The sequence below is a fragment of the Variovorax sp. BGA-UO-ETr-C22 genome, from assembly GCF_059567965.1.
On sequence record NZ_JCAQPA010000010.1, the window covers coordinates 960,083 to 1,014,825 of the forward strand.

Sequence of the window (54,743 nt, forward strand, 5' to 3'; positions counted from 1 at the left end):
GAAGGCACCGAAGAACATCACTTCCGAGAAGATGAACCAGCTCATGCTCCAGCGGTACGAGAGGTCGATCTTGTGGCCGTACTGGCCGCTCTCGCTCTCGCCGACGGCGGCACGGAACCACACGAAGAGCGTGCCGAGCCAGATCACCATGCCCAGCAGCAGCGACCAGGCGCCCCACTGGTGGCTGTTGATCCATTGCCCCGCGCCGAGGATCACGAAGAACAAGCCGATCGCGGACACGACCGGGTAGGCCGAGGGTCCGGGCACGAAGTAGTAGGGCGTGGTGCCGTGGGTGGTTGAACTCATATCAGCTCCTGGCTTTCTTTCTTCTCTCGATTCAATGATTCTGGAGATCGTGGTTTTTTGTCTTCGGCTCAGCAGGCAACGCTCAGGCGGCCGCGACCACATGCCGCACCAGCAGCACCAGCCCGACCACGAAGACGATCACTGCGGCAAACGCCACCACGATGACGTGCAGCGGATTGAGCTTGCCCAGGTCTTCCTTGTAGGCGCTGTTGCGGCGCACCCCGAAGAACGACCAGCCCACCGCCTTCATCGTGTCCCACAGCGTGGGCTTGCGGCGCGGGGCTTCGGGCGGCAACGGCGAGGTCACGAGCGCGGCTCATCGGCGACAACATGCGAAACGGCGGCCACCGGGGCCGGAGGCGTCTTGCCGCCCACCTCGAAGAAGGTGTACGACAGTGTGATGGTCTTGACGTCCTTCGAGATCTTCGGATCGATCACGAAGGCGACCGGCCACTGCTTCTTCTCGCCCGCGTCGAGCGTGTACTGGTTGAAGCAGAAGCACTCGAGCTTGTTGAAGTGCGCCGCGGCCTGCTGCGGCGCGTAGCTCGGGATGGCCTGCGCGGCCATGCGACGGTTCTGCGTATTCTGGAACTCGTACATCACCGTGTTCAGCTGGCCCGGGTGCACTTCGATGAAACGCTCGGCCGGCTTGAAGTCCCACAGGCCACCGCGCACGTTGGAGTCGAACTCGACCTTGATCGTGCGGGTCATGTCGACCTGCGTGTTGTCGGGCACGCGCACGTTCTTGGCGCCGCTGGCGCCGCCCGGCACCTGGAGCTCGGAGAGCGCGAGGATGTTGATGCCGGTCATCTCGCAGATGGCGCGGTACATCGGCACCAGCGCGTAGCCGAAGGCGAACATGCCGCAGGTCACGACGGCCAGCTTGCCGACCATGCGGACGTTGGCGCGGCGGATGCGTTGACCGAGGCTCATGCTGTTGCTTCCGTTCGAGGGTGCGATGCGGCGCGGTCAGCGACCGCTGAACCAGACCATGCGGACGATGAAGCCGATGAAGAAGATCACCGCGATGGAGGCCAGCGTGAGCCCCATGCGTCGGTTGTTCCTTCTTTGTTCAGGCGTCGTCATCGTCGTGCAGTCGTGGTGCTTGTCCGGCGTGCGCGGGTGATCAGCCGATCACCTTGGTGGCGGTCACGTCGAGCTTGGGCGGATTCTCGAAGGTGTGGAACGGGGCCGGCGACGGCACTTCCCACTCGAGGCCTTCGGCCGCTTCCCAGGGCTTCTGAGCCGCTGCTTCACCCTTGCCGCGCATCGAAGGCAGCACGATGAACAGGAAGAAGTAGACCTGGGCGAAGCCGAAGAAGAAAGCCCCCACCGAAGCGATGGCGTTGAAGTCGGCGAACTGCATGGGGTAGTCGGCGTAGCGACGCGGCATGCCGGCCAGACCCAGGAAGTGCATCGGGAAGAAGGTGACGTTGAACGAGATCAGCGACCACCAGAAGTGGACCTTGCCGCGCGTTTCGTTGTACATCACGCCGGTCCACTTGGGCGCCCAGTAGTAGAAGCCCGAGAACATGGCGAACAGCGAGCCGGCCACCAGCACGTAGTGGAAGTGGGCCACCACGTAATACGTGTCCTGCAGCTGCGTGTCGATCGGCGCGACCGCGAGGATCAGGCCGGTGAAGCCGCCCATCGTGAACACGAAGATGAAGCCGACCGCGAACAGCATGGGCGTCTCGAAGGTCATCGAGCCCTGCCACATCGTCGCGATCCAGTTGAAGATCTTCACGGCCGTGGGCACGGCGATCAGCATGGTCGCGTACATGAAGAACAGCTGGCCCGTGAGCGGCATGCCGGTCGTGAACATGTGGTGGGCCCACACGATGAACGACAGGATGGCGATCGACGAGGTGGCGTACACCATCGAGGCGTAGCCGAAGAGCTTCTTGCGCGCGAAGGCGGGCACGACCTGGCTGATGATGCCGAAGGCCGGCAAGATCATGATGTAGACCTCGGGGTGGCCGAAGAACCAGAAGATGTGCTGGTACATCACCGGGTCGCCGCCGCCGGCGGGGTTGAAGAAGCTGGTGCCGAAGTGGCGGTCGGTCAGCGTCATCGTGATGGCGCCGGCAAGCACGGGCATCACGGCGATCAGCAGGTAGGCGGTGATGAGCCAGGTCCAGCAGAACATCGGCATCTTCATCAGCGTCATGCCGGGGGCGCGCATGTTGAGGATGGTGACGATGATGTTGATCGAACCCATGATCGACGAGGCGCCCATGATGTGCATCGCGAAGATGCCGGCATCCATCGAGGGGCCCATCTGCAGCGTGAGCGGGGCGTACAGCGTCCAGCCGGCCGCGGGCGCGCCGCCGGGCATGAAGAACGAACCGGCCAGCATGATGGCCGCCGGAATCAGCAGCCAGAAGCTGAAGTTGTTCATGCGCGCGAACGCCATGTCGGATGCGCCGATCTGCAGCGGGATCATCCAGTTCGCGAAGCCCACGAAGGCCGGCATGATGGCGCCGAACACCATGATCAGGCCGTGCATGGTGGTGAACTGGTTGAACAGCTCGGGGTTCACCATCTGCAGGCCGGGCTGGAACAGCTCGGCGCGGATCAGCAGGGCGAGCACGCCGCCGATCATCAGCATCGTGAAGCTGAACAGCAGGTAGAGCGTGCCGATGTCCTTGTGGTTGGTCGCGAACACCCAGCGGCGCCAGCCGGTGGGCGCGTGGTGATCGTGATGGTCGTCGTGTGCGTGGCCGCCGGGGGCGTGACCGTGGGGGTCGAGGACTGCGCTCATGTCGTTGTTCCTTGCAATTTCTTCTTCGCGGGGCGCCGTCGGATCACTTGCCGCGCAGGGCCAGCACTTCGGCCGGTTGCACCAGCTGGCCCGTCTTGTTCGACCAGCTGTTCTTGGTGTACGTGGCCACGGCCGCGAGGTCGGTGTCGCTCAGCTGCTTCCAGGCAGGCATGGCACCGTTGTTCTGGCCATTGAGCAGCACCAGCAGCTGCACCTTGTGGTCGGAATCGGTCACCTTGACTGCGCCGTCGAGCGGCTTGATCGGGCCTGCGCCCTTGCCGTTGGCCTGGTGGCAGGCCGCGCAGTTGGCGGCGTAGACCTTCTCGCCGCGTGCCAGCATGTCGGGCAGCGTCCAGACCTTGGTCGGGTCGTCGAGCTTGGCTGCGGCTTCCTTGCGCTTGGTGGCGACCCAGGCGGTGTAATCGGCAGCCGACAGCACCTTCACGTGGATCGGCATGTAGGCGTGTTCCTTGCCGCACAGTTCCTGGCACTGGCCGTAGTAGTCGCCCACGGTCTCGGCGCGGAACCAGGTGTCGCGCACGAAGCCGGGAATGGCGTCCTGCTTGAGGCCCAGCTGCGGCACGGCGAAGGCGTGGATCACGTCGTTCGCGGTGGTGATGATGCGGACCTTCTTCTGCACCGGCACGACCATCGGGTTGTCGACCTTGAGCAGGTAGTCGTCGGGCATGGCGCCCTTGGCACCGGCGTCGGACATGGCGCGCTGCGAGCTGTCGAGCGTGGAGATGAAGGCCAGGCCCTCGCCTTCGCCGTTCAGGTAGTCGTAGCCCCACTTCCACTGGTAGCCCGTGGTCTTGATCGTGAGGTCGGCGTTCGTGGTGTCCTTCTGGGCCACGAGCACCTTGGTGGCGGGCAGCGCCATCACGATCACGATGAGGAAGGGCACGATGGTCCAGATGACCTCGACCACCACCGATTCATGGAAGTTCGCGGCCTTGTGGCCCACCGACTTGCGGTGCTTCCAGATGGAATAGAACATCACCGCGAACACGGCGACGAAGATGACCGTGCAGATGATCATCATGATCGTGTGGAGCAGATGCTGCTCCTGCGCGATCTTGGTCACGCCGACCGGAAGATTCAGCTGGCGCACCGCGGGGCCGCCGGGCAGATCGTTGACTGCGTGCGCCGCGTTGCTGAACGCCGCGCCGGCCGCCAGCAACAGATTCGCCGGCCTGTACTTATTGCGCCAAATGCTCTTCATCGTGTTCACGTTTCTTCAATTTTTCGAAAACCCAACCGTGCAGCACCGCGCGAGCCCCCTCAGGCGCCACGCAACGCCATGCGAATCTCGCGCGCCAGTGCGGCTCGCAACTCCGGGCGTACATAGCGCCCCACCCTGACCGATCGACCTTGCCCCGAGACCTCGATCAGCGAACGATCGCCGGTCTGCGGTTCGATCCGCACCTGGTGCGGAAGAAATTCCGTGCGTTCATAGTGCCCACCGTTCTCGAGCTCCACGACGAGGCGCCCGCCCTGCAGCGCGATCCGTTCGCCATCGGTGGCATGCCGCGCGTACATCATGAACGCAAAGCCCACCGCGGCCAGTTCGAGCCAGGCGAATGGCAATACCAGCGGCGCACCGTGCAGCCAGAACACCATGCCCGTGCCCAGAGATACCACGCACAGCGAGGCGTAGAGCCAGCCCAGCTGGCTCGGCGTCACCGAGCAATTGCGTTTCAGGAACCAGTGGATGTTCTGGCCTGAGACGGTGGCAAAACGAAACACGGAATTCGACACGGGCGAGTTCAGCAAATCGGTGCGTCGATGGTGGCCAAACCCCTCGTACAAACAGGATCCGACACCCCTCGATCACGGGACAATACCCGCGAGTTTCACGCAACGGCGGATTGTAGCGGGTAGAGCGCGGGCCCCGCGCACCGAATGAGGGCTGCCGGGTCGCTCAGGCGCCAGGGCGGCCGCGCTGGAGCATCGATCGCATCTCTCGCAGCGAGACCGCGCTCTCGGGCGACAGCGCCACGCGCGGCGTCGGCTTGAAGGCGTGGCCGTAGATGACCTCGAAGGTCAGCGCGATGCGGCCCTCGCCTTCCGCAGCCGGGGCCAGCTCGGGCAGGGCCTGCTTGAGCGCGCGGTGCCAGGCCTTGCCGCGCAGTGCGGGGAAGCGCGCCGGATGCAGGTTGCGCCCCAGCGTACGCAGCTCGGCCAGGGCGGCCTCGGGGGTGGCCCAGGTGAGCACGATGCGCTCCATGTCCATCACGGGCTCGGCGAAGCCGGCATGCACGAGCATGTCGCCCCAGTCGTGCATGTCGGTGTACTCATGGCCGGCGGCGGGCCAACCGAGCCGGGCGTGCAGGGCGCGCAACTCGCGCACCGTGTCCGGGCCGAGGCAGGAGAACATCAGGAAGCCGTTGGTCGCGACCAGGCGGTGCCACTGCGCGATGAGCGCCTCGGGATCGGCCGCCATGTGCAGCGACATGTTGGCCCACAGCAGGTCCACGCCGTCTTCGGGCGTGGCGTCGAAACGGGCCTTGCCGCCCTGCCAGCGGCGCGCGCTCCACCAGGGGGCGGTCAGTGCCTCGCCGGTCCGGTCGGCCAATGCGGATTCGGATTCGATGACGAAGGCTTCGGCGTCGCGGTAGCGGCGGGCCAGCAGCGCGTGCGCCTCGAGGCCGCCGCGCAGCGGCGACCAGTCGGCCCAGGTGCGGGGCTGGGCCTTGATCCATTGCAGCCGGTCTTCCATCCGGCGGCCGATTTCCTCGTGCAGCCAGGGCGAGCCCTCGGCGGGCGCGAGCCGGCGCCAGCGGTCGGCCGCCGTGGGATCGATGGTCGGCGGTCTTCTTGCGGGGTCGGTGGCCATGGGGCCGTGAGTATATTGAGGCATGCACAACCGCCGGGCCCTGAGGCCTTTCACCTCGCTGCTCGCGCGGCTGCCCAGCCAGTGCGAGGTCTGCCGCGCCTGGCCGGCGCAGCGCGTGTGCGACGCCTGCGTGGCCCGCTTCGCGCCGCCGACCCCGCGCTGCGGCGGCTGCGCCCTGCCGATGCCCGAGGGCGTGGCGCGCTGCGGCGAATGCATCAAACACCCGCCGCCGCTCGACGCCTGCCTGGCGGCCTGCACCTACGCATGGCCGTGGCCCGACTGCATCGCCCAGTTCAAGTTTCGCGGCGAGGCAGGCTGGGCCGGCCCGCTGGCCACCCTGCTGCGCAGCGCGCCGTGGGTGGAGCCGGCGCTGGAACAGTGCGACCTCGTGCTGCCGATGCCGCTGGCGCCCGGCCGACTGGGCGAGCGCGGCTTCAACCAGGCGCACGAGCTCGCGCGCCGGCTGGCACCGGCCAAGACCGACGCCACCCTGCTGCTGCGCACGCGCGACACGCCCGCGCAGAGCGGCCTGCCGCGCGCCGACCGGCTGCGCAACCTGCGCGGCGCCTTCGCCGTGGAACCGCTGCGCGCCGACGGCCTGCGGGGGCGGCGCGTGGTGCTGGTGGACGACGTGATGACCAGTGGCGCCTCGCTGTTCGCCGCGGCCGCCACCTTGCGCCTGGCGGGCGCGGCGCACATCACCGGCGTGGTGCTGGCGCGAACCGATCCGCCGCGCTGAACCCACCGGCGGCGCCCGCGACAATCGGGGCATGTTCCATATCGTCCTGGTCCACCCTGAAATTCCGCCGAACACCGGCAACGTGATCCGGCTCGCGGCCAACACCGGCTGCACGCTGCACCTGGTGGAGCCGCTCGGCTTTTCGATGGACGACCGCCTGCTGCGCCGCGCCGGGCTCGATTACCACGAGTACGCCGAAGTCAAGCGCCACGCCGACTGGGCCGCGCTGCTGGCCACGCAGCAACCGCCGGCCGAGCGCATGTTCGCGCTGACCACGCGCGGCACCCGCCCGGTGCACGACGTGCGCTTCCAGCCCGGCGACTGGCTGGTGTTCGGCTCGGAAACCGCCGGCCTGCCGCCCGCGATCCGCGATGGCTTTGCCGAGGCGCAGCGCCTGCGATTGCCGATGCGTGCCGGCCAGCGCAGCCTGAATTTGTCGAACGCGGTGGCGGTCACGGTGTTCGAGGCCTGGCGGCAGAACGGTTTCGCCTGACGGCCCTTCGCGCGGCAGGGGCACATCCGATCGGTGCTGCGCGGCGTATGGGAAGGCATGCCGGTGATTCACACCGGCATCCGCCCCCTCAACGCTGACTGCCAAGGAGTCCCGCCATGCACACCACCCTGCGCTTGATCACGATCGCCGCCCTCGCCTTCGCCGGCGGCGCCCATGCCTTCCAGGGCGAGCAGAATCCGCTGCCGCCCGCGCCCTTCCAGTCGTCCCTGACGCGCGCCCAGGTCCAGCAGCAAGCCCTGCAGCCTCTGCAGATCAGCAACGGCGGCACCGGCGTGGCCCGCCCGACCGCGGGCAACGTCGACCGTGCGGCGGTGCGCGCGAGCGCCGTCGGCATCACCCGACAGGGCGCCGCCACCTACGGCGAAGTCACCGACCGCCGGATGTAAGTAGAGAGAAGAAGAAAAAGTCCGCTCAGGGAAAACGGCGCACCACCGACTCGGCGACGCACGCCGGCTTGGCGGCGCCTTCGAGTTCGATGGTGGTTTCCCAGGTCATCTGCAGGCCGTTGTTGGGAATCGGCTCGGCGCTCAGCAGCTTCATGCGGGCGCGCAGGCGCTGGCCCACGGGCACCGGCGACATGAAGCGCACGCGGTTCAGGCCGTAGTTCACGCCCATGCGCGACTCGACCACGTCGATGGCCGTCTCGAAGAACTTCGGCAGCAGCGACAAGGTGAGAAACCCGTGCGCGATCGGCGCGCCGAAGGGGCCGGACTTGGCCCGCTCCACATCGACGTGGATCCACTGGTGGTCGCCCGTCGCCTCGGCGAACTGGTTGACCTGCTGCTGCGTCACGCTGATCCAGTCGCTCACGGCGACTTCCTGGCCGACGCAGGCGGCGAGATCCTGAAGGGTCTGGAATGTCTTTTTGGTCATGCGGGGCATTCTGGTGCCAAGGGCACAAGGCTGGCTGTCGGACTTGCGACAACCGGGATTCAGGGAAATCCGGGGGGTCAGTTCAGGCGTCGAGCCATTCGCAGATCGGCGCCCACTGGTCCAGGTCGCGCTGCACGCGCCCCGGCGCAATGTCGAACAGCGTGAGCCCGCGCGCGGCCAGCTGCACGTAGTTCTGCGTGTCGCGCAGCTCGCCCAGCACGGGCACGCCCAGGCCGGCGATGAACTCGTGCAGCCGGTCGGCCGCCAGCGTGCGGGCGTTCACGCGCATGCCGACCAGGCCGATGCGGGTCTTCTCGGCGCGGCGGCTTTCCAGCAGGCGGTCGAGGAAATCACGCGTGGCGTAGATGTCGAAGATGCTCGGCTGCAGCGGCACGATCACGCGGTCGGCCAGCGCCAGCACCTCCTTGAAGCGCCAGCCGTGCAGGCCGGCGGGCGTGTCGAGCACCGCGTGGGTGGTGCCGCGCGGCGGGCGCACCACGGTGCTGTCGCCGGTGGCTTCCCAGGTGGCGATGGGGCGGGCCTGCGGCGGGCGCAGGCCGAGCCACAGCCGCGAGGACTGCTGGCGGTCCACGTCGCCGAGCATCACGGCATGGCCGCGGCTCGCGAAGTAGCCCGCGATGTTCGTTGCAATCGTCGACTTGCCCACGCCCCCCTTGGGATTGGCGACCAGAACCACCGGCATGAGGATCTCCTCCAGAACTGGAACAGGGCTGGATGGTAGTCGCCCCGGGTTGCGCGTCGGCGACGGCGGGCCGTCTGCGTTATGTTCGCCACATGACGACAACAACATCCGCGGAGAACCCCGCCAGCAGCATCTATGTGCTGGCGGCCCACCCCCACTGGCGCGATTCGCGCGTGAACCGCCGGCTGTTCGCCGCCGCGCAGCGCGTGCCGGGCGCCGACGTGAACGACCTGTACGGCAGTTACCCCGATTTCGCCATCGACGTCGAGGCCGAACGCGAGCGGCTGGCGCGCGCGGACCTGGTGGTGCTGCTGCACCCGATCCAGTGGTACTCGATGCCGCCGCTGCAGAAGCTCTGGGTCGACGACGTGCTCGGCTACGGCTGGGCCTACGGCCCCGGCGGCACCGCGCTGCAGGGCAAGGACTGCTGGCTGGTCGCCACCACCGGCGGCCCCGAGCCGAGCTACCACCCGCAAAGCTACAACCGCTACTTCTTCGACGCCTTCCTGCCGCCCTACGAACAGACCGCCGCGCTGTGCGGCATGCGCTTCCTGCCGCCGCTGCTGCTGCACGGCGCGCGACGCGCCAGCGAGGCCGAGGTGGCCGCGCACGTCGAGGTGTTCGTGCAGCGCCTGGAAAGCTACCCGGTGTGGCCCGAGATGGACGAGCTCGATGCCTGCATCGCCTGCCCGGTGCCCGAGACCGACCGCCCCGCGGAATCCGACGACGTGGGCCAGGTGATGGCCGGCGCGTTCCACAGCGCGATGACGCACGGCCTGGCCGTCGCCAACGGCAGCAACAGCACCCACAAGGCGGCCTGAGCATGGAACACGCACCCGCCTGGCTGACCAGCAGCCTGATCTACCTGAGCGCCGCCGTGCTGGTGGTGCCGCTGTCCAAGGCCCTGGGCCTGGGCTCGATCATCGGCTACCTCGTGGCCGGCATCGCGATCGGCCCCTGGGGCCTGGGCCTCGTGTCCAGCGTCGAAGACGTGCTGCATTTCGCCGAGTTCGGCGTGGTGCTGATGCTCTTCCTCGTGGGCCTCGAACTCGAACCCAAGCGCCTGTGGAGCCTGCGCCGCCCGATCTTCGGCTGGGGATCGGCGCAGGTGCTCAGCTGCGCGGCGGTGCTGTTCGCCGTCGGCTGGGCCGTGGGCGCGCCGTGGCGCGTGGCACTGGTGGCCGCCCTCGGGCTGGCGCTGTCGTCCACCGCCATCGCACTGCAGGTGTTCGGCGAACGCAACCTGCTGAAGACGCCCAGCGGGCAGGCCGGCTTCTCGATCCTGCTGTTCCAGGACGTGGCGGCGATCCCGATCCTTGCGCTGCTGCCGCTGCTGGCCGGTGCCACGGCGGCCGAGCAGTCCATCAGCGGGCTGGACCGCGCGCTCGAGGCGCTGAAGATCGTCGGCGTGATCGCCGGCATCATCCTCGGCGGCCGGCTGCTGCTGCGCCCGATCCTGCGCTGGATCGCGCGCAGCGACACGCCCGAGATCTTCACCGCCGCCGCGCTGCTGCTGGTGGTGGCCATCGCGGCGCTGATGCAGTTCGTCGGCCTGTCGATGGCACTGGGCGCCTTCCTTGCCGGCGTGCTGCTGGCCGAGAGCGAGTACCGGCGCGAGCTGGAGACCGACATCGAGCCCTTCAAGGGCCTGCTGCTCGGGCTGTTCTTCATCGCGGTGGGCATGTCGATCAACTTCGGCGTGCTGCTGGCCAACCCGGGGGTCATGGCCTTGCTGGTGGTGAGCTTCCTGGTCATCAAGCTGGTGGTGATCTACGCGCTGGCCAAGGCCATGGGCCTGGCCTACCAGGAGCGGCCGGTGTTCACGCTGCTGCTGGCGCAGGGCGGCGAGTTCGCCTTCGTGGTGTTCCAGGCCGCCGGGCCCGACGTGCTGCCGCCGCAGACCACCTCGCTGCTGATCGGCGCGGTGGCGCTGTCGATGCTGCTGTCGCCGCTCCTGCTGGTGCTGCTCGACAAGTTCGTGCTGCCGCGCTACAGCCACGCGGGCGGACCGCAGCTCGAAGAGATTTCGGAGCAGCAGGACGCCAAGGTGCTGATCTGCGGCTTCGGGCGCTACGGCCAGATCGTCGGTCGCCTGCTGATGTCGCAGGGCCTGCGCGTGACGGTGCTCGACCACGACGCCGACACCGTCGAAGGCCTGCGCCAGTTCGGCTTCCGGGTGTTCTACGGCGACGCCACGCGGCTGGACCTGCTGCGCACCGCGGGCGCCGGCACGGCGCGCGCCATCGTGGTGGCGGTGGACGACATCGAACAGTCGCTGGACATCGTCGACCTGGTGCGCGAGAACTTCCCGCAGGCGCGCATCATTGCGCGCGCACGCAACGTGACGCACCTGTTCCAGCTGCGCGACCGCGGCGTGCAGGACATCGAGCGCGAGGTGTTCGAGTCGTCGCTGCGCAGCGCGCGCTCGGCGCTGGAGGCGCTGGGCTGGCCGGCGGCCGAGGCGCGCGAGGCCTCGATGCGCTTCCGCCAGCGAAACCTCAAGCTCAGCGACGAGATCTACCCGCACTACAAGGACCGCGCCAAGCTGATCGCCGCCAACAAGGCGGGCCGCCAGCAGTTCGAGGAGCAGATGGCGCGCGAGCGCGAGGAGCGCAAGCTGCGCTCGGGCCAGGACTGGGACCGGCTCGGTGAAGACGAGCCAACGGGCGACGCGAAGGCGCCCTGAGGCGCGAGGTCAGACCGGCACGGTCAGGTACACGCCCTCGCGGCCGATCACCGGCGCGCGGGTCGGCATGAAGATCGTGCAGCCGTAGCAGGGCGAGCGGATCTCGCGCCCGGCCTGCACCGCGATCAGCTCACCCTGGTCGAAGGTCTCGAAACCGAGCACGGGTCGCACGAAGGCGAAGTCGTCCGACGTGACCATGTGGACCTCGAGCAGCCGGAAGCGGCGCGCGGCCACCGGCACGCGCGGCACCGGGTCGACGAGCCCGAGGTGCGCCAAAAAGCGCAGCGACACGTCGGTGGCCAGGTCGGCCGCCGACTGCGCGAAATGCTGGCCGCACTCGACCACCACCGCACCGCCGTCGATGCCCGGCTCGCCGTGCCGGCCGTAGGCCGTGACGCCCGTGCCGGGCGCGGCGCCCACGGGCATCACGAGGTGCACCGCCGGGCCGCCGACGGCCTGCGCCAAGCCTGCATTGCGTTCGAACTCCGGGTAGACCCAGAAGGGCTGCACGGGCGCGCGCGTGGAATGGATGTCCAGCACGTAATCGGCCGCGTCGAGCACCGGCCGCAGCTCGCGCGCGCGGCGCAGCTCGGGGCTGTCCCCGGTGCCGTCGAGCAGCTCGGGCGACCAGATGCGGTTCAGGTTGTGCACCAGCTGGCGGTTCTCGTAGGGCCGGCCGATGTCGAAGGCCTCGTAGGCCTCGACGTTCGCGAAGCTCACGGTGAGCGTGCCGATCTTCGGGCGCACGCCGGTGTCGAGCAGGTGCGTGGCCGCGACCATGCCGCAGATCTCGTTGCCGTGCGTGAGCGCGTTGACGAGCACGTGCGGGCCCGGCTTGCCGGACGCGAAGCGGTGCACGTAGTCGATGCCGGTGTTGCCCTGGCGGTAGGCCGAGAGGTCGCGCGGCAGCACCTCCAGCGGTGCGGTGTCGGGAGCGAAGGCCTGCAGTGTCTGCGTCATGGAACCAGCCGCCCGCTCACTCGCCGCGGATGCCGGCGCGCTTGACCATCTCGCCGTACAGCGCGAGCCGCTCCGACATCATGGCCGTGAACTGCGCGGGCGACTGCGCCTCGGGCGCGAGCGAGCCGCGTGCCAGCAGCGCCTCGACCATCGTCGGCTGGTCAGCCACCGTGCGCACCGCCTTGTGCAGCGCGGCGATGACCTCGGGCGGCGTCTTCGCGGGCGCGGCCAGGCCGATCCACGAGGTGGTGTTCAGCACCGGATAGCCCAGTTCGGTGAAGGTCGGCACGTCGGGCAGCGCCGCGACACGCGTGGGCGAGGCCACAGCCAGCGCGCGCAGCTTGCCGGCCTGGATGTGCGGCAGGAACGGCGCGAGGTTGTCCAGGCCGAACTGCACTTCGTTCGAGATCAGCGCGGTCACCAGCGGACCGCCGCCGCGGTAGGGCACGTGCGTGGCGTTGAGCTGCAGCTGCGACTTCATCAGCTCGACGTTGAGCTGGCCCATGCTGCCCGGCCCGGCGCTGCAGAAGTTGAGCTCGCCCGGGCGCGACTTCACCAGCGCCACGAACTCCTTGAAGGTCTTGGCGGGCACGGCCGGGTTCACCAGCAGCACGTTGATGGAGCGCGCGAGCTGGCTGATGGACAGGAAATCCTTGATCGGGTCGTAGCCCGGGTTGGCCTGCGTCAGCGGGTTGGCCAGGTGCGAGCTCTGCGAGGACACCACGAGCGTGTAGCCGTCGGGCTTGGCGCGCGCCACCTGGGCGCTGGCGATGGAGCCGCCGGCGCCGGCGCGGTTGTCGATGACCACCGGCGTGCCCAACGCCTTCGACAGCGGCTCGGCGTACAGCCGCGCGATCAGGTCGACCGAGCCGCCGGCCGGGAACGGCACCACCAGCGTGACCGGGCGGGCCGGAAAGGCCTGGGCGCGCGCGGACAGGGGCAGCAACGCCGCCGTCAGGCCGGCGCCGAGGATCTCGCGCCGGCGCAGGGCGGGCACGGCGGGGGTGGTGGAACGCATGGCAAGGTCTTTCTGCAGAAGAAGCGGGCAATCGGGCGGACAGGTCCGGCCGAAATCGTGCATTCATTTTTGCAAGGAGGCCTAATTTTTGCAATACTCGTTGCAAAAATGAGGTTTCTCCGATGCCGCACGCAGACACCCCCGCCGCCCCCAGCCTGAACCAGCGCATCTCGGGCTATGGCAAGAAGCTCACGAAAAGCGAGCGACGCCTCATCGAGGAATTGCAGGCGCACCACCCGCAAGGACTGCTCGAATCTGCAACGAGCCTTGCAAGAAAGGTGGGCACCAGCGCCTCGACCGTGGTGCGGCTGCTCGCCAAGCTGGGCTACGAGAGCTACGCCCAGGCGCAGATGGAGGCGCGCGCCGAAGTCACCGCCCTGCTGGCCTCGCCCGCCACGCGCGCCGACGCGGTCATCGGCGACGACACCTCCGTGCGCAGCTGCCTGGACAACGCGCTGCTGCACGACCAGCACAACCTGGCCGCCACCTTCGCGGCGCTCGACGTGGGCGCGTTCGAGGCGGCGGTGAAGCTGCTCACGCAGCGCAAGGTGCGCGTGCACGTGCTCGGCCAGCGCAACGGCCTGCCGCTGGCCAGCCACCTCGCGCTGAACCTGAACCTGTGCCTGCCCGACGTGCGGCTGCTGGGCGGTGCGGGCGCGCTGCCGCTGGAAGACCAGCTGCTGCGCATCGACGACAACGACCTGCTGCTCACGCTCACCTTCCGCCGCCACTCGCTCGCGATCGCGCGCACGGCGGCCTACTTCCGCGAGCAGGGCGCGAAGGTCGTCATGGTCACCGACAGCCCCACCGCGCCCGCGGCGGCCTCGGCCGATCACCTGCTGCTGGTGCGCACCTCCAGCGCCTCGCCCTTCGATTCGTACACGGCGGCGCTGTCGGTCTGCAATGCCTTGATCACCGCGGTGGCGCAGCGCCGCAAGAAGGAACTGGCCGCCGTGTTCGAACGCGGCGCAGCGCTGTGGGAGCCGCACTGGAACGAGGCGGCGCCGCGCGCCGCCTGAGCCTCAGGCCGCCGGGGTTCCGAGCCCCAGCAGGCGCACCGCGTTGTCCTTGAGGATGCCGGGCATGACCTCGGGCTTGAAGCCGGCGGCCTCGAAGTCCTTCATCCAGCGGTCGGGCGTGATCAGCGGGTAGTCGCTGCCGAACAGGATGCGGTCCTTCAGCAGCGTGTTGGCGTACTGCACCAGCTGCTTCGGAAAGTACTTCGGGCTCCAGCCCGAGAGATCGATCCACACGTTGGGCTTGTGCGTCGCCACGCTCAGCGCCTCGTCCTGCCAGGGGAAGCTCGGGTGGGCCATGACGATCTGCATGTCGGGGAAGTCGATGGCCACGTCGTCCAGGTGCATCGGATTGCTGTATTCCAGCCGAAGGCCGCCGCCGCAGCGCATGCCCGAGCCGATGCCGCTGTGGCCGGTGTGAAAGATGGCCGGCAGCTTGTACTCGGCGATCACCTCGTAGATCGGCCAGGCCATGCGGTCGTAGGGGTGGTAGCCCTGCACGGTCGGGTGGAACTTGAAGCCCTTCACGCCGTGCTCCTCGATGAGCCGGCGCGCCTCGCGCGCGCCCATCTTTCCCTTGTGCGGATCGACGCTGCCGAAGGCAATCATGATGTCGCTGTTCTGCGCCGCGGCCTCGGCGATCTCCTCGTTCGGGATGCGGCGGCGGCCCATGTTCGACTCGGCGTCGACCATGAACATCACCAGCCCGATCTTCCTTTCACGGTAGTACGCCACGCTCTCGGCGATGGTGGGGCGGCGGTTCGAGCCGAAGAACTTGTCGGCCGCGCGGTCGTATTCCTCGCCGTAGTTGTCGAAAGGATTCCAGCAACTCACTTCGGCGTGGGTGTGGATGTCGATCGCGATCAGGTTCCGTGGGTCCATGTCGTTGTCTCCGGTTCGGGTAAGTCCCTAGGTTTCGGGAGGCTCCAATGCCTTGAATTGATTATTTCTCATAACCATAATCCAACGCAACCCCGCACACCATCATGACCAATCCAGACCTCCACCTCGACATCCGCGACGACGTCGCCATCGTTCGTCTCACGCGCGGCGCCAAGCGCAACGCGCTGTCCGACGGCCTGATCCTCGCGCTGCGCGACACCTTCGAGACGCTGCCCGCCACCGTGCGCGCGGCCGTGCTCGACGGCGAGGGCCCGCATTTCTGCGCCGGCCTGGACCTGAGCGAGCTCAAGGAGCGCGACGCCGGCCAGGGCATGCAGCACTCGCGCCTGTGGCACAGCGCGCTCGACCTGATCCAGCACGGCCCGGTGCCGGTGGTGGCGGCGCTGCACGGCGCGGTGGTCGGCGGCGGGCTCGAGCTGGCCAGCGCCTGCCACATCCGCGTGGCCGACCGCTCCACCTTCTACGCACTGCCCGAAGGCTCGCGCGGCATCTTCGTGGGCGGCGGCGGCTCGGTGCGCATCCCCAAGCTGATCGGCGTGGCCCGCATGACCGACATGATGATGACCGGTCGCGTCTACAACGCCGAAGACGGCGAGCGCGCCAACTTCGCGCAGTACCTGGTCGACGAAGGCTCCGCCTTCGACAAGGCCTTCGAGCTTGCCAAGCGCATCGCCACCAACGCCCCGCTCACCAACTACGCGCTGATGCACGCGCTGCCGCGCATCTCGGAGCAGTCGGCCGACCACGGCTTCTTCACCGAGGCGTTGATGTCGGGCATCGTCCAGGCCGCGCCCGAGGCCAAGGAACGCGTGCGCGACTTCCTCGAAGGCCGTGGCGCCAAGGTGAGCAAGGGATGACCGCCGTCCGCTACCGCCCGCTGGCCTTCGGCGTGACGCGCGCGGTGCTGCGCGACGGCGCGCCGGGCACGCGCTACCTCACGGCCGAAGCGCCGCTGCAGGCCTACCGCGAGCGCATGACCGACCGGCTCGCGCACTGGGCGCAGGTGGCGCCCGATCGCACCTTCATCGCGCGCCGCGAGCGCCTGCCCGACGGCCGCACCGGCGACTGGCTGCGCGTGAGCTATGCGCAGGCGCTGGAAGAAGCGCGCGGCATCGGACAAGCCCTGCTCGACCGCGGCCTGAACGCCGAGCGCCCGGTCGTGATCCTCAGCGAGAACGGCATCGAGCACGCGCTGCTCGCGCTGGGCTGCCTCTACGCCGGCGTGCCCTACTGCCCCGTGTCGCCGCCCTATGCGATCGTGAGCCAGGACTACGACAAGCTGCGCCACGTCATCGACACGCTCACGCCCGGCCTGGTGTTTGCCGCCGACGCCGCGCGCTTCGCCAAGGCCATCGCGGCCACCGTGCCCGCCGGCACCGAGGTCGTGCTCGCCGAAGGCACGCTCGAAGGCCGCGCCACCACGCGCTTCGACGTGCTCGCCGCCACGCCGGCCACGCCCGCCATCGACGCGGCGATGCAGGCCACCGGCCCCGACACCATCACCAAGTTTCTTTTCACCTCGGGCTCGACCAAGATGCCCAAGGCGGTGATCAACACGCACCGCATGTGGTGCGCCAACCAGCAGCAGCTGCGCCAGTCGATTCCCGCGCTGGGCGACGAGCCGCCCGTGCTGGTCGACTGGCTGCCCTGGAACCACACCTTCGGCGGCAACCACAACGTGGGCATCGTGCTGGACAACGGCGGCACGCTGTTCATCGACGACGGCAAGCCCACGCCCGCCGGCATGGCCGAGACGCTGCGCAACCTGCGCGAGATCGCGCCCACCATCTACTTCAACGTGCCCACCGGCTTCGAGGCCATCGCCAACGCGATGGAAAGCGACGCCGTGCTGCGCCGCAACCTGCTGTCGCGCGTGAAGATGTTCTTCTACTCGGGCGCGGCACTCGCACAGCCCGTGTGGGACAGCCTGCACCGCACGCAGGAATCGGAAGTCGGCGAGCGCATCGTGATGGGCACCGGCCTGGGCATGACCGAGTCGGGCCCCTTCGCGCTGTACGTGACCGGCCCCGACGTGAAGTCGGGCGACGTGGGCCTGCCGGCCGCCGGCATCGAGCTCAAGCTGATCGAGGTCGACGGCAAGACCGAGGTGCGCTACCGCGGCCCCAACATCACGCCCGGCTACTGGCGCGCGCCCGAGGCCACGGCCGAGGCCTTCGACGACGAAGGCTTCTTCTCCACCGGCGACGCGGTGAAGTGGATCGACGACGGCGACATCCACCGCGGCCTGCGCTTCGACGGCCGCATCGCCGAAGACTTCAAGCTCGCCACCGGCACCTTCGTGAGCGTGGGCCCGCTGCGCGCGAAGATCATCGCGGCCGGCTCGCCCTACGTGCAGGACGCGGTGCTCACGGGCATCAACCTGAAGGAGGTCGGCGCGCTGATCTTCCCGACGCAGAAGGTGCGCCAGCTCGCCGACCTGCCTGCCGATGCCCCGCTGCAGCAGGTGCTCGAAAGCGCTCCCGTGCAGGCGCACTTCCAGCAGGTGGTGGACACGCTCGCGGCCGGCGCCACCGGCAGCGCCAACCGCATCGCGCGGCTGCACCTGATGGCCGAGCCGCCCTCGATCGACAAGGGCGAAGTGACCGACAAGGGCTCCATCAACCAGCGCGCCGTGCTCAAGCACCGCGCCGCACTGGCCGACGCGCTGCACGCCGACACGCTGCCTTTCACGCTCAAGCCCCGCTAACCCCATCCAGGAGACACACCCATGAAGATCGAAGGACAAGCCGCACTCGTCACCGGCGGCGCCTCGGGCCTCGGCGAGGCCACCGCGCGCGAACTCGCGCGCCTGGGCGCCAAGGTCGCGGTGCTCGACCGCAATGCAGCCCTCGCCGAAAAAGTGGCCGCAGAAATCGGCGGCGTCGCCTGCGTCTGCGACATCACCGACACCGACAGCGTGAACGCCGCGCTCGACAAGGCGCAGGCCGCGCACGGCCCCGCGCGCATTTTGATGAACGTGGCCGGTATCGGCAGCGCCAAGCGCATCGTCGGCAAGGACGGCAACCCGGCGCCGCTCGAAGACTTCGTGCGCGTGGTCAACATCAACCTCATCGGCGGCTACAACATGGCGCGCCTCTTTGCGGCGCGCTGCGCGAAGCTCGACGCGCTCGACAACGGCGAAAAGGGCGTGATGCTCTTCACCGCCTCGGTCGCGGCCTTCGACGGCCAGGTGGGCCAGCAGGCCTACAGCGCCTCGAAGGGCGGCCTCGTCGGCATGACCCTGCCGATGGCGCGCGACCTCGCGCAGCACGCCATCCGCGTGTGCACCGTGGCGCCGGGCCTCTTCGCCACGCCGCTGCTGCTGGAGCTGCCCGAGCCGGTGCAGCACTCGCTGGCCGCGTCGATCCCGTTCCCGCCGCGCCTGGGCAAGCCGTCGGAATTCGCCGAGCTGGCCTGCCACATCGTGACCAACGGCCACTTGAACGGCGAAGTGATTCGCCTCGACGGCGCCTTGCGCATGGCGCCGCGCTGATTCCCGCCCCCGCAGACAACCAGGAGACAAGACCATGACCACCCGACGCCAATTCACGGCGGCGCTCGGCGGCACCGCCGCGCTCGCCGCATTGCATCCCCTTGCCGCACTCGCCCAGGCGGTGCAGCAGCAGGTGAAGATCTACTACGGCTTCCCGGCCGGCAGCGCGGGCGACAGCGTGGCCCGCCGCGTGGCCGACAAGCTGGGCAACACGCCCTTCACCGCCACCAACCCGGTGGTCGAGAACAAGCCCGGCGCGGGCGGGCGCATCGCACTCGACACGCTCAAGACCTCGCCGGCCGACGGTTCGGTGCTGTGTCTCGCGCAGGCCTCGGCGCTGTCGATCTACCCGCACATCTACACCAAGCTCAGCTACGCCATCCCCGACTTCGCGCCCATCTCCATCGGTGCCGTGATGACGCACGGCCTGGCCGTCGGCCCGATGGTGCCGGCCAGCGTGAAGACGCTGAAGGACTACATCGCCTGGGCCAAGGCCAACCCCGGCCAGGCCAGCTACGGCTCGCCGGGTGCGGGCTCCACGCCGCACTTCCTGGGCGCGCTGCTGGGCCTGAGCACCGGCACCGACCTGCGCCACGTGCCCTACCGCGGCTCGCTGCCCGGCATCAACGACGTGGTGGGCGGCCAGATCGCCTCGTGCCTGACGCCCGCCGGCGACTGCCTGCCCTTCGTCAAGGCCGGCAAGCTGCGCGTGCTCGCCACCTCGGGTGCGCAGCGCCCGGCCTACCTGCCCGACGTGCCGACCTTCACCGAGCAGGGCTTCCCCGAGATCGTGGCCGACGAGTGGTTCGGTTTCTTCGCACCGGCGAAGACGCCGGCCGCGACCATCGCCGTCGCGAGCACCGCGATCCAGGCCGCGCTGAAGGACAAGGCCGTGGCCGACGGCCTGCTGTCGGTGGGCCTGATCGCGCACGGCTCCTCGCCCGAGGAGATGAAGAAGTCGCTGCAGTCCGAGTACGAACGCTGGGGCCCGCTGGTCAAGAAGATCGGCTTCACCGCCGAGTCCTGAACCCCATGCATTACCAGCCTCGCCCCGAAGACGTCCGCTTCCTGTTGAACGCGGTGCTCGATGCGCCCACGCGCCTGCGCGCACTCGCGCCCTTCGCGGAGGTCGACGAGCCGCTGCAGTCGCAGGTGCTCGAAGAAGCCGCACGCTTCGTCGGCGAGGTGATCGCGCCGCTGAACCGCGAGGGCGACGAGGTCGGCTGCCACTTCGAGGGCGGCGAGGTCGTCACGCCACCGGGCTTTCGCGCGGCCTACCAGGCCTTCGTGGACGGCGGCTGGCCGGCGCTCTCCGCCGCCACCGAAGACGGCGGCCAGGGCCTGCCGGCGGTGCTCGAGGCCATCCTCTACGAATGGCTCAGCGCCGCGAACCACGGCTTCACCATGGCGCCGGGGCTGCTGCACGGCGCATACGCCTGCCTCAAGCACCACGGCAGCGACGAATTGAAGGCGCGTTATTTGCAGAAGATCGCGACCGGCGAATGGCTCGCGACCATGTGCCTCACCGAAGCGCATGCCGGCAGCGACCTCGGCCAGGTGCGCACGCGCGCCACGGCGCAGGCCGACGGCAGCGTGCGCGTGAACGGCGGCAAGATCTTCATTTCGGGCGGCGAGCACGACCTCACGCCGAACATCGTGCACCTCGTGCTGTGCCGTTTGCCCGATGCACCGGCGGGGCCCAAGGGCCTGTCGCTGGCGCTCGTGCCGAAGCGGCTGCCCGACGGTGCGCGCAACGCCGTGCACTGCGAGCGCATCGAAGAAAAGATGGGCCTGCACGGCAGCCCGACCTGCACGATGCGCTTCGACAACGCCACCGGCTGGCTGGTCGGTGAGCCCGGTCGCGGGCTGGCCGCGATGTTCGTGATGATGAATGCGGCGCGCCTGCACGTGGCGCTGCAGGGCATCGGCCTGCTCGACGCCGCCTGGCAGAAGGCCGACGCCTACGCCGCCGAGCGCCGCCAGATGCGCGCACCCGGCGCCGCGCCCGCCAGCCGCGGCACGGAGGCAGCCGACCTGATCGCCGAGCACCCGGCCGTGCGCCGCATCCTCGACACCCAACGCGCCTGGATCGAGGGCTCGCGCGCGCTGGCCTACCGCAGCGCGCTGATGCTCGACGTCGCCACGCACGACAGCGACCCCAAGGCCCGCGAGCGCGCGCAGCGCTGGTGCTCGCTGGTCACGCCGGTGCTCAAGGCTGCCTGCACGCACCAGGCCTTCCACGGCGCGAGCGACTGCCTGCAGGTGTTCGGCGGCCACGGCTACGTGCTCGAATGGGGCGTCGAGCAGGTGGTGCGCGACGCGCGCGTGACCATGATCTACGAGGGCACCAACGAGATCCAGGCCATCGACCTGCTGGTGCGCAAGGTGCTGCCCGACGGCGGTGCGGCGCTGTCGGCCGTGCTGCTCGAGTTGCGCGACACGCTCGACGCCTCGCGCGAGGCCGATGCCGACGTGCAGCGCCGGCTGGCGCAACTGCGCTACCTCGGCACCACGGTGGCGATGGCGGCGCACGCCAACCCCGTGCTGCCTTACGAGGTGGCGGACGACTTCCTGCGCGTGACCGCGCTCACGCTGATGGCGTGGGCCTGGGCCCGCATCGAGGTGGCCGCGCCCGCCGATGCGGATCGCCTTCGCGCCGCGGCGGCCTTCCGGCGCTGGGTGCTGCCCGAGTTCGAGATGCGCCTGGGCATCGTCAAGCGGGCTTGTGAGGGTGTCGCACTGGCGCATTCCGCACAAGAGGCGTCACGCTAGTTGTTCGAGAAAGCAACGCGCGGTTACGCTCGCCGCATGCCTCCTCCCGCGAAAACACCGTCCGCCAAAACCGAATCCGCCGCCCTGCCGTCCCCCCGCACGGACCGGCTCGACGCCCGCGTGCTCGAAGGGCTGGTCGGCTACAACGCCCGGCGCGCCTGGCTGATCGTGAGCACCGTGTTCGCCGACCGCATGGCGCCCTACGGCCTCAAGCAGATCGACTTCTCGGTGCTCTCGCTGCTGGCGCACAACCCGGGCGCCACCTCGCGGCAGCTGTGCAACACGCTGGACATCCTGCCGCCCAACCTCGTGAGCCTGGTGGCCACGCTGGACGGCCGCGGCCTCATCGAACGCCGCCCGCATCCGCACGACGGCCGCGCGGTCGGCCTGCACCTCACGCCGGCCGGCGAGACGCTGATCCGCGAGGCCGAGCAGGCCGTGGTGCAACTGGAAACCGAAGCCAGCAGCCGCCTGAGCACGCGCGAGCGCGAGACGCTCATCAAGCTGCTGCAGAAGATCTATCTCTGAGACCGGAGCGCGGCGACGCTGCGGCTACAGGCCGCGTTCCACCATGTCGATGAGGCGCTGCCCAAGCGCATGCGTGGCCGTTGCGTCGACCCCGCGCAGCGGGCCGTCGATGATGAGCAACGCCAGCCCGTGCACCGCCGACCACGCGAGGTATTCGGCGCCCGGGCGCCGCGCCGGGTCGAGCAGGCCCGCGTCCACGAGCCGGTCGACGGCCGCGCCCAGCAACTCGAACGGGTTCATGCCGCTGGCGCCCGCGCCGTCGGGACCGACGTCGCCCTGCGCGTCTTCCGACACCACGAAGGCCGTGCGAAACAGCCCCGGCTGCGCCTGCGCAAAGCGCAGATAAGCGGTGCCGATGGCGCGCACCTGCGCGCGCGCGAAGTCGGCGGGCGGCTGGTCGCAGGGCAGCACGGCGAGTTCGCCCTCCATCGCCTTGGCCGCCTCCGACAGCGCCGCGGCACGCACCGCCAGCAGCAGGTCGTGCCGGCTGGCGAAGTGGCGATACGCCGCGTTCGGCACCACGCCCACGCGGCGCGTGGCCTCGCGCAGCACCACGGCACTGGGGCCCCCGTCCCGTGCCAGTTCGATGCCCGCATCCAGCAACGCACGGCGCAGGTCGCCGTGGCGGTAGGTGCTGCGCGCGGGCGGCAGGCTTTCGGGAACGTTGTTGAGCTTCATCGTGACTCCATGTGGACACTGTCCATTATCTCTGCTATTCTTTGTGGACGGTGTACACAAAGTAATTCCATTGTTTTCGCGCAGACCCGTTGTGCCCGTGAACCAACCGAAAGGAAACGCCATGAAAGTCCAGTCTTACCTGTCCTTCGAAGGTCGTTGCGACGAAGCGATTGCCTTCTACAAGAAGGCGCTCGGCGCCGAAGTCGTGCAGCTGATGCGCTACAGCGAGGCGCCGGCCACCGGCGGCCCCGAGGGCAATCCCGACGCCGGCTGCGCCGGCGGCATGCCCGGCCCTGACAAAGTGATGCATTCGGTCTTGCGCATCGGCCAGACCGAGCTCATGCTGTCCGACGGACGCTGCTCCGGCCAGGCCGAGTTCAAGGGAATCATGCTGTCGCTGTCGGCCGACAGCGACGCCGACGCCCGCAAGTGGTTCGACGCACTGGCCGATGGCGGCCAGGTGATGCAGCCGCTGATCCCGACCTTCTTCACCACCAGCTTCGGCATGCTCAGCGACCGCTTCGGCGTGGGCTGGCTGCTGGTCGCAGACCCGGCCGCCGCGTGATGCGCGAGGGCTCGTTCTTCACTCTTCCCACACGCTTTTTTTCATCATGCTCAAGACCATCGTCCTCGCCGTCCTCGCGCTGATTGCCGCACTGCTCATCTACGGCGCCACGCGGCCCGACAGCTTTCGCGTCGAGCGCACCACGCGCATCGAGGCGCCGGCCGAAAAAATCTTTCCGCTGATCGACGACTTCCACCGCTGGAGCGCGTGGTCGCCCTACGAGAAGCTCGACCCGGCCATGAAGCGCACCTACGGCGGCGCCGCCAGCGGCAAGGGCGCGACCTACGCCTGGGAAGGCAACAGCAAGGCGGGTGCGGGCACGATGGAAATCACCGAGTCGCAGCCGGCGTCGAAGGTTGCGATCAAGCTCGACTTCGTGAAGCCCTTCGAAGGCCACAACACGGCCGAGTTCACGCTGCAGCCGCAGGGCGGCGCCACGCAGGTCACCTGGGCCATGTACGGCCCCACCCCCTACATGGCCAAGCTCATGGGCATCTTCTTCGACATGGACCAGATGATCGGCAAGGACTTCGAGGCGGGCCTGGCCAATCTGAAGAGCGCAACCGAAAAGTAAACGCCTCCTCCCCTCATCGACTCACCTCAATCACTCAAGGAACTCACATGTCCCCCATCAACGCTTACCTCACGTTCGACGGCAACGCCGCCGAGGCCATGCGCTTTTACGAGAAGACGCTGCGCGGCACCATGCAGATGATGATGACCGTCGGCGAAGCGCCCGACACCGAGCAGATGCCGGCCGAGGCCAAGAAGCGGATCATGCATGCGTCGCTCACCTACGGCGACGGCATCCTCATGGCCTCCGACACCATGCCGGGCCAGCCCTTCGAAGGCATGAAGGGCTTCGGCGTGGCGCTCACGCTCGACACCGTGGCCGAGGCGCGGCGCATCTTCGACGCCTTCGCCGACGGCGGCTCGGTCGGCATGCCGTTCGAGAAGACCTTCTGGGTCGAAGGCTTCGGCATGGTGACCGACCGCTTCGGCACGCCGTGGCTCATCAACGGCGGCAAAGCGCTGGTCTGAGCGCGGAGCCGCCTCTCTTTCTCTACTTTTCCCTTCTTCGCAGGAAGCACCTTCCATGACCGAAACCCTCGACAACCGAAAGCGCTGGCTCGCCCTGATGGTGCTGTGCCTGGGCGTGCTGATGATCGTGCTGGACACCACGATCGTGAACGTGGCGTTGCCTTCGATCCGCACCGACCTCGGCTTTTCCGAGACGTCTTTGGTCTGGGTGGTGAACGCCTACATGCTGACCTTCGGCGGCTTCCTGCTGCTGGGCGGGCGGCTGGGCGACCTGTACGGCCACCGCCGCGTGTTCCTCGCGGGCCTGGTGCTGTTCACGCTGGCCTCGCTGGCCTGCGGGGTCTCGACCTCGCAGGGCCTGCTGGTGGCGGCGCGCGCGGTGCAGGGCCTGGGCGGCGCGGTGGTGTCGGCCGTGTCGCTCTCGCTCATCATGAACCTGTTCACCGAGCCGGCCGACCGCGCCAAGGCGATGGGCGTGTACGGCTTCGTGTGCGCGGGCGGCGGCAGCATCGGCGTGCTGCTGGGCGGGCTGCTCACGAGCACGCTGAGCTGGCACTGGATCTTCCTGGTCAACCTGCCGATCGGCGTGGCGGTGTATGCGCTGTGCGTGGCGCTGCTGCCCAATGCACGCGGCCATGCGCATGGCGAGAAGCTCGACGTGGCCGGCGCCATCACCGTCACCTCGTCGCTGATGCTCGCGGTGTACGGCGTGGTCAACGGCAACGAGGCGGGCTGGGGCTCCACGCAGACGATGGGGCTGCTGGGCGCGGCCGTGGTGCTGCTGGCCGTCTTCATCGCCATCGAGGCGCGCGTGCAGCATCCGCTGATGCCGCTGGGCCTGTTCAAGCTGCGCAGCGTGTCGGTGGCCAACGTGGTGGGCGTGCTGTGGGCCGCGGCCATGTTCGCGTGGTTCTTCATCTCGGCGCTGTACATGCAGTTGGTGCTGCAGTACACGCCGATGCAGATCGGGCTGGCCTTCCTGCCGGCCAACGTGATCATGGCGGTGTTCTCGCTCGGCCTCTCCGCAAAGATCGTGATGCGCTTCGGCATCCGCAAGCCGCTGGCGGCGGGCCTGTGGCTCGCGGCCCTCGGGCTGGCGCTGTTCGCGCGCGCGCCGGTCAACGGCAGCTTCGTGCTCGACGTGCTGCCCGGCATGGTGCTGCTCGGCCTGGGCGCGGGCATGGCCTTCAACCCGGTGCTGCTGGCGGCCATGAGCGAGGTCGACCCGGCCGACTCGGGCCTGGCCTCGGGCGTGGTCAACACCGCCTTCATGATGGGCGGCGCCCTGGGCCTGGCCGTGCTGGCCAGCGCCGCGGCGGCACGCACCACCGCCATGGCCACCGCCGGCGCACAGACGCCGCTGGCGCTCACCGGTGGCTACAACCTGGCCTTCCTGGTCGGCGCCGTGTTCGCGGCGGCGGCGGGTCTGATCGGGGTCCTGCTGCTTCGCCCGGCCTTGCCGGGACACACCCAAAACAACCACAGCGAAGCAGCGTCGGCCCCAGGCGCGGCGGGCGAGACGGCGTCGTCGTGAACGCGACGCCGCCATGCAGCCCCCGCTTTTCTTTCTTCAACGGTTCTATCCCCTATTCAGGAGAACAGACATGGCTCGTTATGTAGACGGATTCATCGTCGCCATTCCCACCAAGAACGTCGAGGCCTACCGCAAGCTCGCACGCAAGGCCGGCAAGGTCTGGATGGAGTACGGCGCGCTCGAGTACGTAGAGTGCATCGCCGACGACGTGAAGCCCGGCAAGCTCACCTCGTTCCCCCAAAGCGTGAAGCTCAAGGCCGACGAGACCGTGGCCTTCTCGTGGATCACCTACAAGTCGCGCAAGCACCGCGACACGATCAACAAGAAGGTCATGGCCGACCCGCGCCTGGAGGCCATGATGGACATGAAGAACCTGCCGTTCGACGGCAAACGCATGATCTTCGGCGGCTTCAAAAGTATTGTGGAACTCTGAACATGCTCAGGCCAGGAAGCCGTCGTAGACGAGCTTCAGGCCTGTCAGCAGCATGCCCAGATAGACGAAGCGATAGAACCACGTCGCATCGATGCGGCGTGCGATGCGGATGCCGATCCACACGCCCAGCGGTGCGATCGGCATCAGCACGAGCGAGGTGGCCAGCGTGCGAAAGTCGAGCAGGCCGAGCCACGCGTAGGGAATCCACTTGCTGAGATTCACCACGAAGAAGAAGTAGGCCATGGTCGCCGTGAACACCACGGGCTTGAGCTTCAGCGGGATCACGTAGGCATTGATCGGCGGCCCGCCCGCATGCGCGATGAAGCTGGTGAAGCCCGACACGGTCGTCAACACCGCGCCCACCGCGCGCGACGGCAGCGGGTCGTTGGGCTTGGGCGGGAACAGCAGGCGCTGCGCCAAAAACACCAGCGTGAACACACCCACGATGCCCGCCACCGTGTGGGCCGACAGCACGCGAAACAGCAGCGTGCCGATCACCGTGCCGACCAGCCCGAACGGAACCAGGAACTTGAGCAGCGAGCGGTCGAAGTCGCGCCGGAACGCGGCCAGGCCGAGCAGGTCCATGAGCAGCAACAGCGGCATCAGGATCGCCGCCGCCTGCGGCACGGTGACGGCCAGCGCCATCATCGGCACGGCCAGCGACCCGAAACCGGCGCCGAAGCCGCTCTTGCTGATGCCGAGCAGCAGCACGGCGGGGACGGCGACCGCGTAGAACGACGGGTCGGTGATGAGGGGAAAAACCATGGGGAAACCAGCAGCGCAGAAAAAAGCCCGCCAGGGGCAGGCGGGCCGTCCGGGAGCGTAGCAGGAAGCCCGGTTTCCTGCCGGCGGCCCGCCCCGACCACGCCCCGCTCCCCCCTCACGGGACAACCCGCTTGACAGCGTTTTCGAGATTTATGACATTTATGATCATAAATAGACGGAACGCAGATGCCCCCTTCCCAACCCAAGCCTTCGCTCACGCGCGACAAGCGCGTGAAGCGTTCCGACCAGGTGGTCGACAACATCAAGCGCTGGGTCGTGCAGACCCAGCAGCAAGTCGGCAACAAGCTGCCGCAGGAGAAAGAGCTGATCGAGCAGCTCGGCGTGTCGCGCGGCACGGTGCGCGAGGCGCTGGCCGCGCTGCAGGTGCAGGGGCTGGTCGCGATCAGCACCGGCCCCAACGGCGGCGCCACGCTCACGCAGGCCTCGTACGCGCAGTGCCTGCAGGCGGTGTCGAACTTCCTGTACTTCCAGCCGGTCGACATCACGATGCTGTACGCGCTGCGGCGCGTGGTCGAGCCCGAGCTGGCCGCCAACGTGGCCACGCGCCTCACCGAAGAAGACCTGACCGCGCTCGAGGCGCTGATCGGCCACAGCCACCCGGCGCACGGCGGCAGCGCCGACTGGAACGAGCGCCGCGAGGCCGACCTGCTGTTCCATGACCGCCTGGCCGAGGCCTGCAGCAGCCCCTTCCTGGCGCTGGTGTGCCGCCTGCTCAACGACGTGATCCGCCGCGTGATCATCGTGCGCAACGCGCTCACCGAGTTCGACCAGTTCGACGAGGAGATCGTCGACAGCCACACCGAGCTGCTCGACGCGCTGCGCGCCCGCGACCCCGCGCGCGCGCGCGAGGTCATGCGCGTGCACATGGAACACGCCGAAGCCCTGGCCCTGGAGGCCGAATCCCGCGTCGACCGCGGCAGCCTGCTCATGAAGAAACCGACCGGCTGAGGCCTGCGCGGCGTGGGCTGACCCGCCGCCCTCTTCCCCCCTGCTCTCTCTTGCCTTCACCCCGGTCGCTCCGGGGTGCGGGATTTCCTTTGCCTGAACTTTCCTCGAGACCTCCCATGACTGCATCCCCCGCCCTCTGGCAGCGCAGCGCCACCGACCTCGCCGACGCCGTGCGCCGCCGCGAGCTGTCCTGCCGCGAAGTGACGACCAGCGTGCTCGCGCGCATCGCCGAACTCAACCCGCGCCTCAATGCCCTGGCCGAAGTGCTGGCCGACGAAGCCCTGGCCAGCGCCGACGCCGCCGACGCGCGCACCCTGCGCGGCGAGCCGCTGGGCCCGCTGCACGGCGTGCCGGTGAGCATCAAGGTCAACGTCGACCAGGCCGGCCACGCCACCACCAACGGCGTGATCCCGCTGAAGGACCACATCGCCCGCGAAGACGCGCCGGTGGTGGCGCACTGGCGCAGCGCGGGCGCCGTCATCGTGGGGCGCAGCAACACCGCGACCTACTCGTCGCGCTGGTTCACCGACAACGGCGTGCACGGCCGCACACTGAACCCGTGGGACGCAGCCATCACCCCCGGCGGCTCCAGCGGCGGCGCGGCTTCCGCGGTGGCCAGCGGCATGGGCGCGCTGGCGCATGGCAACGACATCGGCGGCTCGATCCGCTACCCCGCGTACGCCTGCGGCGTGGCCGGCCTGCGCCCCACCGCCGGCCGCGTGCCGGCCTTCAACCCGAGCGCGACGAGCGAGCGCGGCATCACGCCGCAGCTCATGTCGGTGCAGGGGCCGCTGGCGCGCAGCATCGCCGACCTGCGACTGGGCTACGAGGCCATGGCACGCCCCGACGCGCGCGACCCGAACTGGGTGCCGATGCCGCACGAGCTGCCGCGCCCCGCCGGCCCGATCCGCGTGGCGCTGTTCAAGCGCGCGCCGGGCATCCCGGTCGACCCGGCCGTCACGCAGGCGCTGGACGACGCCGCGCGCTGGCTGCAGCAGGCGGGCTACGCGGTCGACGAAGCCGAGCTGCCCTGCTTCGGCGAGGCTGCGGCCCTGTGGCGCACGCTGATCGTGGACGACACCCGCCGCAACATCATCGCGGGCGTCGAGCAGCACGGCGACGACCTCATGCGGCGCAGCCAGCGCTACCTGCTCGAAGGCATGGCCGAGACCGACCGCGACGGCTTTCTGGATGCGCTCGCGCGGCGCCAGGCGCTGCTGCGCAGCTGGTCGGTGTTCATGCAGACCCATCCGCTGGTGCTGATGCCCGTGTCGTGGCAGCGCCCCTGCCCGCAGGACGAAGACGTCGCCAGCCTGGAGCGCGCGCGCGCCCTCATCGACGCCCAGAGCCCGTTGCTCGCGACCGCCGCGCTGGGCATGCCGGGCCTCGCGGTGCCCACCGGCATGGCCGGCGGCGCGCCCATGGGCGTGCAACTGCTGGCCTGGCGCTTCCGCGAAGACCTGCTGCTGGAGGCCGGCCAGGCGATCGAAGACGCGGCGCGCTTCACGCCGCTGGTCGCGCAGTGACCTTTCTCTTCCTGTTCTTCCAACGATTCCAACCACCCGGAGACTTTCGATGACCCCCTTCACCTTCCCCACCGGCCCCGCGCTCTCGCGGCGCGGCCTCATCCGCGCGGCAGCGGCCACGGGCCTGGGCGGCCTGCTGCCGTACGGCGCGAACGCGCAGCCGGCGGTCAACCGCCTGATCGTGCCCTTCCCGGCCGGCGGCCCGGCCGACTTCATGGGCCGGCTGCTGTCCGAAAAGCTCAAGGACGAACTCGGCCGCCCGGTCATGGTCGACAACCGCCCCGGCGCCGGCACGCGGCTGGCGGCCGAGGTGCTGAAGAACAGCCCCGCCGACGGCACCACCATGCTGCTGGCGCCGGTCGACCCGATGTTCATCGGCCCCGCGATCTACGCCAACATGCGCTTCAACCCGGCCACCGACTTCAAGCCCGTGACCGACGTGAGCGGCATCCAGTTCGGCCTGGCCGTGAGCGCCGCCTCGCCGGTGAAGACGCTGGCCCAGTTCGTCCAGGCCGCCAAGGCCAACCCCGACCAGGGCTCGATCGGCATCACCACCGTGGGCTCGCTGCTGCACTTCCTGGCCATGGACTTCGTGGCCCTGTCGCGCAGCGGCGCCACCCTGGTGCCCTACCGCGGCGGCGCAGCCATGGTCACCGAGCTGATCGGCGGCCAGGTGGCCTCGGGCATGGACGCCACCACCACCCTCACCGAGTACCACCGCGCGGGCAAGCTGCGCGTGCTGGCCGTGGCCGGCGACAAGCGCGCCGACGGCCTGCCCGACGTGCCGACCTTTGCCGAGTCGGGCTACCCGACGCTCGTGGCCTCGTCGCGCTATGTGCTGTACGCCCACGCCAACACCGCGCCCGCCACGCTGGCCCAGTGGAACCGGGCCGTGCGCAAGGTGCTGGCCCTGCCCGACGTGCGCGAAAAGCTGGGCCGCGTGGGCTACGACCTGCTGCCCGGCGCCTCGACCGAAGAGGTGGTGCGCTACACCGACGCGCTGGCCGCGCGCTGGCTGCCGGTGATCAAGGCCTCGGGCTACAAGGGCGACTGAGGCCCGCCGGCAGCGACCCAACCACCGAAAAGTGTGCGTAAACGCACCGACCGGCGGCGGCGGGGCTCTCACACTGGCATGGCAACCGCCGCAGTCCGCGACGGCCTTCTTCCTTTTTTCTTCCACTCAAGGATTCGCCATGAACACCCAGGCTGCCCCGATCGCCTCCGCCGCTTCGGCGTCTTCCTCCTCGTCGTTCCTTGCCACGCCCGCTGCCCGCGACGACGCCGGCAAGCTGGTGCTGCGCGTGTCAGTCGGCGTGCTGATGCTGCTGCACGGCATCTTCAAGCTCTCGGCCGGCGTCGGCTTCATCAGCGGCATGCTGGCCAAGGCCGGCCTGCCCGGCGGGCTGGCCTACCTCGTGTTCGTGGGCGAGATCGTCGCGCCGCTGCTGATGATCGCGGGCCTGTGGACGCGCGCCGCCGCCGCCGTGGTGGTGATCAACATGCTCTTCGCCTTCGGCCTCGTGCACATGGCCGACCTGTTCGCGCTGACCAAGCAGGGCGGCTGGGCGCTGGAGCTGCAGGGCCTGTACCTGTTCGGCGCGCTGAGCGTGGCATTGATGGGCGCCGGCCGCTACAGCGTGGCGGGCCCCAACGGACGCTGGAACTGATCTAGTCGCCGCGCACCTGCGAGACCATCAGCGCCAGGCGCTCGGCATCGGCCACCACCAGCGCCTTGCCGTCCTTGCGCAGCACGCCGCCGCGCACCAGCGTGTTGAGTTCGCGGGTCACCTGCTCGCGGTTGGTGCTGATCTGGCTGGCCAGCGCCGCGTGCTTGGGCGCGGGCTCCAGCCGGGCCTCGTTGCCGTCGATGCCCGCCTCGCGCGCCAGGCGCAGCAGCTCGGCATGCAGGCGGTTCTGCACGCCCAGCGTGCTCAGGTCGATCACCCGCTCCGACAGCTGCCGCACCAGCGCGGCCAGCCGCTGCATCACGCGCTCGGCCACCAGCGGCTCCTCGCGCAGCAGCGCCAGGAAGGCCGCGCGGTCCAGGCTGGCGACCACGCAGGGTTCGAGCGTGACCACGTCGGCCGAACGCGGCCCGCCGTCCAATGCGGCGATGTCGCCGAAATGCGCGCCGGCGTCCGAATCGCGGAACGTCACCTGCCGGCCGTTGGCCGCGTAGGTCGTCACGCGCACGCGGCCCGACACCAGCAGGAACACCTCGCCCTGCAGGTCGGCGCGCAGCATCAGCGGCTTGCCGGCCGCCACGCTGTGCCACAGGCACTGGCGCGCCAGGTGGTCGAAGCGGTCGTCGGACAGGCCTTCGAGCAGCGCGATGCGGCGCAGCGCGAGGCTGGAGCGGGGGGTGGGTTCGGGTAGGGCCATGCCGGTGGTCATCGAGGCGCGCGCATTATGCTCGGGTGCCGCTTCGAACCCGTTCATGGACAGACGTTCCCCACCTCCCGCTTTTTCACTGAGGACGCCGACACGGCGCAACCTCCGCTGGGCGAGCGGGCTGGTGCTGATGGCCTACATCACGGCGCACCTGCTGAACCATTCGCTGGGCATCGTCTCCTTCGCCGCGGCCGAGACCGTGCTGCGCGGCGTGCAGAAGTTCTGGCACAGCCTGCCCGGCACGCTGCTGCTGTACGGCGCCGCCGTCACCCATCTCGCGCTGGCCGTGGCCGCCCTGTGGGAACGCCGCACCCTTCGCATGCCGCCGCTCGAAGCCCTGCGCGTGCTGCTGGGCTTTGCGCTGCCGCTGTTGCTGGCCACCCACCTCACCGCCATGCGCGGCGCCTGGCTGGCCTACGGCATCGAGGGTTCGTACGTGCGCGTGGTCTGGGGCCTGTGGGACCTGGCCGGCGCGGGCGCGCAGCTGGGCATGATGCTCGCCGCCTGGGCCCACGGCTGCCTCGGCCTGCACTTCGCGCTGCGCGTGCGCCCGCTCTACCGGCGCCTGTTCGCGCCGCTGCTCGCGGTGGCCGTGCTGCTGCCGGTGACCGCCGCGATCGGCTTCGTGTCGATGGGGCGCGAGTTCCAGTGGACCGGCGTGCCGCCCGTCGTGCTGCCAACGTCCGAGCAGGGCCGCGCGCTCAACACCGCCGAGACCAACCTCAAGCTCTACTACGCGCTGGCCTTGCTGGCCCTGCTCGCGGCCTACGCGGCGCGCAGCAGACTCGCGCGACGCGCAAGCGGTGCCACCGTCGCGCTGCGCTACCCCGACCGCACCGTGCACGTGCCGCCCGGCTGGAGCGTGCTCGAAGCCAGCCGCTCGCATGGCATCGCGCACGTGTCGATCTGCGGCGGACGCGCGCGCTGCTCCACCTGCCGTGTGCGCGTGAGCGGCGCGCCCGAACACATCGGCACGCCGGGCCGCGACGAGCAGCGCACGCTCGAACGCGTGCGCGCCCCGCACGACGTGCGGCTGGCCTGCCAGCTGCGCCCGCGCGGCAGCATCGAGGTGACGCCGCTGTTCGCGCCGCTGCCGCGCGAAGGCCGGCCCGCGCCGGTCGGCCGCTTCGGGCACGAGCGCGACGTGGCGATTTTGTTCGTCGACCTGCGGCGTTGGTCGGGCCTGTCGGAGCGGCAGTGGCCCTTCGACCTGGCCTACGTGCTCGACCGCTACTTCGCCATCGTGGGCGCCGCCGTGCGCGAGAGCGGCGGCGTGCCCAACCAGTTCATCGGCGACAGCGTGATGGCCATCTTCGGCCTCGAGAGCGACCTGCCCACCGCCTGCCGGCAGGCCCTGCGCGCCACCCAACTCATCGGCGAGCGCATGGACGCATGGAACGTCGACTTCCAGGCCCAGTTCGGCCAGCAGCTTGACTTCGGCATGGGCCTGCACGCCGGTCGCGCGGCCGTCGGCGAAGTCGGCTACCTCGAGACCACCACCTTCACCGCCATCGGCGAAGTGGTCAACACCGCGAGCCGCCTGCAGGACCATTCGAAGACTGCCTCGGCGCGGCTCGTGGTCTCGCAGTTCGCGGCGCAACAGGCCGGCGCCGAAGCAACGCTGGGCCCGGTCGACACGCTGAACGTGCGCGGGCGCTCCGAACCGTTGGCCGTGATGTATTCACGCGCCGGGAAAGCGCCCTGAGCATCACCTGCCGGATTCGGTGCGCAAACGCACAGCGCCTTCCGTGATGCGGTTTCACACTGCAGCTTGTGGCAACGACGACTGTCCGCCGCCCACAGACTCAAGGGAAATCTCATCATGAACAGCAAGCAACTCCTCGCCATTTCCGCCGCCGCCTTCGCCCTGCTGGGCACCGTGGGCGCGGCCCACGCCGAAACCTACGAAGGTGTGCACGCCATCACCTCGGCCGCCAGCCGTGCCGACGTGCGCACCCAGGCCGTCGCCGCCGCGCGCAACGGCAACGAATACTCCGACGCCGCCGCCGAAGGCACCGTCGCCGTGACCTCCACGCTCGACCGCCAGGCCGTGCGCGACCAGGCCGTGGCCGCTGCCCACAACCCGCTGCAAAGCCTGGACCGCCGCGCCTTCTACCGCGACGAAGTGCCCGCCGCCTACAAGAAGCCGGCCGTGAGCTTCACGCGCCAGGCCGGCCTGTAATCACGACGCCACCACCTGCACCCGCGCCGCGCGCGGGCCTGCAGCCTCGGTGATCGTGAAGCGCACCGGCAGGAAGTGCTCGATCACTGCGCAGTTCGTGCGCGTGTGCGGCGTCACTTCGCTGCAGGTGAACGCGCCCGACTGCCCCGGTTGCCGGAACACCGCCAGCGCCAGCAGCAGCGCCAGCTGGTCGGCCAGGTGCGGCCCCACGGCCGCGTCCTCGTGCTTCTGGAACGCGCGCACCTCCTTCACGAGGCCGTGCGCCACCTGCTCCGCGCTCAGCGTCTTCTCGCCGAAGGCCGTGAACACCTCGGTGAGATGCGCGTAGGCCAGCGTCACCAGCAGCGCATTGCCCGGACCTTCGTTCTGGCGCGTCGGCACCGTGCGCAGCTGCTCGGCTTCCACCGACCAGCCCATCGCCACCCCCACCGTTTCGAGTTCGCGCGCCGCCACATGGCGTGGCAGGCCGGGCGCCAGGCACTCGGCATGGCCCGCCAGCAGATGGCCGCGCGACAGCAGGTCGAAGGCCTGCAGCCGCGCGCCGTCTGCCGCCGGCACGATCGTCGCGTCCACCTCGCCGCCACCGGCCGGATAGAAGCCGCAGCGGCGCAGCACGAGCTGCAGGTCGCCGCCGAGGCGACGCACCAGCGGCGCGAAGGCACGCTCCAGGAAGTGGAACGGCGGCGCCATCGGGTTGTGCGTGCCACCGCTCAGCCGCAGCCGGCTGACCTGGCCCGCGGGTTGCAGCAGCAGCGGCGGCAGCACCGTCTGCAGCACCAGCATGCAGCTGCCCGCGCCGGCGATCGCAAAACGGTAGTCGCCCGCGCGCACCGGCCCCGGCACGAAGCGCAGCGACTGCGAGCCCAGCTCGGCGCCGTCGACCTGCGCGCCGCTGATCTGCGCCGCCGCGTGCACGCACGCCAGGTGCTGGCGCATCAGGCCCGGCTTGGCCCGGCCCGCGCGGATCTTCGCGATGGCCAGCGGACGGCCGGTGATCATCGACAGCGCAAGGCCGGTGCGCAGGATCTGGCCGCCGCCCTCGCCTTGGGAGCCGTCGAGTTCGACGGCGTCGAGTGCTCGTTGTTCTTCTTGAGCTTCCGTCATCGGGAAAGTCTTTCTTTCTTGTTCAGTCGTTTGTCGTTGTTCTTGTTCGCGCGGTTCCGAGCCGGCAGGCGCGACAACGCACCGCCGTGCTGTGGATGCTGCCGAGCGCCACCTCGTACCACCACTTCTGCTGCTTGGCCGTCCACACCTCTTGCGCCCCGCAATCGCGGCAGGTGAACGCCTTGTCGACGTAGAAGGTGGGCAGCGGGCCGTAGGTGTTGTTGTGCGCGGCCAGCAAGGCCGTGTCGGCCGCGACCATGCCTTCGGCACGCAGCAGGCGTGCATCGGCCTGGCGCTGCTGCAATGCCACGGCGCGCGCGGCGCGTTCGAGGCGGTGCGCCTTGATTTCGGCGCGGCGTTGCTTGTTGCTTTTCATGATCGCAATGTTCTTCAAATAATCCGAAAGGCACGCAGGTGGAGCTCCATCTCACCCGGGAAGCCATAGGGCAGAAGAGCGCGTGGACTTTCCTCGGACAGCAGTTCTTTTCTTCGGTTCCAGAGAGCAGCCACGGCCGCCTTCTGCGTTTCCTTTGGAGGCACGTAGCAATTGGCCATCGCCTTGCACCAGGACTCGACTTCAATGGTCACGGCATGGCAGAGGTCGCCGGAAAGGTTTCCTCTCTCCATGAGTGCCATGACAAACAGCAAGCGATCCCAGGGCGATCCGGACCTGAGCATTGCCATGACTTCCGGTGCAACCTCCTGACGTTCCAGACCCATGCGCATCAGCGCATCCGGGCGAGGCAACGATGCGCCGCGCCGGATGTGCTCGACCGCGAGGCGACGTACCTTCGGTGAAGCGTCCGCCAGGATCTCCATCAACTCCTTGTCGACCTCTTCGTCTTTCGCGGCACAGAGCACGAGCCATCGGGCAAGGCGCCGCAGCGGCACGACCTTCGACGCCTGCAACCCACGGGCATACCCCGTCGCGCGCGAGTCCTGAAGCAAGTGCAGCACGTGAAGGGCGGCCGTCTTTCGCGCGTCGACTTGGGGGAGTTCCAAGATCTCCGCCGCCCGACTGGCGAACTCCTCCCTGCTCACAGCCGACGAATTCACAACCAGCGAACGCACGACCGCGCTCGTGTCGAAGCACATGGACCGGGCAAACCGCTGCACATCGAAGTCTTTCTCGCCCAGAAGCACCCGGGTGGCCGCTGCCCGCACACGCGGCAGGCATGCACGGGAAGCGCTCTCGAAGAACTTGCGCCTGTCCGCCGACGACTGCAGCCGGTCTGCCGCGTTGAGGCATAGCTGCGCCGTCGGTGGGTCGCGTGAGAGCGCACCTTGTGTCAGCAGCGCCAGAAGCACTGGACCCGCGCTCGCCCGCTGGAGACGCAGCGTGAAGATCCAACGCCGCATGGCATCGTCGAGCACCGGTGCCTGACGCTCCAGCTCGTCGGTGTTGCGCGCAAGAAAATCCTCGATGGCAGCCCGCAGCGCGCGCAGGTCGGTCCTGCGGATGCGATAAGCAAAGGCCAGTTCCGGCAAGGCATGCGCCCAATGGCCGATGAACTCGTCGCGCATGAAGGAGGCGAGGCCTTTCTTTGCAGCCTCGCCCACCCCCGGCACCCAGTCGTCGACACACACAAGCAGGATGGCGATGGCCCGCGGGTCCTGACGCCGCACCAGTTCGGCCACGACGGCTTCGCGCTGATAGCCGTCATAGGAACGTGCAAGCTCTTTCAATTCGCTGAATGCGAGCGCACTCGCATCCAGCGTCGGCACCGCCTCGGTTCTACTTTTCCACCATGTCATCGCAATGTCCTTTTCTCGGCGCCTGGAACTTGCGCCGCCTCCCTTTGCCAGGGCGATGATCGCGCCTGGCGTTACCCCTTCACACACACCACCTGCTTGAGCGTGTAAACCACCTCCACCAGGTCCTTCTGCGCCTCCATCACCGCGTCGATGTCCTTGTAGGCCATCGGGATCTCGTCGATCACGTCGGCGTCCTTGCGGCATTCGACGCCTTCGGTCGCGGCGATCTGGTCGGCGACGGTGAAGAGCTTCTTGGCCTTCGTCCGGCTCATCTTCCGGCCCGCGCCGTGGCTGCAGCTCATGAAGCTCTCGGGGTTGCCCTTGCCGCGCACGATGTAGCTCTTGGCGCCCATGCTGCCGGGGATGATCCCCAGCTCGCCGAGCTTCGCGCTCACCGCGCCCTTGCGGGTCACGAGCACGTCTTGCCCGAAGTGCGTCTCGCGGCTCACGTAGTTGTGGTGGCAGTTCACCGCTTCCACGTGCGCTTCGAACGGCTTGGCGATGACCTTGCGCGCGGCCGCGACCACGCGCTGCATCATCACTTCGCGGTTCGCCCGTGCGAACTTCTGGGCCCAGCCCACGGCACGCACGTAGTCGCCGAAGTACCGGGCACCTTCCTCGAAGTACGCCAGGTCTTGATCAGGCAGGTTGCGCTGGTGCAGCTGCGCGTCCTTCTTCGCGAGTTCGATGAAGTGCGTGCCGATGGCATTGCCCACGCCGCGCGAACCCGAGTGCAGCATGAACCACACAGCGCCCGCTTCGTCCAGGCACACCTCGATGAAGTGGTTGCCGGTACCCAGCGTTCCCAGGTGCTTGTGGTTGTTCGTGTTCCTGATGCGCGGGTGGTCCTCGCAGATCAGCTCGAACTCGTCCACAAGCTTGGCCCAGGCGGCGTCGGTTTCATCGGGCGGCGTTTCCCACGAACCCTTGTCGCGGCCCATGCGCTTGGGGTTGCTTCCGTGCGGCACGGCCTTCTCGATCGCCGAACGCAGCGGGCCCAGGTTGTCGGGCAGGTCGCGTGCGTTGAGCGTGGTCTTGCAGGCCATCATTCCGCAGCCGATGTCCACGCCGACGGCGGCGGGGATGATGGCCTTGAAGGTCGGGATCACCGACCCCACGGTCGCACCGATGCCGTAGTGCACGTCGGGCATGGCCGCGATGTGCTTGAACACGATGGGCAGGCGCGCGGCGTTCTCGAGCTGCTTTTGCGCCTCGTCTTCCACGGGCACGCCGTTCGTCCACATCTTCACGGGAACGCCGTTGGCGACTTCATGCAGTTTGTAGTTCGTCATTTTTCTTTCCTCTCTATCTCTGTCTATTCTTCACACTCGTTGGTGGACACGGCGGGATTCGAACCCGCATCAATACGGCGACCGTGGTGTTTGAATCCAGCGGCCCAGTCGACGATTGGAAACGCGCGCCAGTGACAGACCCGTCATCGGAGCCAGCACCTGCATCCTCAACCTTGCTCGTCGACCGACTTGCCCGCCGTACCTGGTCTTACCCAGGCTGCCGGCAATTTCAAACATTTTTGGCAGTGGCGCTCCCTTCTGTGCCTGCGTGCCCGTGTCTCTCTCATTTCTCTACCGCTCAGGACCCGTTCGGCCGCAGCGTCACGAGTCCGTTGAGCACCTGGTCCAGGCCGCCGACCACCGAGATCTTGTCGATGCGCTCGGCCACGCGTTCCAGCGTCTCGAGTTCCTTCATGCGCAAGGCGACGGGGTTGCCCTCCATCACCTTCGCGGTGTTCAGCAGCGAGCGCGTGGCCGCGGTTTCCTCGCGGCGGCGGATCACGTTGGCCTGGGCCGACTTCTCGGCCTCCACCACCTGCGCGAGGATGGTCTTCATCTCGCCCGGCAGGATGATGTCCTTCACGCCCACGCTCTCCAGCACCAGGCCCGAACCTTCGAGCCGCTCGCGCACCTGCGCCAGCACCGTCTGGTCGATGGCCGACTTGTTCTCCAGCAGGGCGTCGAGCGTCTGCTCGCCCACCGCCGCGCGCAGGCCGAACTGCAGCTCGCGGTACACATGTTCGGCCGGCTTGGGCATCTGCGCCAGGGCCTGGCGCACATCGGCGAAACGCCACACCGCCGACAGGTTCAGCCGCAGCCCCACCTTGTCGCGGGTCAGGATTTCCTGGCCGCTCACTTCGGCGATCTGCGAGCGCAGGTCCACGCTGGTCACGGCCACCTGCCGGTTGAAGCGCCAGAAGCCGTGGTTGCCCGGCGGCAGCAGCGCCTGCATCTGGCCTTCGAGGGTCAGCACGCCGGCGTGGAACTCGGGCACCTGCACCAGCAGCACGCCTTCGAGCCCCTGCACCGCACGCGGACGCAGCGCCACGCTCTGCAGCTTGGCCAGCAGCTCGGCCGGCAGGCGTGCATCGGCGGCCACGTCGATCACGTCGACGCGCTGCTCGCGCAGGCCGCGCCAGTAGAGCTTGCGGGTGGCGGGCGGCAGCACCTGCACCAGCACGCCGTCTTCATGGCGCAGGCCGACCTCGGTCTCGCCCAGCGACACCTGCACGAACTCGCGCTGCACCAGCTGCGGCTCGCGCGCCAGGAAGTAGTCGGCCAGTTCGTGGTCGAAGGCCGGCTCGGCCAGCGAGAAGCGCTCGAGCTGCACGGTGTCGAAGCCCGTGAACACGCGGTACTTGCCGGCGGCATACAGGCCCTCGAAATCGCCGTTGCGCAGCAGCAGCACGCGTTCGTTCTTCTTGACGGTGAATTGGGTGAATCCCAGCATTTTTTCTTCCTCTCTCTTCTTCTTCGTTGCGGTTGTCGTTCGTTGTTTGTCTGTGTTTCGTGTCGGGGCCCACGAAGGGCAGGCGGCGGGCACCGTGGCTTGCGAGGTCAGCAGTACAGCGGTCGACGGGTCGGTGCGGTGGCTGCGCCATCGCCTCCTTCTGCGTCGATGGCTGCATGCGGTTCCTTGCAGAACGCGCGATGCGCAAGCCGCCTGCACTGGCACGGTGTCGCTCGGCCGGGCCCTGCCCTGCGCCTCGCTCCGGTGTGCCGGGGCGGTGGGGCTTTCGCCCCCATCAAAGCGGCGGTGCGAACACCGCCGAAGGTTGTTTGCGGGAATCGAACCCGCCACGCCGCGTGGTTAGCACGGTGCTCCACCATGAGCAGACTGGATCAAGTCCAGTGACCAAAGCAGTTCAACAGCGGCATACCGCGGACCCAAGAACAGGTCTGGCCTGCGGCACCGGGCCGCTTTCATGCGGCACCTGGGAGCGGATGAACTGCATCCGGACCCTTTCTCTATTGCAGCGAGCGTGCCAACTTGCGCGCACGGCGCCCCGGAACACGATGACGGCGATGCAAGTCATTGACCGGAAAGGGAAATTTCTTCTTCGCTCGGTGTGACACGGCGCCCATCCCTTGCTAGCATTCGGATAATTTCTAGAATTTCAGCTAGCCTTTTATCCATGAAGCCCATCGTCGTCATCGGTTTCCTCGGCACCCAGCTCGATGCCGGCCAGGGCGCGGGCCGCTGGAACAAGTGGCGCCCCACGGTCTCGCTCGCGCAGCACGACGACATGGTGGTGGCGCGCATCGAACTGCTGCACACACGCAAGCACACGGCGCTGGCCGAGCTGGTGAAGGCCGACATCGCCGCCGTGTCGCCCGAGACCACGGTCCACCTCGTGCCCTTCGACCTCGAAGACCCGTGGGACTTCGGCGAGGTCTACACGCGCCTGTACGACTGGGCGCGCGCCTACCCCTTCCAGCCCGAGCGCGAGCAGTACTGGACGCACATCACCACGGGCACGCACGTGGCGCAGATCTGCATGTTCCTGCTGTCGGAATCGCGCGTGGTACCGGGCGTGCTGGCCCAGACCTCGCCGCCGCGCAAGCAGCGCCAGGGCGACGCCGGCAAGGTCGCGCTCATCGACCTCGACCTGTCGCGCTACGACCCGATCGCGCGCCGCTTCGACGCCGACCAGCGCGACGCGGTCGCCTTCTTGAAGAGCGGCATCGCCACGCGCAACGCGCGCTTCAACGCACTCATCGACGAGATCGAGCGCGTGGCCGTGCGCTCACGCGCCCCCATCCTGCTGGTGGGGCCGACGGGCGCGGGCAAGTCGTTCCTGGCGCGCCGCATGTTCGAGCTGAAGCAGGCGCGCCACCAGGTGACGGGGCCCTTCGTCGAAGTGAACTGCGCCACGCTGCGCGGCGACGGCGCGGCCTCCACGCTGTTCGGGCACAAGAAGGGCTCGTTCACCGGCGCGGCGAGCGACCGCGCGGGGCTGCTGCGCACCGCGCACCAGGGCGCGCTGTTCCTCGACGAGATCGGCGAGCTCGGCCTGGACGAACAGGCGATGCTGCTCAAGGCCATCGAGGAAAAGCGCTTCTTCCCCGTGGGCGCCGACAAGGAAGTGGAGAGCGACTTCCAGCTCATCGCCGGCACCCACCGCGACCTGCGCCGCGACGTGGCGCAGGGGCGCTTTCGCGAAGACCTGTTCGCGCGCATCAACCTCTGGACCTACGACCTGCCCGGCCTCGCGCAGCGGCCTGAGGACATCGAGCCCAACCTCGACCACCTGCTGGCCCTGCACGCGGCCGAGAACCACCGCGTGGTGCGCTTCAACGCCGAGGCGCGCACGGCCTACCTGCGCTTTGCGCAAAGCAGCGAGGCGATCTGGCGCGGCAACTTCCGCGACCTCTCGGCGAGCGTGACGCGGCTCGCGACGCTGGCCGATGGCGGGCGCATTGCCGTCGCGCTGGTCGAGGCGGAGATCGCGCGGCTGCGCTGGCTGTGGAAGCACGAAGGCACGGGCGCTTCAGTGGCGGCGGACGATGAGGTCGACCTGGAAGCCCTGCTCGGCGAAGAGAAGTTCGCGGCGCTCGACCTGTTCGACCGCCTGCAGCTCGAAGCGGTGGTGCGCGTGTGCCGGCCGGCGCGCAGCTTGTCGGAGGCGGGGCGCCAGTTGTTCCAGGCCTCGCGGACGCAGCGCAGCGTGGTCAACGATGCGGACCGGCTGCGCAAGTACCTGGCCAAGATGGGGTTGGACTGGGCGCGCGTTTCAGCCGATGCGCGCCCCTGAGGGCGTGGGCTATCCTCCGCCCGATGCCCATCTCCGCATTCGCCGTGAAGGTTCCCGCGGCTGAAACCATCGCCGCAGACCTTCGCCGCCGCTTCGACCCCACCGTGGCGCTCGGCGTGCCCGCCCACATCACGCTGCTCGTTCCCTTCATGGACCCCGCGTTGATCACCGACGAGGTGCTCGCCCGCGCGCGGCGCGTGCTGCAACGCACGGCGCCGTTCTCGTTCGTGCTCGGCAAGGTCGGGCGCTTTCCCGAGACGGCCTACCTGGCCCCGGAGCCCGCTGCGCCGTTCATCGAGATGACGCGCGCGCTGGTGAAAGAGTTTCCCGACTTCCCGCCGTACGACGGTTTGCATGACGACATCATTCCGCATCTGTCGGTGGCGCACGGCAACGCGCTGCACGCGGAAGAAGCGGCCATCGAGCTGCAGGCGCGGCTGCTTGCGTCGGGGCCGGTGCAGGCGCGCTGCACGGAGGTCGTGCTCATCGAGAACGCGTCGGGGCGGTGGATGGACATGCATGTCTTCCCCCTCACCGACCCCGCGACGATCCTTCGCCCATGACCGAGATCTACATCAGCACCGACGTCGAAACCGACGGCCCCATCCCCGGCCCGCACTCGATGCTCAGCTTCGGCTCGGCCGCCTACACGGCCGACAAACAGCTCGTGTCCACCTTCAGTGCCAACCTGCACACGCTGCCCGGCGCCGAGGCCGATCCGAAGACGGCTGCCTGGTGGCAGACGCAGCCCGAGGCCTGGGCCGCGTGCCGCACCGACCTGCAGGACCCGACGCATGCCATGAAGAACTACGTCGCATGGCTCAAGGGATTGAAGGTGCGGCCGGTGTTCGTGGCGTACCCGGCGGGCTTCGACTTCCTGTTCGTCTACTGGTACCTGATGCGCTTCGCGGGCGAGAGCCCGTTCAGCCATTCGGCGCTCGACATGAAGAGCTTCGCGATGGCCCTGCTGAAGATCGGCTACCGCGACAGCACCAAGCGCGCGATGCCGCGCCGCTGGTTCGACGCCGGGCTGCCGCACACGCACGTGGCGCTGGACGACGCCATCGAGCAAGGCGCCCTCTTTTGCAACATGCTCGCCGAAAGCCGGCGGGCCGGCGGGCCGCAGGCATGACGACCAGCACCACCGCACCCGCTCGCCGCTGGTGGATGTCGCTCGCCGCCCTGCCCCTCTTCCTGCTCGGCGGCTGCGTGCAGTCGATGTTCTATTACCCCGACCGCGTGCGCTACGAAACGCCCGACGCGCTGGGCCTGCGCTACGAGAACGTGCGCTTCACCAGCGCCGACGGCACGCGCCTGAGCGGCTGGTTCATTCCCGCCGCGGGCCGAGCGGACCCGAAGGCGGCCAAGGGCACGGTGGTGCATTTCCACGGCAACGCGCAGAACATGAGCAGCCACTGGCGTTTCGTCGCGTGGCTGCCCGCGCAGGACTACAACGTCTTCGTGTTCGACTACCGCGGCTATGGCGAATCGGACGGCGCGCCCGAGCCCCGCGGCGTGTTCGAAGATTCGAATGCCGCGCTCGACCACGTGCGCGCCCGCGCGGACGTCGATGCGTCGCGGCTGTTCGTCTTCGGGCAGAGCCTGGGCGGCACGAACGCGATCGCGGCCGTGGGCTCGGGCAACCGGGCCGGCGTGAAGGCGGTGGCGATCGAGTCGACCTTCTATTCGTACCGCTCCATCGCCAACGACAAGCTGCCGGGCGCCGGCCTGCTGGTGCGCGACGACTACGGGGCCTCGAAGTTCGTCGCGGCCATCGCGCCGATTCCGCTGCTGCTGATCCACGGCACGGCCGATGCGGTGATTCCGCACCACCACTCGCAGCGCCTGCTGGCCGACGCGAAAGAACCCAAGCAGCTGATCGAGGTGCCGGGCGCCGGCCACCTCGAGCCGATGGCGGCGCCGCGCTTCGGCACGACGTACCAGCAAGCCCTCACCACCTTCTTCGACAACGCCCCGGCGCTGCCTGCCCGCCCATGAAACACTTCGACGAAGCCGCCACCGCCGCACCCCTGGGTTTCGATCGGCTGGTGCCCGCGCTGCGCGCCGCCTTCGCGGCCGAGGCGCAGGTGCCGCCGCGCCACGTGCACAGCATCGAGACCGGCGGCGACGCGGCCACGCGCGGCACGGTGCTGATCATGCCGGCGTGGAGCGACGCGGGCTTCCTGGGCATCAAGACGATCAACATCTTTCCGGGCAACGGCGCGCGCGGCCTGCCCGGGCTGCACGCGACCTACGTGCTGTACGACGCGCGCACCGGCGTGCCGCTGGCGATGATGGACGGCAACGAGATCACAGCGCGGCGCACGGCGGCCGCATCGGCGCTGGGCGCCTCGTTCCTGGCGCGCACCGATGCGCGCAAGCTGCTGGTGCTGGGCACCGGCCGCATCGCGCGCATGCTGCCCGCGGCGCACGTGAGCGTGCGACCCATCGACGAGGTGTGGGTGTGGAACCACCGGCCGGAAGGCGCCGAGGCGCTGGCCGAGCAATGGCGTGCCGAAGGCTGGAATGCACAAGCGGCCGGCACCGACCTCGAAGCAGCCGTGCGCAATGCCGACATCGTGAGCTGCGCCACGCTGGCGACCACGCCGCTGGTGCGCGGCGAATGGCTGGCGCCGGGCGTGCACCTGGACCTGATCGGCAGCTTCACGCCCGCGATGCGCGAAGCCGATGTGCAATGTTTCGATGGCACGCGCACCTTCATCGACACGCCCGAGGCCTTGCAGAAGGCCGGCGATCTGCTCGATGCGATCGCCGCCGGCACCTTGCGCGCCGACGCGGTGCAGGGCACGCTCGCCGAGCTGTGCCGTGGCGCGCGGCCCGGGCGCACGGGCGATGCCGAGCGCACGGTGTTCAAGGCCGTGGGCAGCGCGCTCGAAGACCTGAGCGCGGCCACGCTGGTGTGGCAGGCGCGCACGGCCCCCTGAGGCCCACGCCGCCCGCCGTCAGCGTCAGAACGTCACGTTCGCCGACAGCCAGATCGTGCGTCCCGCAGGCGTGGTGCCCGCCACCGACGCACCGCCCTGGAAGTACTCGTTGACCCAGGCCGAGGTGCCGGCCAGGTTCACCTGCTGGAACTTGCGGAAGTCCTTGTTGAACAGGTTGTTGATGTTGGCGTTCAGGCGCACGTTCTTCGACACCTGGTAGGAGCCGCCCAGGTGGAACAGGTGGTAGGCCTTGATGTCGCCCACCGCGCGGTAGATCGCCAGGTTGTTGCCCGTGAGGCGCGCCGGGTCGCCGGTGAAGCGCGGGCTCTTGCCGCGGTACTCGCCGCGCAGCCAGAAGCGCCACTTGGCGTCGGGGCTCCAGTCGAGCTGCGCATGCAGCAGGTGGCGCGCGGTGTCGGCCAGCTTGCCGTTCTTCACGCCGCCTTCGATCACTTCGCTGTCGGTCCAGGTGTAGCCCGCCTTCAGGCCCCAGGCCTTGGTGAGCTGCATGCGGCTGCTCAGTTCCATGCCCCAGGTCTTGGCCTGGTCGACGTTGACCGAATAGTTGGCGGTCGGGTCGACCACGCAGCTGGAGATGCGCGCCACGCTGCAGTCGCCGCCGCTGGCGATCTTGTCCTTCACCTTGTTGTGGAACAGGGTCGCCGAGGCGGTCAGGCCCTTCTGGTTGTTGAACAGCGCCGACAGCTCGGTGCTGGTGCTGGTCTCGGGCTTGAGGTTCGGGTTGCCGATGTTGAGCGTGGCGCCCTGGCCGCTCACGCCGCTGATGCCGTCGATCAGCTGGTTCAGGCGCGGCGCGCGAAAGCCCTTGCTGACGCCGCCCTTGAAGGTCCACTGCGGCGTGGCATCCCAGACCAGGTAACCGCGCGGGCTTACGTGGCCGCCGAAGGCGCTGTGGTGGTCGTAGCGCCCGCCCAGCGTGGCGGTGAGGCCGGGCGCAAGGCGCCATTCGTCTTCGGCGAACAGCGCCCACATGGTCTGGCTCTGCGAGCGCGGCAGCAGGCCGTCGACCAGCTTGGCGTCCCACCACTGGCCGCCGACGGTCAGCACGTGGGCATCGCCCACCGGCGCGACGAGCTTGCTGTCGAGCACGAGGTTGGTGGTCTTGAGTTCGCGCGCGCGGCCGCGGTCGGCTTCGCTCAGCCAGTACACGGTGCGGCGGGCCGCGGCATTGCGCGGGATGGCACCGCCGGGAATCGTGCGGCCGACGGTCTCGGTGGTGGTGTGCATCAGGCTGCTTTCCACCGTGCCGAAGCCCAGGCGCCCGGTGTGGCCGATGGCGACCTGGTCGCGGTTGAAGCGCAGCGCGTCCAGGTAGCCCGGCGGGTTGTTGCCGGTGCGGTTGGGCGCGGCGGCGTCGCGCGTGCCCAGGCGGCCGTCTTCGTTGTCGTACCAGCTGCGGCCCGATTCCACGTCGAGCCAGATGTCGTGCTGGCGGTTGGGCGTGAGCATCAGGCGCCCACCCACGCTGTGCTGGCGGCTCTCGGCGGGCGCCGGGTTGCGCGCCGTCGCGGGCTGCGCCTGGCCGGGGGCCAGCACCCAGTCGGCGGCTTCGCGGCGGTAGATGTTGCCGCGCAGGGTCAGGCCCAGCAGGTCGGTGGCCACGGGGCCGCTCAGGTAGACGCTGGAGCGCGTCTGCGAACCCCACTCGCTGTCCTGCGGAATGCCGGTTTCCATCGTGACCTGGCCGCCCCATTCGCGCGCCACCTTGCGCGTGATGATGTTGACCACGCCGCCCATGGCGTCGGAGCCATACAGCGTCGACATCGGGCCGCGGATGACCTCGATGCGCTCGATGGCCGCCAGCGGCGGCATGAAACTGGTGTGCGCGGCGCCGAAGCCGTTGGGCGTCACGTCGCCGGCCACGTTCTGGCGCCGGCCGTCGATGAGGATCAGCGTGTAGTCGCTGGGCATGCCGCGGATCGAGATGTCCAGGCCCCCGGTCTTGCCGGTGGCGCCGCCCACGTCGATGCCTTCGACGTTCTGCAGCGCCTCGGCCAGGTCGCGGAACTGGCGCGTTTCCAGCTCCTGGCGCGTGATCACCGAAATGGACGCGGGCGCGTCCTTGAGTTCCTGCTCGAAGCCGGTCGCGCTGACGACGACCTCGCGCAGTTGTTGTTCAGCGGGCGTCTGGGCGAACAGGGCGGGAGAAAAAAGAGATGCGGCGGCCAGCGCCAGCACCGACGGACGCGGCCGACGGCCGCAACGCGAAAACAACATGCAAAAACTCCACGGGAAACGGCAGGAAAAACAGGGCCGCTCTCGGGATGCGTTGTTGTTGCGTACCAACTGATCAGCATCAATTCTATTGAGAATGAAAACAAATATTATTTGCATCCAGAGCCATCGAAGGGACATTGCGAGAGGCCGATGGCGCTTCGTGTAGGCCCTGCTTCCGGCCACCCAGACAAACCCCATGTCAGCCGAAAGTTCATCTTGAATTCGGGGGCGGATACGTCATCTGGCGAATGGCAGCCCGCGAAGGGCGCTGTTACTCTGGAACAAGAAAAAAGAGAGGTCCGCCATGCTCACCATCCTTCAGAAAGCCGTGATCCTCGGGAAGGCCGGCGTCGAGGTCCCGGCCCGTCCGCTGGACGACCTGTCGACGCCGATGGCCACCGGCTCGCCGGTGAAGGCGGAAGGCGTGTCGCAGAAGGCGCACGAATGGGCGCGGGCCGTCGAGACCCTGTACGTCAGCTACGTTGCGGCGCGCGCCGCGAAGAGCCTGCGCGACGCCGAAGAGGCGCGCCAGTCGGCCATGCTGCGGCAACTGTCGGCCGCGGTGCAGGCCTGAGCACCATGGGACTGTTCGATTTCCTGAAGAAGAAAAAGCAGCCGGAAGTGGACATGCCGTCGACCCTCGAGGCCGGCATGGCCTCGCAGGCGGAAGACTTCATCGGCGCCTTCTCGCAACCCGGCGCGCCCATCGACAGCACAGCGCTCGACTACTCCGAAGCCTCGCTGGTCCTGGTCGACCAGGTGCTCGAAGACTTCTTCCAGCAGCAGGCGCCCTTGCCCGACGACCTGCACTTCCTGGCGTCGGCCTATGTGTTCGAAACCGCACGCCGCGAGTTCGGCGGACGCTACCTGCGTGGCGACGACGACAACCCCTTCGTCCTCGTGATCGGCCCCGACAGCGCACAGGTCGGCGTCTGCGCCATGGCCAAGGTGCGCGGGCGCGCCGTCAACGGGCCGGAAGACAGCCTGGCGTTCTTCTACGCCGGCATCGCGCCCGTGGTGCAGCGCGGCGTGAGCGCCACGCTGGTCTGACACAGCGGCAGCAGCGGGCGCCTCACGGCCCGCTGCCGCCCCCTGCCACCTCCCCTTCAGTCGAACTGCGTGGCGACCTGTCGCTGGGTGCCCAACCCTTCGATGCCCAGCGTGACGACATCGCCGCGCTTGAGGTAGACCGGCGGCTTGAACCCCATGCCCACGCCGGGCGGGGTTCCGGTGGAAATGATGTCCCCCGGGCGCAGGCTCATGAACTGCGAGAGGTACGCGATCAGGTAGCGCACGCCGTAGACCATGGTGGCCGTGGAGCCGCTCTGGCGCCGCACGCCATTGACCTCCAGCCACATGTCCAGCTGCTGCGGGTCGGGCACTTCATCGGGCGTCACGAGCCAGGGCCCGATCGGTCCGAAGGTGTCGGCCGACTTGCCCTTGGTCCACTGGCCCTGGCGTTCGGTTTGAAACGCGCGCTCCGACACGTCGTTGATCAGGCAGTAGCCCGCAACGTGGTCCATCGCGTCCGCTTCGCTGACGTACTTCGCGGTCTTGCCGATCACCACGCCCAGCTCCACCTCCCAATCGGTCTTGGTGGAGCCGCGCGGAATCTCGAGCACGTCGTTCGGTCCGCCGATCGCCGAGGTGGCCTTCAAAAAAACGATGGGCTCGGGCGGCACCGTGGCGCCCGTCTCGGCCGCGTGGTCCGAGTAGTTGAGCCCGATGCAGATGAACTTGCCCGAGCCGGCCACGCAGGCGCCGATCCGCGGGGAGCCCTCCACCAGCGGAAGGCTCTGCGGGTCCAGCGCGGCGAGGCGCGCCAGGCCGGCGGGCAACAGCACCTCGTGTGCGATGTCGTTCACGTGCATGGAGAGGTCGCGCAAGCGGCCTTCTGCGTCGAGCATCGCCGGCTTTTCCTGGCCGACGGCCCCGTAACGCAACAGCTTCATTCGTCATTCCTTGGTGGTTGATTGGCTGGCTATCTGGCGGCGCTGCCGCGTGCCTTGCCGAGCTCGGAGAACAATTCCTGGGTCAGTGCCGGATCGATCTGTTTGACATGCTTGTCCGTGACCGGCGCGAGCTTCTCGCGCAGGCGCTCGCGCTCGGCGGCGGGGAACTCGGTCAGCACCATGCCCTGGCCCTTCAGGAACTCGGCGGCCCTGGCGTTGACGTCGCGGTTGGCGGCGCGCTGGAAGGGCTGCGTCTCCCGGGCTGCATCGAGAAGAATCTTGCGTTCGTCGTCCGAGAGCTGCTCCCAACGCTTCTTGCTGAACAGCAGCACGACAGGGTTGAACACGTGCCGCGTGTTGGAGCCGTACTTCTGGATCTCGTAGTACTTCGAGGCTTCCACCAGCGAGTACGGATTTTCCTGGCCGTCGACGGCCTTCTGCTCCAGCGCGGTGTAGACCTCGGGCAGCGGCAGCGGCGACGGGTTGGCGCCCAGCGCGCGGAAGGCATCGATCATCACGGGGATCTGCATCACGCGCAGCTTCAGGCCCTGCAGGTCTTCCATCTTCGCCACCGGCCGCCGGCTGTTGGTGACGTTGCGAAAGCCGTGCTCGAAGTACGTGAGGCCGATCAGCCCCTTCTCGGGCAGCTTGTCCAGCAGCTTGCGGCCGACCGGACCATCGAGCACGAAGTCGGCTTCCTTCTCGTTGTTGAACAGGAACGGCAGGTCGAACAGCGAGAACTCACGGGCCATGCCCGAGAGCAGGCCCGGGATCGCCATCGTCATTTCCACCGTGCCGCCCTGCAGCGAGGCGATGACCGAGGCATCGCCGCCGAGCACGCCCGAAGGAAAGAGCTTCACCTTCATCTTGCCGCCGCTCTTTTTCTCGACGATCTCCGAGAAGCGCTGCGCCCCCATGCCCTGCGGATGCTCCTTCTGGTTCACGAAGGCGAACTTGAAGGTGCGCTCCTGGATGTTCTGCGCAGCGGCGAGGCCGGCCGCCAGGAACGCGCTCAGGACGAGGCAGGTGGCGGCCAGGCGATGCGGCAATTTCTTGGGCATGGGCATCTCGGTGAGAAGGTGTGGCGACCCGCGCGCGATCAGACCGCGACGCGTTCGAACTGGACGCTGCGGCAGTCCATCTCGTACTCGAGATCGACCACCGGCGGGCGGTTGTAGTGCCACGTCAGCCCGTGCCGCGCGGCACCGCGCTTGACGATCTCGTCGGCGATGAAGGGATGGATGTCGTGCACTGTGTACAGCTGCGAGCCCGTGGTGCTGGCCCAGGTGAAGCCCAGCGATGCCAGGCGGCGTTCCATTTCGTCGAGCACCCACTGCGCCTTCTTCAGGATGGCGGGCGGCGAGGTGTCGCCCAGGCGCACGGCATGGTCGCGGTAGTGCCCCTTGCCTTCCGGCGCTTCGGCGCTGCCCGCCACCACGAACGATGCCGCCGCCTCGGCGTCGGGCACGGTGTAGCTGAAGGCATGGAACGAGGGCTCCGACGGCGGCGACAGCGCGGGGCACACGTTGCTTCGCGCCACCGGATTCAGGTCGCCGATGAAGATCCCCCATTCCTTCAACGTGCCCACGTAGAGGTTGTTGAACTCGACGAAGCCCTGTTCGGTGAACGGTGCCGGGGACCGCAGTTCGCACGCGCAGAAGGCGGCCAGCGGACGCGAGGCCTCCTCCAGGATTTCCTTGATGCGACGAAAGCCCTGCTTCAGGGGCAGGGGCTCCAGGAAGCGCACGCGCTCGATGCGAAACCCAGGTTCGGCGGCCACGCCAGCCGAGTACTGCTGGACGCCCGGAATGAACCGATAGCCGCCTGGGAGGGAGAGTTGGAGTGCCGACACGTGATTTCCTTTGTGGAGAGAGCGAGAGAAAAAGAGAGAGAACGGGCAGAAGAGCTCAGGGAATCTGGCTCCAGCGCTGGTTGGCCCCGCCATGGCAGGCGTAGGTGGACAGCGCCGTGCCCTGCGTGGTGGTCGAGCCGGGCACATCGAGGCACGCGCCGGAAGACACCCGGTTGCGCAGCGTCGCCCCGACCACGCTCCACTGCGTGGCCGCGCCCGCCGTGCACGCCAGCTGCACCACCGGGCCGCCGCCGGCGTTGGTGTTGCCCTGCGCCAGGCACAGGCCGCTGTGCTTCGCGACGAACTGGCTGTAGCCGCCGCTGCTGTTGACGGTGAAGGTCTCGTTGGCGCCGTTGCCGCAGGCCCACTGCACCACCGTCGCGCCGCTGGCCGTCGAGCCGCCCGACACGTTGACGCACAGGTTGTTGACCTCCGAGCGGATGCGCGTGTCGATCGCCGGTGCCGTGTCGAACGACTTCACGTACTCGCCCAGCGCCTGCAGGTCGGCCGCCGGCAGGCTCGAGGCATTGCCGTGGCCGCCCGCGAGCACGTCCTGCAGCGTGGCCTTCTGGCCGTTGTGGAAGAAGCTCGGGTTGCTCCAGGTGCCGTAGAGCGTCGGGGTGTCGAAGCCCACGCCGGCCAGCGGCTGGTTGCTGCCCTTGCCCGACGAGAGCTGGATCGTGCCCACGTCGTGCCGCAGCCCGTCGCGCAGGCTGCCGGCCGTGTGGCAGGTCGCGCACTGGGCCGTGTTGAACACGGTCTGGCCGCGCACCGCGTCCACGCTGAGGTTGCCGTCCGCCGCGCGGGCCGGGCTGCGCATGTACTTGTTCAGCGAGTTCAGGTAGGCCGCGAGATCGTCGAGCTGCGCATTGCGGCCGGCCTTGGGCACGCCGAGCGGGTCGCCCGTGGCCGAGAAGTCGGCGTTGGTCAGGAAGCCCGTGCCGCCGAACTCGTTGCGGATGTCGTGCTCGAAGTCCTGCACCTCGTCGAAGTTGGCGGTCCAGTGCAGCTTGCCGTGGCCCGTGCCGCGCCGTCCCTGCAGGCTGATGGTGCGGCGCAGGCCCTCGCCGCGCTGCGTGAAGTCCCACACCATGCCGTCGTCGCTGCCGTCGGCATGGCAGCTCGCGCAGGACATGTAGTTGTTCATGCTCATGCGCCGGTCCGACGCGTTGTAGAACACCTGCTTGCCGCGCAGTGCCGCGGCCGCCATCGGCTCCTGCGCGACCGTGGTGATGTTCTGCAGGAAGGCCGGGGCAGCGGACTCCGAGGACAGCACCTGCGCCACGTCGTGCACCGACACCGAGCGCGCCAGGAAATTGTTGACGTACAGCCGCTTGCGCGCCGCATCGAGGTACAGGCCGTGCGGCGCGCTGCTGGCGTTGATTTCGCCGCGCACCGAACGGTTGTAGGCATCGACGATGGCGATGCGGTTGCCCTCCATCTGCGCCACGAAGATGTAGTCGCCGGCCGGCGAGTACAGCGCGGCGCGCGCGGGGGCGCGGTCGTTGAAGTCGAGCTGTTCGCTGAACAGTTCCGCGGCCGTCTGCAGGTTCACCTGCGACAGGATGGAGCGCACCGTCTTGTCGTGCTCCAGCGGCAGGCCGTCGCGGAAGGTGCCGCGCACGATGTTGTCCTTCTTCGAAGGCAAGAGCGCACGCGCGCCGTCGGGCGAGATCACCACCTGGCTCAGGTAGTTGGGCACGCCGCGCGAGGCGGCCTCGGTGTCGACCGTGGTCGTGTCGACCGCCAGTGCGATCGGGGTGGCGGCGCTGAAGCTCTGCAGGTTCACCTTGTGCAGCTGGCCGCCCGTCATCTTCGACTTGAAGCGCGTCACGTAGGCCGACTGCGAGCTCGCATCGACCGCGATGCCGCGCACGCTGCCTTCCAGGGCGAGCGTGCCGGTGGCGGCGCCGGTGGTCGGGTCGAAGCTGACCAGGGCCGACTTGCTCTCCAGCGTCAGCAGGCCCTTGGTGCCATTGGGCGTGAAGACGACGCCGTACGGACCGCTGCCGTAGGCCAGCGGCACCGTCGTCGACAGCATGCCGTCGGCCGCGTTGAGCGCCACCAGCTTGTCCTCGCCCTGCACCGTGACCCAGATGCGGCCGTCGGGGCCCACAGCCAGCGTCTTGGGCTCATCGCCCACGCGCACTTCCCAGCGCTTGGCGAAGGTCTGCGCGTCGATGGCGGCCACCGTGCCGCTGTCGGGGTTCACCGAATACACCGCGTTCGCATCGCCCGCGATGTTGGTCGTGTGCGTCGGCGCCGCCGCCGTGACAGGTGCGATCACCGTGAGGTTGTACGTGTAGAAGGTCTCCTGGCCGTTCGCGGCCTTCACCGTCAGCGTCACGGTGTAGTGGCCGGGGCTGCTGTAGGTGTGCGTGACGCCGGGCTGCGAGGCGTACGCGCTCTGCGTGCCGTCGCCGAAGTTCCAGCGGAACTGCGCACCGGTGGCACCCAGCGTGGCCGGGTTGAAGTTCAGCTGGCCGTTGACGATCTTCGGTGCGCCCACGATGCCGGGATCGCCGATCACGGCCTGCGCCCGCAGCGCCGCCACGTCGGTGTCGCCGAGCACGCGGGCGTACACGCGCACTTCGGCCAGCGTGCCCTTGAAGAGTGCGGCGTTGCCCTGAATCTGCCCCAGCAGCTGGAACTTGGTCGACAGGCCCTTGGTGCCGGTCGGGCCGGTCGAGGTGGTCTTCACGCCGTCCACGTACACCGCCTGCGCGCCCGAGGCCGCATCGCGCGTGAGCACGACGTGGTGCCAGTTGCCGTCGTTCACGGCGCTTTGCGAGCGCGTGCCCGCGTTGTCGCCCACCGACAGCTTGATGTTGCCGGTGCTGTCGAGCCAGCCCCAGAACACGTCGTCGACGCCCGGCGACTGGTCGCGCCCGAAGATGCCGGGCGCGGTCCACGAGTTCGCAGCGCCGGCCTGCGTGGTCTTCATGTAGAAGCTCAGCGACGCCGTACCGCCCAGCGTGGTGGATACGCTGTCGTTCTTCAGCTGCACGCCCGCGGTGCGATTGGCGAAGTTCAGGCCGATGCTCTCGAAAGCATCGCCGGTGGCGGGGGTGCCGTTGTTGGCGCTGATCTGGTCACCCAGGTTGCCGGTCAGCGCCCAGTGGTGCATCAGGTTGATGTCGTTGGCGTTGCCGGTGTTGAAAGTGGAGCGGTAGTCGGCCGCGATGGCGTTGCCCGCATAGTCCTTCAGGCCGTTGGCGGGCAGGAACACCTCGTAGGCGGTGCCCGGCTGCAGCGGCTGCGCGGGGTGGAAGTTGACGATGCCCAGCTGCACGCTGTAGGTGCCCGCGAGCGTGTTGCCGCCCACCGGGCGCACGATGAAGGTGTTGGCGTTCACGCTCTCGGGCCGGATGCTGTCGGTCATGCCCAGGCCGATGCGCGAGCTGAGGGCCTGCTGCTTCGCACCGTTCACGGGCGAGACCTGCTTCACTTCGGGCTTGGTGGTGTCGGGGTCCACCGCATGCACGATGAAGCCGCTGCCCGAGCCGTGGTCGTTGCCGACGTAGATCAGGTTGCCGAACGGCGACACCTGGCCGTGGTCGGAGCTGGAGAAATCGGGATGCGTCGTTGCGAACAGTCCGCCGCGCCCGACCTCGACGTGGTTGAGCGGGTTGCTCACATCGACCTTGTGGATGTA

At 68.6% G+C, this 54,743-nt stretch carries 56 protein-coding genes (2 of these 56 running past the window's edge); 30 read left to right on the forward strand and 26 right to left on the reverse strand.

The genetic code is table 11. The annotated features are described in order from the left end of the window. The 8 genes from AC57B8_RS17940 to AC57B8_RS17975 form a co-directional block, all read right to left on the reverse strand. Positions 1-306: the 5' portion of a cytochrome c oxidase subunit 3 gene (locus AC57B8_RS17940; RefSeq protein WP_062481365.1), read on the reverse strand. Its footprint begins 576 nt before the window's first position; only the first 306 of its 882 coding nucleotides appear in the window; it begins with the start codon at positions 304-306; the stop codon falls past the left edge of the window. 82 nt (positions 307-388) lie between these two features. Further along, positions 389-556, reverse strand: coding sequence for a DUF2970 domain-containing protein (locus AC57B8_RS17945; RefSeq protein WP_082818316.1), 168 nt, complete (start codon positions 554-556; stop codon positions 389-391). Positions 557-609: 53 nt separating this feature from the next. Further along, positions 610-1,239: a cytochrome c oxidase assembly protein gene (locus AC57B8_RS17950; protein ID WP_095950886.1), complete on the reverse strand. Its 630-nt coding sequence runs from the start codon at positions 1,237-1,239 to the stop codon at positions 610-612. Between the two features lie 36 nt (positions 1,240-1,275). Continuing rightward, positions 1,276-1,392 carry a cytochrome oxidase small assembly protein gene (locus AC57B8_RS17955; RefSeq protein ID WP_216360125.1) on the reverse strand — a complete coding sequence of 39 codons (117 nt, stop codon included), beginning with the start codon at positions 1,390-1,392 and terminating at the stop codon, positions 1,276-1,278. 40 nt (positions 1,393-1,432) lie between these two features. Further along, the gene (ctaD, locus tag AC57B8_RS17960) at positions 1,433-3,070 is read right to left on the reverse strand and encodes a cytochrome c oxidase subunit I (protein WP_062481356.1); all 1,638 of its coding nucleotides are present in this window, start codon (positions 3,068-3,070) and stop codon (positions 1,433-1,435) included. Positions 3,071-3,113: 43 nt separating this feature from the next. Then, a complete protein-coding gene (gene coxB, locus AC57B8_RS17965; protein ID WP_095950885.1) occupies positions 3,114-4,292 on the reverse strand; it encodes a cytochrome c oxidase subunit II in 1,179 nt (392 codons plus the stop codon). 59 nt (positions 4,293-4,351) lie between these two features. Then, positions 4,352-4,828: a DUF2244 domain-containing protein gene (locus tag AC57B8_RS17970; RefSeq protein WP_056578078.1), complete on the reverse strand. Its 477-nt coding sequence runs from the start codon at positions 4,826-4,828 to the stop codon at positions 4,352-4,354. Between the two features lie 163 nt (positions 4,829-4,991). Then, positions 4,992-5,906 carry a class I SAM-dependent methyltransferase gene (locus AC57B8_RS17975; RefSeq protein WP_496480310.1) on the reverse strand — a complete coding sequence of 305 codons (915 nt, stop codon included), beginning with the start codon at positions 5,904-5,906 and terminating at the stop codon, positions 4,992-4,994. 22 nt (positions 5,907-5,928) lie between these two features. On the opposite strand from AC57B8_RS17975, the gene AC57B8_RS17980 reads away from it, so the two are divergent. From AC57B8_RS17980 to AC57B8_RS17990, 3 genes are all read left to right on the forward strand, one after another. Next, positions 5,929-6,645: a ComF family protein gene (locus tag AC57B8_RS17980; protein ID WP_495305107.1), complete on the forward strand. Its 717-nt coding sequence runs from the start codon at positions 5,929-5,931 to the stop codon at positions 6,643-6,645. Positions 6,646-6,676: 31 nt separating this feature from the next. Continuing rightward, positions 6,677-7,138, forward strand: coding sequence for a tRNA (uridine(34)/cytosine(34)/5-carboxymethylaminomethyluridine(34)-2'-O)-methyltransferase TrmL (gene trmL / locus AC57B8_RS17985; protein WP_496480311.1), 462 nt, complete (start codon positions 6,677-6,679; stop codon positions 7,136-7,138). Between the two features lie 116 nt (positions 7,139-7,254). After that, positions 7,255-7,545, forward strand: a complete 291-nt coding sequence (locus AC57B8_RS17990; RefSeq protein WP_496480312.1) for a DUF4148 domain-containing protein — start codon at positions 7,255-7,257, stop codon at positions 7,543-7,545. Between the two features lie 25 nt (positions 7,546-7,570). Here the strand turns inward: AC57B8_RS17990 and AC57B8_RS17995 are convergent, their stop codons facing one another. Beyond that, positions 7,571-8,041, reverse strand: a complete 471-nt coding sequence (locus tag AC57B8_RS17995) for a MaoC family dehydratase (RefSeq protein WP_062479484.1) — start codon at positions 8,039-8,041, stop codon at positions 7,571-7,573. A 73-nt stretch (positions 8,042-8,114) separates the two neighbouring features. After that, on the reverse strand, positions 8,115-8,735 hold the full coding sequence (locus AC57B8_RS18000) for a nucleotide-binding protein (protein WP_070061962.1): 621 nt from the start codon (positions 8,733-8,735) through the stop codon (positions 8,115-8,117). 92 nt (positions 8,736-8,827) lie between these two features. Here AC57B8_RS18000 and kefF point away from each other — a divergent pair, with 92 nt between their 5' ends. Together kefF and kefC are read left to right on the forward strand one after the other, a co-directional pair. Further along, complete coding sequence (gene kefF, locus AC57B8_RS18005; RefSeq protein ID WP_496480313.1) at positions 8,828-9,556, forward strand: glutathione-regulated potassium-efflux system oxidoreductase KefF; 729 nt, start codon at positions 8,828-8,830, stop codon at positions 9,554-9,556. A 2-nt stretch (positions 9,557-9,558) separates the two neighbouring features. Next, entirely contained in the window at positions 9,559-11,421 is a 1,863-nt protein-coding gene (gene kefC / locus AC57B8_RS18010; protein ID WP_496480314.1) for a glutathione-regulated potassium-efflux system protein KefC, read from the forward strand. 9 nt (positions 11,422-11,430) lie between these two features. On the opposite strand, the gene AC57B8_RS18015 is transcribed toward kefC, so the two are convergent. Next, complete coding sequence (locus AC57B8_RS18015; protein WP_496480315.1) at positions 11,431-12,381, reverse strand: M14 family metallopeptidase; 951 nt, start codon at positions 12,379-12,381, stop codon at positions 11,431-11,433. Positions 12,382-12,397: 16 nt separating this feature from the next. Beyond that, a complete protein-coding gene (locus AC57B8_RS18020) occupies positions 12,398-13,399 on the reverse strand; it encodes a Bug family tripartite tricarboxylate transporter substrate binding protein (protein WP_062479498.1) in 1,002 nt (333 codons plus the stop codon). 122 nt (positions 13,400-13,521) lie between these two features. Between AC57B8_RS18020 and AC57B8_RS18025 the strand changes: the two genes are divergently transcribed. Beyond that, positions 13,522-14,418 (forward strand): MurR/RpiR family transcriptional regulator, encoded by an 897-nt coding sequence (locus tag AC57B8_RS18025; RefSeq protein ID WP_369630071.1) that lies wholly within the window; start codon positions 13,522-13,524, stop codon positions 14,416-14,418. Positions 14,419-14,421: 3 nt separating this feature from the next. Here the strand turns inward: AC57B8_RS18025 and AC57B8_RS18030 are convergent, their stop codons facing one another. Beyond that, a complete protein-coding gene (locus tag AC57B8_RS18030; protein WP_496480316.1) occupies positions 14,422-15,297 on the reverse strand; it encodes an amidohydrolase family protein in 876 nt (291 codons plus the stop codon). 104 nt (positions 15,298-15,401) lie between these two features. Here AC57B8_RS18030 and AC57B8_RS18035 point away from each other — a divergent pair, with 104 nt between their 5' ends. From AC57B8_RS18035 to AC57B8_RS18060, 6 genes are read left to right on the forward strand one after another with little or no spacing between them, the layout of a single operon-like run. Continuing rightward, entirely contained in the window at positions 15,402-16,175 is a 774-nt protein-coding gene (locus AC57B8_RS18035; protein ID WP_496480317.1) for a crotonase/enoyl-CoA hydratase family protein, read from the forward strand. Next, positions 16,172-18,025: a feruloyl-CoA synthase gene (locus AC57B8_RS18040; protein ID WP_496480318.1), complete on the forward strand. Its 1,854-nt coding sequence runs from the start codon at positions 16,172-16,174 to the stop codon at positions 18,023-18,025. The genes AC57B8_RS18035 and AC57B8_RS18040 overlap by 4 nt, the downstream gene beginning before the upstream one ends. A 21-nt stretch (positions 18,026-18,046) precedes the next feature. Beyond that, positions 18,047-18,811 (forward strand): SDR family NAD(P)-dependent oxidoreductase, encoded by a 765-nt coding sequence (locus AC57B8_RS18045; protein WP_062479514.1) that lies wholly within the window; start codon positions 18,047-18,049, stop codon positions 18,809-18,811. A 34-nt stretch (positions 18,812-18,845) separates the two neighbouring features. Continuing rightward, positions 18,846-19,838 (forward strand): Bug family tripartite tricarboxylate transporter substrate binding protein, encoded by a 993-nt coding sequence (locus AC57B8_RS18050; protein ID WP_496480319.1) that lies wholly within the window; start codon positions 18,846-18,848, stop codon positions 19,836-19,838. 5 nt (positions 19,839-19,843) lie between these two features. After that, the gene (locus AC57B8_RS18055) at positions 19,844-21,583 is read left to right on the forward strand and encodes an acyl-CoA dehydrogenase family protein (protein ID WP_496480320.1); all 1,740 of its coding nucleotides are present in this window, start codon (positions 19,844-19,846) and stop codon (positions 21,581-21,583) included. Positions 21,584-21,619: 36 nt separating this feature from the next. Next, positions 21,620-22,111: a MarR family winged helix-turn-helix transcriptional regulator gene (locus tag AC57B8_RS18060; protein ID WP_070061951.1), complete on the forward strand. Its 492-nt coding sequence runs from the start codon at positions 21,620-21,622 to the stop codon at positions 22,109-22,111. A 24-nt stretch (positions 22,112-22,135) separates the two neighbouring features. Here the strand turns inward: AC57B8_RS18060 and AC57B8_RS18065 are convergent, their stop codons facing one another. After that, positions 22,136-22,789, reverse strand: a complete 654-nt coding sequence (locus tag AC57B8_RS18065; protein WP_062479525.1) for a TetR/AcrR family transcriptional regulator — start codon at positions 22,787-22,789, stop codon at positions 22,136-22,138. Positions 22,790-22,910: 121 nt separating this feature from the next. Here AC57B8_RS18065 and AC57B8_RS18070 point away from each other — a divergent pair, with 121 nt between their 5' ends. From AC57B8_RS18070 to AC57B8_RS18090, 5 genes are all read left to right on the forward strand, one after another. Continuing rightward, positions 22,911-23,354, forward strand: coding sequence for a VOC family protein (locus AC57B8_RS18070; protein ID WP_139699950.1), 444 nt, complete (start codon positions 22,911-22,913; stop codon positions 23,352-23,354). 46 nt (positions 23,355-23,400) lie between these two features. Then, positions 23,401-23,928 carry an SRPBCC family protein gene (locus tag AC57B8_RS18075; RefSeq protein ID WP_496480321.1) on the forward strand — a complete coding sequence of 176 codons (528 nt, stop codon included), beginning with the start codon at positions 23,401-23,403 and terminating at the stop codon, positions 23,926-23,928. A 47-nt stretch (positions 23,929-23,975) separates the two neighbouring features. After that, complete coding sequence (locus AC57B8_RS18080) at positions 23,976-24,395, forward strand: VOC family protein (protein WP_159275417.1); 420 nt, start codon at positions 23,976-23,978, stop codon at positions 24,393-24,395. Between the two features lie 55 nt (positions 24,396-24,450). Further along, positions 24,451-25,929, forward strand: coding sequence for a DHA2 family efflux MFS transporter permease subunit (locus AC57B8_RS18085; RefSeq protein WP_496480322.1), 1,479 nt, complete (start codon positions 24,451-24,453; stop codon positions 25,927-25,929). A 70-nt stretch (positions 25,930-25,999) separates the two neighbouring features. After that, positions 26,000-26,362: a DUF1428 domain-containing protein gene (locus AC57B8_RS18090; RefSeq protein WP_062479540.1), complete on the forward strand. Its 363-nt coding sequence runs from the start codon at positions 26,000-26,002 to the stop codon at positions 26,360-26,362. A gap of 6 nt (positions 26,363-26,368) precedes the next feature. Here AC57B8_RS18090 and AC57B8_RS18095 read toward each other — a convergent pair whose 3' ends face one another. After that, positions 26,369-27,127, reverse strand: a complete 759-nt coding sequence (locus tag AC57B8_RS18095; protein WP_095951002.1) for a sulfite exporter TauE/SafE family protein — start codon at positions 27,125-27,127, stop codon at positions 26,369-26,371. Between the two features lie 186 nt (positions 27,128-27,313). Here AC57B8_RS18095 and AC57B8_RS18100 point away from each other — a divergent pair, with 186 nt between their 5' ends. The 4 genes from AC57B8_RS18100 (at position 27,314) to AC57B8_RS18115 (ending at position 31,289) form a co-directional block, all read left to right on the forward strand. Continuing rightward, positions 27,314-28,096 carry a FadR/GntR family transcriptional regulator gene (locus AC57B8_RS18100; protein WP_496480323.1) on the forward strand — a complete coding sequence of 261 codons (783 nt, stop codon included), beginning with the start codon at positions 27,314-27,316 and terminating at the stop codon, positions 28,094-28,096. A 116-nt stretch (positions 28,097-28,212) separates the two neighbouring features. After that, positions 28,213-29,622, forward strand: a complete 1,410-nt coding sequence (locus AC57B8_RS18105; protein ID WP_496480324.1) for an amidase family protein — start codon at positions 28,213-28,215, stop codon at positions 29,620-29,622. A gap of 49 nt (positions 29,623-29,671) precedes the next feature. Then, a complete protein-coding gene (locus AC57B8_RS18110; protein WP_159275413.1) occupies positions 29,672-30,676 on the forward strand; it encodes a tripartite tricarboxylate transporter substrate-binding protein in 1,005 nt (334 codons plus the stop codon). Positions 30,677-30,815: 139 nt separating this feature from the next. Next, positions 30,816-31,289: a DoxX family protein gene (locus tag AC57B8_RS18115; protein ID WP_062479555.1), complete on the forward strand. Its 474-nt coding sequence runs from the start codon at positions 30,816-30,818 to the stop codon at positions 31,287-31,289. Between the two features lies 1 nt (position 31,290). On the opposite strand, the gene AC57B8_RS18120 is transcribed toward AC57B8_RS18115, so the two are convergent. Further along, complete coding sequence (locus AC57B8_RS18120; RefSeq protein WP_496480542.1) at positions 31,291-32,016, reverse strand: Crp/Fnr family transcriptional regulator; 726 nt, start codon at positions 32,014-32,016, stop codon at positions 31,291-31,293. A 43-nt stretch (positions 32,017-32,059) separates the two neighbouring features. Between AC57B8_RS18120 and AC57B8_RS18125 the strand changes: the two genes are divergently transcribed. Both AC57B8_RS18125 and AC57B8_RS18130 read left to right on the forward strand, forming a co-directional pair. Next, entirely contained in the window at positions 32,060-33,718 is a 1,659-nt protein-coding gene (locus AC57B8_RS18125) for an adenylate/guanylate cyclase domain-containing protein (RefSeq protein ID WP_496480325.1), read from the forward strand. Positions 33,719-33,835: 117 nt separating this feature from the next. Beyond that, positions 33,836-34,195 (forward strand): hypothetical protein, encoded by a 360-nt coding sequence (locus tag AC57B8_RS18130; protein WP_062479876.1) that lies wholly within the window; start codon positions 33,836-33,838, stop codon positions 34,193-34,195. On the opposite strand, the gene rtcA is transcribed toward AC57B8_RS18130, so the two are convergent. The 5 genes from rtcA to AC57B8_RS18155 form a co-directional block, all read right to left on the reverse strand. Further along, positions 34,196-35,299 (reverse strand): RNA 3'-terminal phosphate cyclase, encoded by a 1,104-nt coding sequence (gene rtcA / locus AC57B8_RS18135; protein ID WP_496480326.1) that lies wholly within the window; start codon positions 35,297-35,299, stop codon positions 34,196-34,198. A 22-nt stretch (positions 35,300-35,321) separates the two neighbouring features. Next, complete coding sequence (locus AC57B8_RS18140) at positions 35,322-35,675, reverse strand: zinc-ribbon domain-containing protein (RefSeq protein ID WP_159272966.1); 354 nt, start codon at positions 35,673-35,675, stop codon at positions 35,322-35,324. A gap of 14 nt (positions 35,676-35,689) precedes the next feature. Then, a complete protein-coding gene (locus AC57B8_RS18145) occupies positions 35,690-37,054 on the reverse strand; it encodes a hypothetical protein (RefSeq protein WP_496480327.1) in 1,365 nt (454 codons plus the stop codon). A 71-nt stretch (positions 37,055-37,125) separates the two neighbouring features. Beyond that, positions 37,126-38,346, reverse strand: coding sequence for an RtcB family protein (locus AC57B8_RS18150; RefSeq protein WP_496480328.1), 1,221 nt, complete (start codon positions 38,344-38,346; stop codon positions 37,126-37,128). Between the two features lie 298 nt (positions 38,347-38,644). Then, positions 38,645-39,796, reverse strand: a complete 1,152-nt coding sequence (locus AC57B8_RS18155; protein ID WP_095950994.1) for a slipin family protein — start codon at positions 39,794-39,796, stop codon at positions 38,645-38,647. Between the two features lie 685 nt (positions 39,797-40,481). Here AC57B8_RS18155 and rtcR point away from each other — a divergent pair. Genes rtcR through lhpI form a run of 5 tightly spaced genes read left to right on the forward strand, consistent with a single transcriptional unit; the run spans position 40,482 to position 45,046 of the window. Then, entirely contained in the window at positions 40,482-42,101 is a 1,620-nt protein-coding gene (rtcR, locus tag AC57B8_RS18160; protein ID WP_496480329.1) for an RNA repair transcriptional activator RtcR, read from the forward strand. A gap of 23 nt (positions 42,102-42,124) precedes the next feature. Beyond that, on the forward strand, positions 42,125-42,664 hold the full coding sequence (locus tag AC57B8_RS18165) for a 2'-5' RNA ligase family protein (protein WP_496480330.1): 540 nt from the start codon (positions 42,125-42,127) through the stop codon (positions 42,662-42,664). Then, positions 42,661-43,233 carry a 3'-5' exonuclease family protein gene (locus AC57B8_RS18170; protein WP_496480331.1) on the forward strand — a complete coding sequence of 191 codons (573 nt, stop codon included), beginning with the start codon at positions 42,661-42,663 and terminating at the stop codon, positions 43,231-43,233. The genes AC57B8_RS18165 and AC57B8_RS18170 overlap by 4 nt, the downstream gene beginning before the upstream one ends. After that, complete coding sequence (locus tag AC57B8_RS18175; RefSeq protein WP_496480332.1) at positions 43,230-44,099, forward strand: alpha/beta hydrolase; 870 nt, start codon at positions 43,230-43,232, stop codon at positions 44,097-44,099. Before AC57B8_RS18170 ends, AC57B8_RS18175 begins: the two co-directional genes overlap by 4 nt. Next, positions 44,096-45,046: a bifunctional Delta(1)-pyrroline-2-carboxylate/Delta(1)-piperideine-2-carboxylate reductase gene (lhpI, locus tag AC57B8_RS18180; RefSeq protein WP_496480333.1), complete on the forward strand. Its 951-nt coding sequence runs from the start codon at positions 44,096-44,098 to the stop codon at positions 45,044-45,046. The genes AC57B8_RS18175 and lhpI overlap by 4 nt, the downstream gene beginning before the upstream one ends. 24 nt (positions 45,047-45,070) lie before the next feature. On the opposite strand, the gene AC57B8_RS18185 is transcribed toward lhpI, so the two are convergent. After that, positions 45,071-47,284, reverse strand: a complete 2,214-nt coding sequence (locus AC57B8_RS18185; protein WP_496480334.1) for a TonB-dependent receptor domain-containing protein — start codon at positions 47,282-47,284, stop codon at positions 45,071-45,073. Between the two features lie 304 nt (positions 47,285-47,588). Between AC57B8_RS18185 and AC57B8_RS18190 the strand changes: the two genes are divergently transcribed. Then, positions 47,589-47,858: a hypothetical protein gene (locus AC57B8_RS18190; RefSeq protein ID WP_496480335.1), complete on the forward strand. Its 270-nt coding sequence runs from the start codon at positions 47,589-47,591 to the stop codon at positions 47,856-47,858. Between the two features lie 5 nt (positions 47,859-47,863). After that, the gene (locus tag AC57B8_RS18195) at positions 47,864-48,334 is read left to right on the forward strand and encodes a hypothetical protein (RefSeq protein WP_496480336.1); all 471 of its coding nucleotides are present in this window, start codon (positions 47,864-47,866) and stop codon (positions 48,332-48,334) included. Between the two features lie 56 nt (positions 48,335-48,390). Here AC57B8_RS18195 and AC57B8_RS18200 read toward each other — a convergent pair whose 3' ends face one another. The 4 genes in view from AC57B8_RS18200 to AC57B8_RS18215 are tightly spaced (at most 55 nt apart) and all read right to left on the reverse strand, a layout consistent with a single transcriptional unit that may run on beyond the window. Then, on the reverse strand, positions 48,391-49,236 hold the full coding sequence (locus AC57B8_RS18200; RefSeq protein WP_496480337.1) for a fumarylacetoacetate hydrolase family protein: 846 nt from the start codon (positions 49,234-49,236) through the stop codon (positions 48,391-48,393). 29 nt (positions 49,237-49,265) lie between these two features. Further along, positions 49,266-50,297, reverse strand: coding sequence for a TRAP transporter substrate-binding protein (locus AC57B8_RS18205; RefSeq protein ID WP_159272954.1), 1,032 nt, complete (start codon positions 50,295-50,297; stop codon positions 49,266-49,268). A gap of 38 nt (positions 50,298-50,335) precedes the next feature. After that, the gene (gene cnbZ / locus AC57B8_RS18210) at positions 50,336-51,088 is read right to left on the reverse strand and encodes a 2-amino-5-chloromuconate deaminase CnbZ (RefSeq protein WP_062479841.1); all 753 of its coding nucleotides are present in this window, start codon (positions 51,086-51,088) and stop codon (positions 50,336-50,338) included. Positions 51,089-51,143: 55 nt separating this feature from the next. Beyond that, positions 51,144-54,743, reverse strand: the 3' portion of a protein-coding gene (locus AC57B8_RS18215; protein WP_496480338.1) for an Ig-like domain-containing protein. The gene runs 1,137 nt beyond the window's last position; the window shows 3,600 of its 4,737 coding nt (coding positions 1,138-4,737); its start codon lies off the right edge, out of view — the gene reads right to left on this strand; its stop codon occupies positions 51,144-51,146.

Coding starts and splice junctions, on each gene's coding strand:
- AC57B8_RS18050 (WP_496480319.1), top strand. CDS start 18,846: ATGACCACCCGACGCCAATTCACGGCGGCGCTCGGCGGCACCGCCGCG.
- coxB (WP_095950885.1), bottom strand. CDS start 4,292: ATGAAGAGCATTTGGCGCAATAAGTACAGGCCGGCGAATCTGTTGCTG.
- AC57B8_RS17980 (WP_495305107.1), top strand. CDS start 5,929: ATGCACAACCGCCGGGCCCTGAGGCCTTTCACCTCGCTGCTCGCGCGG.
- AC57B8_RS18115 (WP_062479555.1), top strand. CDS start 30,816: ATGAACACCCAGGCTGCCCCGATCGCCTCCGCCGCTTCGGCGTCTTCC.
- kefF (WP_496480313.1), top strand. CDS start 8,828: ATGACGACAACAACATCCGCGGAGAACCCCGCCAGCAGCATCTATGTG.
- AC57B8_RS18110 (WP_159275413.1), top strand. CDS start 29,672: ATGACCCCCTTCACCTTCCCCACCGGCCCCGCGCTCTCGCGGCGCGGC.
- AC57B8_RS18040 (WP_496480318.1), top strand. CDS start 16,172: ATGACCGCCGTCCGCTACCGCCCGCTGGCCTTCGGCGTGACGCGCGCG.
- AC57B8_RS18150 (WP_496480328.1), bottom strand. CDS start 38,346: ATGACGAACTACAAACTGCATGAAGTCGCCAACGGCGTTCCCGTGAAG.
- AC57B8_RS18095 (WP_095951002.1), bottom strand. CDS start 27,127: ATGGTTTTTCCCCTCATCACCGACCCGTCGTTCTACGCGGTCGCCGTC.
- AC57B8_RS18020 (WP_062479498.1), bottom strand. CDS start 13,399: ATGCGTTCCACCACCCCCGCCGTGCCCGCCCTGCGCCGGCGCGAGATC.
- AC57B8_RS17995 (WP_062479484.1), bottom strand. CDS start 8,041: ATGCCCCGCATGACCAAAAAGACATTCCAGACCCTTCAGGATCTCGCC.
- AC57B8_RS17990 (WP_496480312.1), top strand. CDS start 7,255: ATGCACACCACCCTGCGCTTGATCACGATCGCCGCCCTCGCCTTCGCC.
- AC57B8_RS18085 (WP_496480322.1), top strand. CDS start 24,451: ATGACCGAAACCCTCGACAACCGAAAGCGCTGGCTCGCCCTGATGGTG.
- AC57B8_RS18090 (WP_062479540.1), top strand. CDS start 26,000: ATGGCTCGTTATGTAGACGGATTCATCGTCGCCATTCCCACCAAGAAC.
- AC57B8_RS18165 (WP_496480330.1), top strand. CDS start 42,125: ATGCCCATCTCCGCATTCGCCGTGAAGGTTCCCGCGGCTGAAACCATC.
- AC57B8_RS18185 (WP_496480334.1), bottom strand. CDS start 47,284: ATGTTGTTTTCGCGTTGCGGCCGTCGGCCGCGTCCGTCGGTGCTGGCG.
- AC57B8_RS18130 (WP_062479876.1), top strand. CDS start 33,836: ATGAACAGCAAGCAACTCCTCGCCATTTCCGCCGCCGCCTTCGCCCTG.
- AC57B8_RS18070 (WP_139699950.1), top strand. CDS start 22,911: ATGAAAGTCCAGTCTTACCTGTCCTTCGAAGGTCGTTGCGACGAAGCG.
- AC57B8_RS17955 (WP_216360125.1), bottom strand. CDS start 1,392: ATGACGACGCCTGAACAAAGAAGGAACAACCGACGCATGGGGCTCACG.
- AC57B8_RS18170 (WP_496480331.1), top strand. CDS start 42,661: ATGACCGAGATCTACATCAGCACCGACGTCGAAACCGACGGCCCCATC.
- ctaD (WP_062481356.1), bottom strand. CDS start 3,070: ATGAGCGCAGTCCTCGACCCCCACGGTCACGCCCCCGGCGGCCACGCA.
- AC57B8_RS18105 (WP_496480324.1), top strand. CDS start 28,213: ATGACTGCATCCCCCGCCCTCTGGCAGCGCAGCGCCACCGACCTCGCC.
- AC57B8_RS18060 (WP_070061951.1), top strand. CDS start 21,620: ATGCCTCCTCCCGCGAAAACACCGTCCGCCAAAACCGAATCCGCCGCC.
- trmL (WP_496480311.1), top strand. CDS start 6,677: ATGTTCCATATCGTCCTGGTCCACCCTGAAATTCCGCCGAACACCGGC.
- AC57B8_RS18080 (WP_159275417.1), top strand. CDS start 23,976: ATGTCCCCCATCAACGCTTACCTCACGTTCGACGGCAACGCCGCCGAG.
- AC57B8_RS18195 (WP_496480336.1), top strand. CDS start 47,864: ATGGGACTGTTCGATTTCCTGAAGAAGAAAAAGCAGCCGGAAGTGGAC.
- AC57B8_RS17950 (WP_095950886.1), bottom strand. CDS start 1,239: ATGAGCCTCGGTCAACGCATCCGCCGCGCCAACGTCCGCATGGTCGGC.
- AC57B8_RS18205 (WP_159272954.1), bottom strand. CDS start 50,297: ATGCCCAAGAAATTGCCGCATCGCCTGGCCGCCACCTGCCTCGTCCTG.
- AC57B8_RS18145 (WP_496480327.1), bottom strand. CDS start 37,054: ATGACATGGTGGAAAAGTAGAACCGAGGCGGTGCCGACGCTGGATGCG.
- lhpI (WP_496480333.1), top strand. CDS start 44,096: ATGAAACACTTCGACGAAGCCGCCACCGCCGCACCCCTGGGTTTCGAT.
- AC57B8_RS18055 (WP_496480320.1), top strand. CDS start 19,844: ATGCATTACCAGCCTCGCCCCGAAGACGTCCGCTTCCTGTTGAACGCG.
- AC57B8_RS18025 (WP_369630071.1), top strand. CDS start 13,522: ATGCCGCACGCAGACACCCCCGCCGCCCCCAGCCTGAACCAGCGCATC.
- AC57B8_RS18140 (WP_159272966.1), bottom strand. CDS start 35,675: ATGAAAAGCAACAAGCAACGCCGCGCCGAAATCAAGGCGCACCGCCTC.
- AC57B8_RS18125 (WP_496480325.1), top strand. CDS start 32,060: ATGGACAGACGTTCCCCACCTCCCGCTTTTTCACTGAGGACGCCGACA.
- rtcA (WP_496480326.1), bottom strand. CDS start 35,299: ATGACGGAAGCTCAAGAAGAACAACGAGCACTCGACGCCGTCGAACTC.
- AC57B8_RS18200 (WP_496480337.1), bottom strand. CDS start 49,236: ATGAAGCTGTTGCGTTACGGGGCCGTCGGCCAGGAAAAGCCGGCGATG.
- AC57B8_RS17975 (WP_496480310.1), bottom strand. CDS start 5,906: ATGGCCACCGACCCCGCAAGAAGACCGCCGACCATCGATCCCACGGCG.
- AC57B8_RS18065 (WP_062479525.1), bottom strand. CDS start 22,789: ATGAAGCTCAACAACGTTCCCGAAAGCCTGCCGCCCGCGCGCAGCACC.
- AC57B8_RS18120 (WP_496480542.1), bottom strand. CDS start 32,016: ATGACCACCGGCATGGCCCTACCCGAACCCACCCCCCGCTCCAGCCTC.
- AC57B8_RS18030 (WP_496480316.1), bottom strand. CDS start 15,297: ATGGACCCACGGAACCTGATCGCGATCGACATCCACACCCACGCCGAA.
- AC57B8_RS18015 (WP_496480315.1), bottom strand. CDS start 12,381: ATGACGCAGACACTGCAGGCCTTCGCTCCCGACACCGCACCGCTGGAG.
- AC57B8_RS18190 (WP_496480335.1), top strand. CDS start 47,589: ATGCTCACCATCCTTCAGAAAGCCGTGATCCTCGGGAAGGCCGGCGTC.
- AC57B8_RS17945 (WP_082818316.1), bottom strand. CDS start 556: ATGAAGGCGGTGGGCTGGTCGTTCTTCGGGGTGCGCCGCAACAGCGCC.
- AC57B8_RS18100 (WP_496480323.1), top strand. CDS start 27,314: ATGCCCCCTTCCCAACCCAAGCCTTCGCTCACGCGCGACAAGCGCGTG.
- AC57B8_RS18155 (WP_095950994.1), bottom strand. CDS start 39,796: ATGCTGGGATTCACCCAATTCACCGTCAAGAAGAACGAACGCGTGCTG.
- kefC (WP_496480314.1), top strand. CDS start 9,559: ATGGAACACGCACCCGCCTGGCTGACCAGCAGCCTGATCTACCTGAGC.
- rtcR (WP_496480329.1), top strand. CDS start 40,482: ATGAAGCCCATCGTCGTCATCGGTTTCCTCGGCACCCAGCTCGATGCC.
- AC57B8_RS18035 (WP_496480317.1), top strand. CDS start 15,402: ATGACCAATCCAGACCTCCACCTCGACATCCGCGACGACGTCGCCATC.
- AC57B8_RS18000 (WP_070061962.1), bottom strand. CDS start 8,735: ATGCCGGTGGTTCTGGTCGCCAATCCCAAGGGGGGCGTGGGCAAGTCG.
- AC57B8_RS18075 (WP_496480321.1), top strand. CDS start 23,401: ATGCTCAAGACCATCGTCCTCGCCGTCCTCGCGCTGATTGCCGCACTG.
- AC57B8_RS18175 (WP_496480332.1), top strand. CDS start 43,230: ATGACGACCAGCACCACCGCACCCGCTCGCCGCTGGTGGATGTCGCTC.
- AC57B8_RS18045 (WP_062479514.1), top strand. CDS start 18,047: ATGAAGATCGAAGGACAAGCCGCACTCGTCACCGGCGGCGCCTCGGGC.